This is a genomic window from Streptomyces sp. NPDC025784 (genome assembly GCF_055558435.1).
On sequence record NZ_JBVHMN010000002.1, the window covers coordinates 717931 to 774652 of the forward strand.

Consider the following 56722-nt stretch of genomic DNA (forward strand, 5'->3'; position numbering starts at 1 on the left):
AGTAGGCGTAGCCGCGGCCCTGGCGCTCACGGCCGACGATCCCCTTCTCGTGCAGCCGGGACAGGATCGTGGTCACCGTCGTCCGGGCGAGGCCGGAGTCCAGCTCCGCCTGGACGCGCCCGGGCGTCAGGGGTGCGCCCGCGGCCCAGAGGGCGGCCAGCACGCCGGCCTCGAGCTCGCCCGCCGGCCGGCGTTCGTCCTTCGCACTGCTCATCGGCACGATCCTCATCCCGTCATCGTCTACAGTCCAGTAGACCATCTACGGGATTGTAGTCACCGAGGTGCGCCTCGATGCTCCGACGGTACGCGCCCGTCACGCGTGAGCGGTCGCGCGCGGACGACCGCGCCCGTGGCCGGCCCGGTCCGCGACGGCTCACAGGACCCGGCGTCGCACCAGTACGCCCAGCGCCATGAGGCCCGGGAGCAGGGGCAGCCACGTGGTGAGCAGCCGGTAGCCGAGGACGGTGGAGGCCGCCGCGCTGCCGGACGCCCCCGCGAGAGCGAGCGCCAGGGCGAGGGCGGCGTCCAGCGAGCCGAGGCCGCCGGGAGTGGGCAGCAGGACGGCGGCACCGCTCGCGGCGAGGTAGGCCAGGGCCACCTCGGCCGGGGGCAGCGAAAGGCCGACGGACTGGGCCACGGCGACGACGACGGCCGCGTGCAGCCCGGCGAACGCCAGCGAGCCGCCCCACAACGCGGCCGCCCGTCCGGGGATCTCGTGCACCGCGCGGACGTCGGCGAGCACCGCCCGCAGCGCGCGCCGCAGGAGCCCCGAGAGCGCGATCACGGCGGTGGCGAGCAGCACGGCGGTCACGGCCCATGCCGTCGGCGGGACATGGGGAAGGCGCAGGGCGCCGGGGCAGGCGGGCGCCAGCGCGGCGATCAGCAGGGCGCGGGCCACGGCGCCGGCGGTCGCCTTGACCGCGAGCGCGGTCGCCGACCTGGGCATCGGCAGCCCGCACCGGTTCAGGAAGCGGAAATTGACCGCCCCTGATCCCAGTCCCGCGGGCAGCAGATGGCCGGCGGCGCAGGCCGCGAACTGGACCGCCACCAGGCGTCCGGTGGGCAGCGGCCGGACCACGGCGCCCTGTTGGGCGAGGGCCGAACATGCCCAGGTCGCCAGGGTGGCCGCGGCCGCCACGAGCAGCCAGCCGCGGTCGGCGTGGGCGATCCGGCCCGCCGCGGTCTCGATCACCGGCCGGTGACGCCAGGCCAGACATCCGGCGCCGAGCAGGACGGCCAGCGCGACCCCGGCCTGCCAAGGCGTCCGCCGGACGAGGGCGGTCGGGGCGGCGCCGGGTGGAGAACTCATGAGGCCCGGCCTCCCGCTCCGGTGGGGGCGAGGTAGGCGCGCAGGCCGCCGACGCTGTGGTGTTCCCAGGTCCGGGCGAACGCAGGCGGTCGCCCGCGCCGGGAGGTCAGCACCGCGACCGGCCGGCTCCGTCCGGTCCGCACGAGGGCCTGCTCGGTCGTGTTCGCGTTGTGCCCTGAGGTCGCGACGGACGCGCACCCGGCGCGGAAGGCGATCGGGACGGCGTCCCGGCCGGTCAGGACGCAGGGCGGCCGTACACCGAGCTCGCGCAGGTCGGCGGCGGCGCGGGCCCAGTCGCGACGGGAGTCCGTGGCGTCGCGGACGGTGTCCTCCAGCACGGCGTACTGGACCGCCAGATGGCCGGCGAGGCCGAGCACGACCGCGGTCACGGCCGCCGGGCGCCACAGACCGTGCGCGACGGTGACGAGACGGACGAGGGCGCCGGCGACCGGGAGGGAGAGGAGCGCGTAGGCGGGGAGCAGGAAGCGCGGGGCGGCGTAGCCGATCATGAACAGGTACGGGAAGGCGGCCGTCGCGGCGCAGGCCAGCGGGAGCAGCGTGTGCGCCGTGCGCCGGGCCCTGACCGCGGCCACGAGACCTGCCGCGGCCAGCGGGAGCAGCGCGAACCACCACACCAGCACGGCGGTGTCGGGCATCGCGCCGGTGCAGGGGCGGCACAGGATGCGTCCGCCCAGACTGCGCATCTGGTCGTCGACGGCGATGTTCCAGCCCAGGCCGCCCTGGATGCGGGAGCCCTCGGCGAGCCGCCGGCCGAGGCCGCCGTAGCCGATGTACGCCTCGACGACCCACTCGGCCGCGCCGGCAACCAGGCCCGCGACCAGCGCGACGGGCAGCCAGGGCCGTCCTCGGCGCAGCTCCGGCACCGCGAGGACGAGCAGCGGGAGGGTCGCCCAGACCGCGTCGGTGGGCCGCATCCATGCCATCAGCGCGGCGCCCAGCGCCACACCCCACAGCGCCGCCCGGTTCCGTGGCACGGCGCGTGCCCGCAGGAAGCAGGCGACGCACAGCAGGGCTCCGACGGCGACCCAGTAGTTGGGCATGGCCTGCGGGCCGTAGAAGAGGGTCACCCACAGGGTCGCGAACAGGGCGCCGGCCAGGGCGAGCAGCCGCGCCGGGAACAGATGCCGCCAGGCGCACAGCGCCACGAAGAGGCCGAGCCCCGACAGCAGGGCCAGCCACACCCGCAGGAGTGCCGTGGACGACGACCAGGAGGCGACGGGGGCGACGAGCAGGGGGACGCCGCGGGCGCGGGGTGCGCTGAAGAACGCCGCCGGCGCGTGCCCGCTGACCTGGCTGACGTAGACCGTCTCGTCCCAGCCGAGCCCCATGCCGGGCCCCACCAGCAGCAGTTGGGCCAGCGTGAAGGCGGCGGCCACCAGGGCGATCCCGCGCCGTCCGCCGGAGTGCCGAGCGGGCGGGTGGCCCGACGGCGGACCGGCCGCCCCTTCGGCACCGGCGAGCGGAACGTCCGCGGTCCTGACCATCGTCCACCCTTCAGCCCTACAAGCTGTAGGGTTCCCTCGCCCTACGCAACACAAGGCAGGGGCCAAATCCGTGAAATCATGGACAAATTACCGCGCGCCCCAGGGCCTCGCAGTCCGGGAACGGCATCCGGGGCGAGCGCCTCCACCCGCCCCGGTCCCCCGTCTCCCCCGAGACCCGGACCGGCCTCCGCTCCCCCTACGCGCTGTAAGGTGGCGACCATGGCTGGCACGAGCCCCCACGGCAGAGCGGACCGGCGCGGCGCGGGCGAGTTGGAGGGCGCGGTGCTCGCCACCCTCTGGGCCACCGAGGACGCCCTGACGCCCGCCGAGATCCAGGGCGAGATCGGCGGCGGTCTCGCCTACAACACCGTGCACACCATCCTCAAGCGCCTGTACGACAAAGGGTTGGTGCACCGCGACGTCGACGGGCGGCGCGGCGCCTACCGGCCCACGAAGGACGCGGCCGAGATGACCGCCGACGCCATGCACGAGGCGCTCGACCGCGGCCCCGATCCGATCGCCGCCCTCCGGCACTTCGTCACCGGGCTGAGCCCGCAGGAGGGAGCGGCCCTGCGCGAGCTGCTCGACGGGGACGTGCCGTGAGGATCGACGTCCATGCCGCGGACGTCTCCCTCGCCCGCGTCCCCTCCACCAGGTGACCGGCCCCTCGCCTCAGCTGCCGGCGGCCGGCGGCGGTGGGACGCCTTCCGTGGCGGCCGGCCGGGACACGGCCGGCCGGACCCCCGGCGGCTACTTCTCCCCGGAGGGGACCTGTGCGGCGAAGGCCTGGTAGGCGGACTCGTCGAAGAGGACGAAGGTGACCTCCTCGACGTCCGTCGGGGTGGCCCGGACCGTCTCCACGGCGATCCTGGCGGCGTCGTCCATCGGCCACCCGTAGATGCCGGCGGACACGGCCGGGAAGGCGACCGTGCGCGCGCCGAGTTCGTCGGCGACGCGCAGGGATTCGCGGTAGCAGGACGCGAGCAGCGCCGAGCGGTCGTCCTCGCGGCTGTACACCGGTCCCACGGTGTGGATCACCCAGCGCGCGTCCAGTTCGCCGGCGGTGGTGGCGACGGCCCGGCCGGTGGGCAGCCCCTTGCCGTACTGCGAGGCGCGCAGTTTGCGGCAGTCCTCGAGGATGGCGGGGCCGCCGCGGCGGTGGATGGCTCCGTCCACGCCTCCGCCGCCGAGCAGCGAGGAGTTCGCCGCGTTGACGACGGCGTCGACGCTCTGCCGGGTGATGTCGCCCTGGACCAGCTTGATCGCGGTCATGCCTGTCTGAGTCTCCTCCACACGGCCTTCGCCGCGTTGTGCCCCGACATGCCGTGGACGCCCGGGCCCGGTGGGGTGGCGGACGAACAGATGAAGACGGCCGGGTGGGGGGTGCTGTAAGGGAACAGGGACAGTCTGGGGCGCAGCAGGAGCTGAAGCCCGGAGGCGGCGCCGCAGGCGATGTCTCCGCCCACGTAGTTCGCGTTGCGAGCGGCAAGCTCCGGCGGGCCCGCTGTCGCGCGGGCGAGCACACGGTCGCGGAAGCCCGGCGCGAAACGCTCCAGCTGCCGCTCGATCGCGTCCGTGAGGTCACCGCTCCAGCCGTTCGGCACGTGTCCGTACGCCCAGAAGACCTGCTTGCCCTCGGGGGCGCGGGTGGGGTCGGCGACGCCGGGCTGCACGGTGATCAGGAAAGGCGTGTCCGGTGCCCGGTCCTCTCGGGAGGCCGCGTGCAGCGCGCCGGCGATCTCCGCACGACTGCCGCCGACCTGCACCGTACCGGCGGCGCGCGCTTCCTTCGCGGTCCAGGGCACGGGACCGTCCAGCGCGTAGTCGATCTTGAAAACGCTCGCCCCGTACCGGTAGTGCTCGTAGAACCGGCCGAGCCCCGCGATGCGGGCCAGGGCGGTGGGCGAGGTGTCGAAGACGTACGCGCGGGCGGGCGGCAGGTCGTCGAGGCGCTTGACCTCGTAGTCGGTGTGGACGGTGCCGCCGAGGTCCTTGAGGTACGCGGCGAGCGCGTCGGAGATGGACTGCGAGCCGCCGCGCGCGACCGGCCAGCCCCGGGCGTGCGCGGCCAGCGCGAAGACGAGGCCGACGGCACCGGTGGCGAAGCCGCCGAGCGGGGCGATCACATGGGCGACGAGGCCCGCGAACAGTGCCTGGGCCCGCTCGTCGCGGAAGCGGCGCATCAGCCAGGTCGACGGCGGCAGCCCCGTGAGGCCGAACCGGGCGAGGGTGACCGGGTCCCGGGGCAGCGCGGTCAGCGGCAGCGACATGAAGTCGTGGGCCAGCGTGTCCCACTTGGTGAGGAAGGGCGCGACCAGCCGGCGGTACGCCCCGGCGTCGCGCGGGCCGAACGACGCGGCCGTCTCGGCGACGGACCGCGACAGCACCGCCGCCGTGCCGTCCGTGAAGGGGTGCGCCATGGGCAGCTCGGCGTGCAGCCACTCCAGGCCGTACCGCTCCAGGGGCATCGCTCGGAACGCGGGCGAACTGATGCCCAGCGGGTGCGCCGCCGAGCACGGATCGTGGCGGAAGCCGGGCAGGGTCAGCTCTTCGGTCCGCGCTCCCCCGCCCACGGTGTCCCGGGCCTCGAAGACGGCCACGGAGAAGCCGCGGCGGGCCAGCTCCACGGCAGCGGTCAGTCCGTTCGGTCCCGCACCCACCACGACGGCATCGAGCATCGACGGCACCTTCGGACTCCTTTGTCAGCCGATGGCCACTGGGGATCAGGATATGCCGCAGGACCGACAGCCTTGGCGGCGCGGGGGGTTGGGAAGGGGACAGCTCCCGACGTGCGCGGGGCGGCCCACGCCCCCGGGGGTTCGGCGGAGGCACCGGCGAGCTCCCCGGGCCCGCCCGGCAGTGCCCTGGTCCCGGCGCCGTCGGCTCCCTGTCCCGGTCGCGCTCGGCCCAGCGCCCGGACCGGGCCCGGCGGAACCTGGGTGCGTCCGGGGCAGGGCCGCGTCTTTTCGAGGGGTACCCTCCCCCATCGGGTTCGGGACGGCCGTGCACCCCGGAATCCGCACGGGCAGTGGTGCCCTCACCGGGGCCGGGGCGGCGGCGGACGCCGGGGACTGCGCCCCGGCAGGGGCTCGGGGCCGGGCCCCGCTCCGGGAGGGCGGACGCCGACCGGGCTGCAGCAGGCCTCGGTGTCGACCGGGCGGGCCGAGCACATCTACGCCGGCGAACGGGCCGACCGCCGGGCGGGCCCCGGAGTCACCCGCGGCCGAGCCCGTCGCCGGCGGGCTCGGTGTCGCCCCGGCCGGCCGACCTCACCGGCAGCCAGAGCCGGGGTCGCGGCCAGGGGTCGTCCCAGCCGGTCGAGCTCACCGGGACCGAAGAGGGCGGGGCGGCGGCCACGCAGGCCCCGGAGTCACCCCGGAAGGCCGAGCTCGCCGCCGATCGGGGCGGGGCGCTCCGGCCGGGAGGCGCCGGGCCCGGCGTCGGGTCGGCTCACGCCGACAGCAGGGCCACCACGCGGCGGGCCGTGGCCTCGTCCCTGGCCGCGGTGAACGGCAGCGCGTTGCCCCCCGTCACGCGGAACGGCTCGCCCGCGAGGGTCAGGTGGGCGCCACCCGCCTCCTCGACGAGGAGCAGGCCCGCGGCGTGATCCCACGCCGCCTCCCAGGAGAACGCGACCGCATCCAACTCCCCCCGTGCCAGGGCCAGATACTCAAGGCCGGCCGAGCCGCAGGGGCGCGGGACGACTCCCTCGGCGCGCAGGCCGAGCAGCGCGCGCTTCTGTTCGTCGGTGGTGTAGTCCGGGTGGGAGTGGGCGACGTCCAGGTCGCGGCCGGGCACCGGCGAGCCGGAGCGCAGGGGCACGCCGTCGAGGAAGGCTCCCCGTCCGCGTATCGCGACGGCGAACTCGTCGCGCGCGGGGGCGTACGTCCAGGAGGCGAGCACGACTCCGTCCCGGGCGAGCGCGACGAGCGTGCAGAAGCCGGGATCGCCGTGCACGAACTGCCGGGTGCCGTCGACGGGGTCGACGATCCAGACCGGCGCGGAGCCCTGTATCGCCTCGTAGGTGGCGGGGTCGGCGTGCACCGCTTCCTCGCCGACGACGACCGAGCCGGGCAGCAGTGCGGTGAGGACACCGGTCAGATACCGCTCGGCCTTGCGGTCGGCGTCCGTCACCAGGTCGTGCGGGCCGGACTTCTGGTCGATCTCGTGTGCTCCGAGCTGCCGGAAGCGGGGCATGATCTCGGCCGCCGCCGCCTCGCGGACCGCTTCTTCGACGTCGGAGCTGCGCCGGGCGAGAAACTCGTCGATGGTTTCGATGTCTTCGATCATGACTCCATGAGAGCACGCGCCGCTGACAATCCCCGCATGCCGGGTGCACTCCGGGTGGAATCCGGATGAACTCCGAGGGCCCCGTCCTCAGCGTCCGACCGCGTACCCCTGCATCCCGCGCGGATTCGCGGCGGCCGACAGCACGCCCGTCGCGGGGTCCCTCGCGACCGCGCACAGACGTCCCTCCGACCACGCCTCGCCGACCTGGACGTCGTGCCCACGGCGCCGCAGCTCCTCGACGACGGCCTCGTCCGTGCGGGACTCGACCGTAAGGCTGCCGGGATGCATGCCTCGCGGGTAGAAGGAGCCGGGGAAGCTGTCGTTGTGCCAGTTCGGGGCGTCGATCGCGCCTTGGAGGTCGAGGCCGCCGCGTACGGCGGGACGCAGCGCCACGGCCAGGAAGAAGTGCGTCTGCCACTGGTCCTGCTGGTCTCCGCCCGGTGTGCCGAACGCCATGACCGGGACGCCGTCACGCAGGGCGAGCGACGGGGTGAGCGTGGTGCGGGGACGGCGGCCCGGCGTGAGGGAGTTGGGCAGTCCCTCCTCCAGCCAGGTCATCTGGAGCCGCGTGCCGAGCGGGAAGCCCAGTTCGGGCACGACGGGGTTCGACTGGAGCCAGCCGCCGCTGGGTGTGGCGGCGACCATGTTGCCCCAGCGGTCGACGACGTCGAGGTGGCAGGTGTCGCCCCGGGTGCCGCCGTCGGCCGCGACCTCGGGTTCCGGGGCCGTGCGGGCCGGCCGTGCCACGGTGGGTTCGCCCGCGCCGGGCGCCGCGAGCGCGTCGAAGCCGGGTTCCCACGAAGCGGGCACGCGCGCGTGCCGGCTCAGCCGCGGGACACGCCCTCCTGGGCTGCCGGGACGCAGCTCGTACGACGCCTTGTCGCCGACGAGCGCCCGCCGCTCGGCGTTGTACGACTCGGAGAGCAGCTCGTCGAGCGGTACGTCGCCGGCGTCCCCGTACCAGGCCTCCCGGTCGGCCATGGCGAGCTTGCAGCCCTCGACGAGCAGGTGGACGTACTCGGCGGAGCCGTACGCGGGCAGTTCGGGCGGCAGCAGGGCCAGCTGCTGCAGCAGGACCGGGCCCTGGCTCCAGGGGCCCGCCTTGCACAGCGTCCAGCCGCGCCAGTCGTAGGTCGCGGGCGGTTCGTAGCCGGCGGACCAGCCCGCGAGGTCCGCGGCCGTCAGGGTGCCGGTGTGGCGCTCGCCGCTGGTGTCCAGGGTGGGGCGGCGGGCCTGGCGCACCAGGGCCTCGGCGATGAAGCCGGAGCGCCAGACCCGGCGCGCGGCCTCGATCTGTTCCACCCGGCCGGTCTCCTCGGAGACCTCGGCGAGGAGCCGGCGCCAGGTCGCGGCGAGCGCGGGGTTGCGGAACAGCTCGCCGGGGCGGGGCGCCCTGCCGTCCGGCAGGTACACCTCGGCCGAGGTCGTCCACTCCGTCTCGAACAGTTCGCGCACCGTCTCGACGGTCTCGCCGACGCGTTCCACGGGCGCGTGACCGTCCTCGGCGTATCCGATGGCGTACGCGAGGACGTCGGCGAGCGGCTTGGTGCCGTGGTCGCGCAGCAGGAGCATCCAGGCGTCGAAGGCGCCCGGCACGGCGGCGGCGAGCGGCCCGGTGCCGGGGACGAGGTCCAGACCGAGCCCTCTGTAGTGGGCGACCGTCGCTCCCGCGGGCGCGACGCCCTGCCCGCACAGCACCCGTACCTCGCCGCCGGCGGGGGCGAGGATGATCGGGACCTCGCCCGCGGGTCCGTTGAGGTGGGGTTCGACGACGTGCAGGACGAAGCCCGCGGCGACGGCGGCGTCGTACGCGTTGCCGCCGTCCTCCAGGACGGCCATCGCGGACTGCGAGGCGAGCCAGTGGGTCGAGGACACCATGCCGAAGGTGCCCTGGAGCGTCGGTCGGGTCGTGAACATGCCTGCCACCTCGCTGTGCCGAGCGATCAACCTCGCCCCCGACTATGGCACTTGCCGCGGCCCGGACGGCAGGGTGGGCCGCCCTGAGCGGACGGACGCCTTCCGGGACGTCCCACGGACCGGGTCCGCCGGTCCGGAAGAACCCGGAATGATCGGAATCATTCGCACCCGGCCGTCGTTGCTCCTCGTGGAACTGAACGGAGGCGGATCGGTGCACGGTGAGTACAAGGTCCCCGGCGGCAAGCTCGTCGTGGTGGATCTGGACGTCGAGGGCGCGGTGCTGCGCCACGCGCGCGTGGCGGGCGACTTCTTCCTCGAACCGGACGAGGCGCTGGACGCCGTCAATCATGCTCTGGAGGGTGCGCCGGCCGACACCGACGCGGCGGGTCTCGCCGCCCGCATCGACGCCGCGCTGCCCGAGGGCACGGTCATGTACGGCCTGACATCGGAGGGCATCGGGATCGCGGTGCGCCGGGCGCTGGCGCACGCCGCCGACTGGACGGACTACGACTGGCAGTTGATCCACGACGGGCCGCAGTCCCCGGCCCTGCACATGGCACTGGACGAGGTGCTGACCACGGAGGTGGCCGCGGGCCGGCGAGCGCCGACGCTGCGGGTGTGGGAGTGGGGCGCCCCGTCGGTGATCATCGGCAGTTTCCAGTCCCTGCGCAACGAGGTCGACCCGGCCGGTGCCGCCCGGCACGGCATCGAGGTGGTCCGCCGCATCTCCGGCGGCGGCGCGATGTTCGTGGAGCCGGGCAACACCATCACGTACTCGCTCTCGGTGCCGGAGGCCCTGGTCCAGGGTCTGTCGTTCCAGGACAGCTACGCCTATCTCGACGACTGGGTGCTGGGCGCGCTCGGTGACATGGGGATCAAGGCCTGGTACCAGCCGTTGAACGACATCGCGACGGATCAGGGGAAGATCGCGGGCGCCGCGCAGAAGCGGGTGGTCGGGCCCGGCGGGGGGCCGGGCGCGGTGCTGCACCACGTGACCATGTCGTACGACATCGACGCCGACAAGATGCTCGAAGTGCTGCGCATCGGGCGGGAGAAGCTCTCCGACAAGGGGACGAAGAGCGCGAAGAAGCGGGTCGACCCGCTGCGGCGGCAGACGGGACTGGGGCGCGAGGCGGTCATCGAGCGGATGATCGACTCGTTCCGCGGACGGTACGGGCTGGTGGACGGCAAGGTGACGCCGGAGGAGCTGGCTCGGGCGCAGGAGCTGGCCCGCTCGAAGTTCGGCGCCCCGGAGTGGACCGCGCGGGTGCCGTGAGCGGTGCCGGGCGGCTCGTCCCGCTAGGCGGCCGGTGCCCAGGCCGTCGTGCCCAGGGTGTTCTCCGGGCCGATGTCGAGGGGGTCCGGCAGGCGTACGGTCGTGGTGCTGCGCCCCGCGGCCGGGGCGACCCGCAGATAGGTGCCGTCCTCCGCGGCCATCCGCCAGTACAGGCCCGCCCGCGCGCTCTCGCCGGGACCGAGTGTGAGTGCCTCGGGGCCGGGGTCCTCGGGGGCCATGGCCACCTGGTCGGTACCCTCCACGGTCCGCACGCCGGGGATCGGGGCGCCCTCCGCGCCGAGGACCCGGATGGACGGGTACCCCTTCAACTCGTAAGGCTTCTTGCCGCAGTTGGTGAGCGTGATGGTCATGGCGCGCAACCCCATGGCCGCGTCGACGGGGCCGGTGCCGATGCGCAGGCCGGACGGCGGGCAGCCGCGGTCCTGCTGCACCGGGACGGCGGGTGACGCCTCCGGCCCTGCCGGGACGGGTGACGTCTCGGAGACCGCGGGGTCGGACGGCTGGGCGGCGTGGGTCCGTGTGGGGGCAGGGGTGGGTTCCCGTGCGGGGTTGCGCTCGCGCTCCAGCTCCGTCGAGAGCCCGCAGCCGCTCAGGGTGAGCGTCAGCAGACAGGCGAGAGCGGCGGGACCGATGCGCTTCCGGCGTGTCGCGATCACGGACCGATGATCGCACGAGGCCGCCTCGACGGACGCCCTCACTCCGTGTGCCCACGTGCCGTGACGAGGCCCGACTCGTAGGCGAAGACGACCAGTTGGGCGCGGTCGCGGGCACCCAGCTTCGTCATCGCGCGGCTGATGTGGGTCTTGGCCGTCAGCGGACTGATCACCATGTGCGCGGCGATCTCCTCGTTGGTCAGGCCGCGCGCGGCGAGTGCGGTGACCTCGCGCTCGCGACGGGTGAGGCATTCGAGTCCCGGCGCGGTGGCCCGGTCGGGGGGACGGGCCACGAACTCCCCGATCAGTGTCCGGGTCACGGACGGGGACAGCAGCGCCTCGCCGAGCGCGACGACCTCGATGGCCTGGAGCAGATCGGCCGGTTCGGTGTCCTTCAGCAGAAACCCGCTGGCGCCGGCCCGCAGCGCCTCGAAGACGTACTCGTCCAGGCCGTAGTTGGTGAGGATGACGACGCGTACGCCGGAGAGCGCGGGGTCGGCCGCGATACGGCGGGTCGCCTCGATGCCCGTCATCACGGGCATCTGCACGTCGACGAGGGCGATGTCGGGGATCTGCGCGCGGACGAGCGCGAGCCCCTGCTCGCCGTCGGCGGCCTCGCCGACCACCTCGATGCCGTCCTCCGCCTCCAGCAGGGCGCGGAAGCCGGCGCGCATGAGGGCCTGGTCGTCGACGAGCGCCACCCTGATCACGGGGCGTCCCCGGGCGGGCACAGCGGAAGGGCGGCCCGGACCGAGAAGCCGCCCTCGGTGCGCGGGGCGGCGTGCAGGGTGCCGCCCAGGGCCTGGACCCGCTCGCGCATTCCGGTCAGTCCGATGCCGGGGACGGGCGCGCAGGAGGGCCGTGCGGTGCCGTCGTCGTCGACACTGATCGTCAACTCCTGTTGTGCGTAACCGAGTTCGACCAGGACCTTGGCGGGTCCCGCATGCCGGGCGGCATTGGTGAGGGCCTCCTGCACGATGCGGTACGCGGCACGGTCCACGGTCGCCGTCAGCGGCCGTTCCTCGCCGGTCACCCGGAGGTCGACGGCGAGGCCCGCGGCGCGCGCCCGCTCCACGAGCACGGCCGGTGTGCCGGTCGGCTCGTCGGTGCGCAACACCTCCAGGGTGGAGCGCAGTTCGCGCATCGCCTCGCCGCTCGCCTCCTGGATGGCGAGCAGCGCGGGCGGAATCTCCTCGCCGCGTTTGCGGGCGAGGTGCACGGCCACCCCGGCCTGGAGCTTGACGATCGAGATGCTGTGCGTGAGCGAGTCGTGCAACTCCCGTGCGATGCGCAGCCGCTCCTCGCCGGCACGCCGCAGGGCCGCCTCCTCGCGGGTGCGTTCGGCCTCCAGGGCGCGCTGCTCCGTCTGCCGCAGATACGCCTGCCAGTTCCGGTCGACGAGGCCGGTGACCAGGGCGCAGAGGAACCAGCCGGTGAGCAGCGTCGTCCGCTCCACGAGCTCCTGGGTCGTGGGCCCCGCGGTCGCGAAGCCCGCGAGGAACACGACGCTCGCCAGCGCGGCCACTCCGCGGCGACCGGCTCGTGCCGCCGTGTGGACCGCGCTCAGCACCGGGAGCGCGGACAGCGAGCCGGGGTGGGCGTGCACGACGTACGCGGTGGTGGTGACCGTGGTGATCGCCAGCACGGCGCGCGGGGTGCTGCGGTAGGCGGCGAGGGCCAGTGAGCCGAGGGCGACGAGGACGAGGTCGACGGGGGTCGTGTCGGCGTCGAAGGCGGCCGCGGTCAGCACGAGCGCGCCGACGACGACCGCGAGGGCCATGTCGGCCAGGCGCCTGCGGGTGGCCCGGTCGAGCTGCATGGACGGCACTTTATGCGGCGGGGACGACACCCGCGTCAGACCTGTGGAGGGCGCCCGGAGTACTCCCGGCGGAGTAGGCCGGGCCTTTCCCGGGCCCGGTGGAGCAGTCCGCATTGACTCCGGGCGTACGACGCCCCCGGGGCCCCGGCCGGGCGAGGGTTCTCACGGCACAGCACACGGCATCCGGCGCCGCCACAGGTGCCGCTCTCGCCCGACCCAGGAGGCACGACATGCCGCTCTCCGGCCCCTTCCGGTACACCACCCCGCCGCCGCCCGACGCGGCGACGGGACGGACCGCCGAGGTCTACGCCCAGCTCTCCGACGACTTCGGCATCGCGCGTCCGCCGACCTTCGTGGTCCTCTCCTCCGCACCCGAACTCATGGCCGCCTCCTGGGCGTTGATGCGCGAGTCGCTCGTCGCGGGCGCCGGCGGGCGGGCGGAGAAGGAGCTCGCGGCACTCGGGGTGTCCCAGGCGAACCGCTGCCCGTTCTGCGTGGACGCGCACACGATGCTGCTGCACGCCACCGGCGACCACGCGCTCGCGGAGACGGTGGCCCGCGGCGGCACGCCCGCCGACGCGGAGCACGCGCGAGTGCTGGCCTGGGGCCGGGCGACCCGGATCCCCGGCGCGCGGGAGCTGAAGCCGTACCCCTTCCCCGCGGCGCACGCCCCCGCGTTCATCGGCACCGTGCTCTCCTTCCACTTCATCAACCGGATCGTGTCGGCGCTGCTGACGGAGAACCTGCTGCCGGGCAACATCCAGCGGTTCCGGGCGGTGCGGAGTCTGGCGGGACGCTCGTTCTCCCGGACGGTGCGCCGCCGCCCGGCCCCGGGCGCGGGGACGACGCTGCTCGACACCGCGGACCCCGGTCCCGGCTGGGCGCTCGGCACCTCCGTCGGTCCCGCCTACGCCGCCCTGCAGAGCGCCGCCCTCCAGGGCGCGGGACTGCTCGACGAGGCCGACCGGCTTCTCGTACAGGACGTGGTCGGGCAGTGGGACGGCGCGCACCCGCCGCTCGCGTGGGACGCCCTTCCGGACCGGTCCCGCCCCGGGGCACGTCTCGCGCTGCTGGCCGCCCTCGCTCCGTACCGGATCACGGACGAGGACGTGTCGGCTTGGCGCGGACCGGAGCACTCCGACCATTGCCTGGTGCATCTCGTGGCGTACGGCGCGTTCGCCGCCGTCGACCGCATCGAGAGCGCCCTGCCCGTGCGCCGGGTCCGGGAGGCGTCGTGACCACGATCGCCAACTCCGTCCAGGCCATGGCCTGGAACGGCCCCGTCGGGGCGCACTGGGCCGCCCATCCGGAGCGGTACGACACGATGGTCTCCGGCGTGAACGACGCGCTGTTCGCGGGCGCGGACATCGCACCGGGCGACCGCGTCCTGGACGTGGGCTGCGGCGCCGGGGCGACCACACGGATCGCGGCACGGCTCGCCGCGACCGGGCACGCGGTCGGGGTGGACATCTCGGCGCCGCTGCTCGCCAGGGCGCGGGAGATCACCGCGGCCGAGGGTGTCCCGAACGCGGCGTACGAGCTCGCCGACGCGCAGGTCCACCCCTTCCCGCCCGCCGGGTACGACGTGCTGATCAGCCGGGGCGGTGTGATGTTCTTCGCGGATCACGCGGCCGCGTTCCGGAATCTGGCACGGGCGTTGCGGCCCGGGGGCCGGCTCGCGTTCGTCTGCCCGCGGCCGGCGGGTCCGGACGTGGAGGAGTCGCGGGCCCTCGGCCTCTTCGCGGGCCTTCTGGAAGGAGCCGCACGGGCCGCCGGACAACGCTCCGGTGCGCGCGGCGGGCCGGACCCGGCCACGGAAGGCGGTGCCCGCACCGGCACGGACACCGCTCCGGCCCCGGAGGACCGGCGGACCCGTGCGGCCGCGCAGTCCGCTCACGCCGCGATGACCGCGATGGCCTCACTGTCCGACCCGGCACGGATCCGCGAGGCGCTGAGCGTGTACGAGGACGTGTCGGTGACGCCGGTCGACACGGAGACGGTGTGGGGACGCGACGCCCCGGACGCGGTGCGGTTCCTCCTGTCCCGCACGCCGGGCGAGCCGATCGCGCCCGATGTCCGCGCCGCGCTGGAGGACACCCTGCGCCCGTACGAGACGGCCCGCGGCGTCCGGCTCCGGGCGGCGGTGTGGCTCGTGACCGGACGGCGGAGCGCGCGGCGGAGCGTCTGACGGACCGTGAGCCGGTGTCCCGCCGTCACCGCGCGCGCATGGTGTCCCCGCTGTCACCGCACAGGCACGGAGCGAGTTGGCACTTCCGCCCCACAGGGACTCGTGTGACACTGGCGTCCCGTCCGCAGTGCGGACCTGCTCCGCACCGTCCCCCACGAGAAGTGAGCCGTGCGTTCTCTTCCTCTGCCGCTCGCCCTCACCGCGCGTCTGCTGCCCGTGGCCGTGCTCGCCTCGGCGGGCTGGGCCCTGACGTCCGGCCCGTTCGCCGCGGCCCCCACCGCGGAGCACAAATCGTCCCAGAAGAAGACCAGTACGGCGTCCGCGCCGTCGACGTCGGCGGCCACCAGGACGTTCACCACGTCGCCCGCGCCCTGCACGAGCGTGCCGACGGCCACGCTCAAGTCCCTGGTCCCGGGCGCCAAGACGGCAGGCCAGGAGATTCCGTCGACGGACAAGTCGGTGCGTCGTACCTGTTCCTGGAACGCCCTGAAGGGGTTCGACTACCGCTGGCTCGACGTCTCGTACGAGATCAAGGAGTCGGACCAAGCGGCACAGAAGGGGTACGAAGGCCGCATCGCGGACAAGAGCGGCGGAGGGGCGGTTCCCGGGCTCGGCGACTCGGCGTACTCCGTCGTGAACCTCACCACCGAGAACAAGCAGCAGACCCGTGAGGGGGTGGTGATCGCCCGCGCGTCGAACGTGGTGGTGATCATCACCTACAACGGCAGCGACTTCGAGACGAAGAAGGCACCCGGCACCGACGAGATCAACAAGGGCGCCATCAAGGCGGCCAAGGCGGCGGTGGCCGCGCTGGAGGACGGCCAGAAGGGCTGACCGTCCTCCGGAGCGCGTCAGGCTGCGGTCTCCTGCCTGCCGCGCAGCAGCATCAACACCAGGTACAGCACCAATGAGGTGCCGAGGCCGACCGCCCAGCCGTAGTCGGCCAGGGGTTCCAGCGCCGGGATCGGCCGTCCGTCGACCAGCGGATGGAAGTCGGCGCCGCCGACGGCCAGGACGCCGCCGGTGACGAAGGCGACGACGGCCCGCCAGTTCCAGCCGCCGTCGTACCAGTAGCGGCCGCCGGTGCGATACAGGTCCACCAGGTCGAGCCGGGTGCGGCGCAGGATCCAGTAGTCGGCGATGAGGATGCCGGCGACCGTGCCGAGCAGGCCGCCGACGAGGCCGAGCCAGGTGAAGATGTAGCCCTGCGGGTCCGCGTACAGCTTCCACGGGAAGATGAGCACGCCGAGCACGCAGGTGACGAGGGCGCCCATACGGAAACTGACCTTCCGCGGCGCGACGTTGGAGAAGTCGAAGGCCGGTGAGACCAGATTGGCCGCGATGTTCACGGACAGGGTCGCCACCAGCACGGTCACCAGCGCGTACAGCAGCCCCACCACGTTGTCGGTCTTGGCGGCGAGCTGGACCGGGTCCCAGACCGGCTTGCCGTACACCGCCTGCGAGCCGGAGGTCACCAGCACGGAGAGGAAGGCGAAGAGGGTCATCGTGGTCGGCAGGCCGAGGGCCTGGCCCCACGTCTGCGCCTTCTGGCTCCTGCCGTACCGGGTGAAGTCCGGGATGTTCAGGGACAACGTGGACCAGAAGCCGATCATGCCCATGAGGGAGGGCCAGAACAGCTTCCAGAAGTCCCCGCCCCAGCCGAGCGCGGAGGGCTGGTCGAACAGCGGGCCGAAGCCGCCGGCCTTGCTGCTCATCCACCAGAGCATCACGCCCGCGCCGACGAGCACGAAGGGCGCGGCCCAGTTCTCGAAGCGGCGGATCGTCTCCATGCCCCGGTAGATGATCGCGACCTGGAGCGCCCAGAAGATCGCGAAGGACAGCCACATCGTCCAGGCGTGACCGCCGATCTGCGAGGCGTTCGCCCAGCCGTCGCCGAAGAGCTTCCCGGCGAGGAAGTAGATGGCCTCGCCGCCGATCCAGGTCTGGATTCCGAACCAGCCGCAGGCCACCAACGCCCGCACCACGGCAGGGAGGTTGGCGCCGCGAATGCCGAAGGAGGCGCGCGCGAAGACGGGGAAGGGGATGCCGTACTTGGGTCCGGCGTGCCCGGTGAGCAGCATCGGGACCAGCACGATCAGATTGGCCAGGGCGATGGTGAGGACGGCCTGCTTCCAGTCCATGCCGACGGCGATCAGGCCGGAGGCCAGGGTCCACGAGGCGGTGTTGTGGGCCATGCCGACCCACAGAGCCGAGAAGTTGTAGGTGGTCCAGGTGCGCTTCTCGGCGGGGACGGGCAGCAGGTCATCGTTGGCGTACGGGCCGCTGGGCTGCGGCGAACCAGGGGCGATCTCCACCCGGCCGTCGGCGAGGGTGACTTGGGAGGTCGGCGGTATGGCCATGGGAGCGGTGTCGGTCATGGGCAGGCCAATCGAAGGAGGTGGGACGGGAGAGGCCGTGCGGGTGGCGCCGATGGGGGGTGCACTCCTGGGGACACCGGCGGAGGTGTCCCGTGACGAACCTGCTCGGAGCGTCCTGACCCCCTCCCCGGGACGGCGGGAAGGGGGAGTTCGCAGGGGATGTACGGGGACGGGGATCCCGTACGGGGGACGGGAGGCCGCTAGCCGTTGACGGCGGGGATGACCTCGTCGCCGTACGCGTCGATGGTGGCCTCCTGCGCGTCGTGCATGTCGTAGACGGCGAACTGGTCGACGCCCAGCGCACGGAGCGCGTTCAGCTTCTCGATGTGCCGTCCGGGTGTGCCGATCAGGCAGAACCGGTCGACGATCTCGTCGGGCACGAACGCGGTGTCGGGGTTGTCGGCGCGTCCGTGGTGGGAGTAGTCGTAGCCCTCGCGGGCCTTGATGTAGTCGGTGAGTTCGTCGGGTACGGCGCCGGAGTGCTCGCCGTACTTGGCGACGAGGTCGGCGACGTGGTTGCCGACCATGCCGCCGAACCAGCGGCACTGTTCCCGCGCGTGGGCGAGCGCTTCGGGCGAGTCGTCCTCGGTGACGTACGCGGGTGCCGCCACGCAGATCTTCACGTCGGACGGGTCGCGGCCGGCCGCGGCCGCGGCGTCCTTCACCGCCTTGACCATGTACTCGGTGAGGTAGAGGTCGGCGAGCTGGAGGATGAAGCCGTCGGCCTCCTCGCCGGTCATCTTGAGGGCCTTCGGGCCGTACGCGGCCATCCAGACGGGGAGTTCGGCGCCGGGCCGGACCCAGGGGAACCTGACGACGGTGCCACCGAGGTCGGCCTCGTCGCCGCGCGCGAGTGCGCGGATCACCTTCATCGCCTCGCTTATCCGGGCGAGGGTGTTGGGCTTGCGTCCGGCGACGCGCATCGCAGAGTCACCGCGCCCGATGCCGCACACCGTGCGGTTGCCGTACATGTCGTTGAGCGTCGCGAAGGTGGAGGCGGTGACCTCCCAGGTGCGCGTACCGGGGTTGGTGACCATCGGTCCGACCGTCAGCCGCTCGGTGTGCGCGAGGATCTGACTGTAGATCACGAAGGGTTCCTGCCACAGCACGGCGGAGTCGAAGGTCCATCCGTAGCTGAAGCCGTTGTCCTCGGCCCGCTTCATCAACTCGATGACGCGGGAGGCAGGGGGGTCGGTCTGCAGGACGAGTCCGAAGTCCATGGCGCCACTCCTGGTCGCTCAGAGAAGGTACTGACAGGTGGAGCGGGGGGTGTAGACGCCGTGCCCCGCGCGTCCGGTGAACTCCCGCTCCGTGATGACCGGTTCGCCGCGCGAGAGCACGGACTCGACCCGTCCGGTGACGCGCTTGCCCTCGTACGCCGAGTAGTCGACGTTCATGTGGTGTGTCTCGACCGACATGACCTGCTCGGCGTGCGGGTCGTAGATGACGACGTCGGCGTCCGCGCCGGGCGCGATCGTGCCCTTCTTCGGGTACAGGCCGAACATCCGCGCCGGGGTGGCGCAGGCGATCTCGATCCACCGGCGGCGTGAGATGTGCCCGTCGACGACGGCCTGGTGGAGCAGGTCCATGCGGTTCTCGACGCCCGGCAGGCCGTTGGGGATCTTCGAGAAGTCACCCCGGCCGAGCTCCTTCTGACCCACGAAGCAGAAGGGGCAGTGGTCCGTCGAGACGACCTGGAGGTCGTTGGTGCGCAGCCCCCGCCACAGGGCCGCCTGGTGCTCCTTGGGACGAAGAGGCGTGCTGCACACGTACTTCGAGCCCTCGAAGTCCGGCTCGGCCAGGTTGTCCGTCGACAGGAACAGGTACTGCGGGCAGGTCTCGCCGAAGACGTTCAGGCCCTCGTCGCGCGCCCGTGTCAGCTCCGCGACGGCCTCCTGTGCCGAGACGTGCACGACGTACAGCGGGGCGCCCGCGACCTGGGCCAGTTTGATGGCGCGGTGGGTGGCCTCCGCCTCCAGGAGTGCCTTGCGGACCTCTCCGTGGAAGCGCGGGTCGGTCTCGCCGCGGGCCAGCGCCTGTTCGACGAGCACGTCGATCGCGATGCCGTTCTCGGCGTGCATCATGATCAGTCCGCCGTTCTCGGCGGAGCGCTGCATGGCGCGCAGGATCTGGCCGTCGTCGCTGTAGAAGACCCCGGGGTAGGCCATGAACTGCTTGAAGGAGGTGACGCCCTCCTCCACCAGCAGGTCCATCTCCTTGAGCGTCTCCTGGTTCACGTCGGAGACGATCATGTGGAAGCCGTAGTCGATGGCGCAGTTGCCGTCGGCCTTCGCGTTCCAGGTGTCGAGGCCCTCGCGCAGCGAGCGGCCGACGCTCTGGACCGCGAAGTCGATGATGGTCGTGGTGCCGCCCCAGGCCGCGGCCCGGGTGCCGGTCTCGAAGGTGTCGGAGGCGAAGGTACCGCCGAAGGGCAGTTCCATGTGGGTGTGGGCGTCCACGCCGCCCGGGATGACGTACTTGCCGGTGGCGTCGATGGTCCGTTCGGCCGTCCACGCCTCGGCCGCGGGAGTGCCCGTCGCGGCGAGGGCGGCGATCCGGCCGTCCTCGATCAGGACGTCGGCGTGGATCTCGTCGGACGCGGTGATGACGAGTCCACCACGGATGACGGTACGGCTCATGCTCCCTCTCCTTCCGGTCGTGCGTGCACTGAGGGAATACCGAAGCTGTCAAGGGCTGGGGTCAACGCTGTTTCCTCGGGGGAAAGCCGGTGGGAGGGGCGGGGCCGCGCGCGGCCCCGCGGGCCCGCCCCCCGTGTGCCGGGCCCGCGGGACGCGACGCGCCTACGGAGCGGTCAGCGGCCCGTACGTGCCCGGTGCGCGGTCGCGGTAGAACTGCCAGCGGTCGCGGACTTCGCGAAGCTTGGCGAGGTCCAGGTCGCGGACGACGAGTTCCGTCTCCTTGTCGCCTGCCACCTCGCCGACGAACTGGGCTTCCGGGTCCACGAAGTACGAGGTCCCGTAGAAGTCGTTGTCGCCGTGCTCCTCGACGCCGACCCGGTTGATCGCGCCGATGAAGTACTCGTTGGCGGCGGCCGCCGCCGGCTGCTCCAGCTGCCACAGATAGCCGGACAGGCCGCGGGAGGTGGCCGACGGGTTGAAGACGATCTCGGCACCGGCGAGGCCCAGCGCGCGCCAGCCCTCGGGAAAGTGCCGGTCGTAGCAGATGTAGACCCCGATCCTGCCGACCGCCGTGTCGAAGACGGGCCAGCCGGAGTTGCCGGGCCGGAAGTAGAACTTCTCCCAGAATCCCGGGACCTGGGGGATGTGGGTCTTGCGGTACTTGCCGAGGTACGAGCCGTCGGCGTCGATCACGGCCGCGGTGTTGTACAGGACGCCGGGCTGCTCCTCCTCGTACATCGGCAGGACGAGGACGATGCCCAGCTCGTTCGCCAGCGCCTGGAAGCGGCGCACGATGGGGCCCTCGGGGATCTGCTCGGCGTACGCGTAGAACGCCTTGTCCTGGACCTGGCAGAAGTACGGCCCGTAGAACAGCTCCTGGAAGCACAGGACCTGGGCGCCCTGCGCGGCCGCGTCGCGCGCCGCCTGCTCGTGGACCTGGATCATCGATTCCTTGTCGCCGGTCCATGCGGTCTGGAAGACGGCGGCGCGGATCACTCTGCTCATCGGGACCTCCGGTCGCTCGGTGTGCGAGGAGCCTAGGAAGCCCGGACGGCGGCTTTGAGTTGCACCGTGTCACGTCTGAGACGCCCGGCCGTTGCACCGTGTCACCCTTGCGTCGTCCCATGTTTCACCTGAGTCGTCCGGTGTTTCCGTGTCGTTGCCCGTCGTGGTCCCACCGGTGGCGCGGGGCGTGCTCCCGGTGTTGTTGCGCGTCGTGCGCGAGCAGTGCGATGTGCACGGACGCGGCCTGCTCGAAATCGTCCAGGTCGACGCCCAGACGCGTCTGTATGGCCTCCAGCCTGCGGTACAGGGCGGGCCTGCTGACGTGGTGGAGCTGGGCGGTGCGCGACTTGTTGCGGCCGGTCGCGAGGTACGTCCGCAGCACCGGCAGCAGCTCCTGCTCCGCGTCGGCCCCGCACAGCAGCCCGTCGAGCTCCCGCTCGGCGAAGGACTGGACGTGCGGATCGTCGCGCAACAGCCGGACCAGGCCGCGCAGATGAACGTCCCGCAGTCGCACCAGCACCGGACGGTCCTCGTCGGCGGGCGCGTCGGCGGCGGCCTCGGCGACGTGCAGGGCCTCGCGCAGGCCGCCCGGTACGTCGTCCCAGGCGATGCGGGGGGAGGCGGCGGCCACGGTCGTACGGGTGCCGGTCTCGTGGCGCAGCCGGGCGGCGAAGTGCGCGGCCAGCGCCTCCGCGTCCTGATCGCGGGCGAGGCTGAGCAGGACGGCCGTGGCCCCGTCCGCGAGTTCGGCGACGAGCCCGGGAAGGCCGACCAGCCGGAGGACGCGGTCGAGTTGTGCGGGGTCGCCGTCGGGCACGACCAGTGGGACGAACGTCCGCCGGTTGACGGGCAGTCCGGCCGCCCGCGCCCTGGGCAGCAGCTGCCGGACCGGTACGACACCGCTCACCAGGTCGGTCAGCAGACCCTGCGCCGACTCCTCCTCCCAGGTGTGCACGGAGCCGCCGAGCATCCGGTGCAGGACCAGTGCCTCGGCGGCGCGGTCGGCGAGCAGCCTCCCGGTCGCGTCGTCGCCGCGGTACCCGCACAGCACGATGCGGCCCCAGCGCTCTCCGCGCCCGCCCAGCTCGGCGCGGATCCACCCGTCGCCCTCGCTCCCGCCCGCCTGCCGCGCGATGCGCTCCCAGTCCCGCAGCACGTCGTCCACCGCGGACCGCTCGCCCGCCGTGGCGAGCACCCGGTGCGCGAGGTTGGTGACGACGACGGGGCAGGCGGCGTGCCCGGCGATCTCGTCGAGCATCCGTTGCAGCGGGGCGCCCGCGGTGACGAGCCCGGTGAGCGCCGTGCGCACGGCCTCGGAGAGGCTGACGGCCGCGAACTTGCTGCGCACCAGCCGGGACTGCACCTCCTCCGTCAACTCGGCGAAGGGGAACGGCCGGTGCAGCACCACCATGGGCAGCCCGCACCGCTCCGCGGCCCGGCGCATCACGTCGGGCGGTGCGGGGAAGGCCCGGCCGAGCCCGAGGACCACGGCCGCGGCCTCCGCGCGGTGCAGGGAACGGATGTACTCGGCCTGCGCGTCGGGGTCCCCGGCGAGCAACACGCCCGTGGTGAGCACCATTTCGCCACCGCTGAGCATGACGCCCACGTCGGCGGCCTCGGCGACGTGCACCCAGCGCACCGGCCGGTCGAGGTTGCCCGCCCCGGCCACCACCTCGGGCTCTCCGGCGAGCACCCGGTCCAGGGTGAGGACCTGGCGTACCGACAGGGCGGGTTCCAAGGCGGTGGTCATGACGACGTTCCCCTTATGTCCTTGGCTCGGTTCGCTCCGGGGCGCCGTCGCCCGTGCCGGGGGAGGCCGGCCGTGCTCGGCTCTCCTTCGCCGTGCTGCTACTGGGCGCGCCGCAGGGCGCGCTCCAGGATCGCCGCGCCCTCCTCCGCCTCCGCGACGGTGAGGGACAGCGGCGGCGCGATGCGCAGCACGCTGGTGTTGTGGCCGCCGCCCTTGCCGATCAGCAGACCCTCCTCGCGGGCCGCTTCGAGGACGGCCGCGGCCGCTTCCGGGTTCGCCTCGTCGCTGCCCGCCTTGACCAGTTCGACGCCGATCATCAGCCCGCGTCCGCGGACTTCGCGTACGCCGTCGAGCTGCGCGGCGATCGCGCGGAGCCGCTCGACGAGCAGACCGCCGACCCGTCGGGCGTTGCCCTGGAGGTCGTGTTCGAGGAGGTAGCCGAGGTTCGCGAGCCCCGCCGCCATCGTGACCGGCGAGCCGCCGAAGGTGGAGATCGAGTTGGAGTCGAGGCTGTTCATGATCTCGGCCCGGGCGACGACCCCGCCGATGGACATGCCGTTGCCGATGCCCTTGGCGAAGGTGAGCATGTCCGGGGGTCCCGCGTCGGCGTGCGCCTGCCAGCCCCAGAAGTGGTCGCCGGTGCGGCCCCATCCGGTCTGCACCTCGTCCGCGATCCACAGGACGCCGTGCCGGTCGAGGACCTCGCGGAAGGCCGCGTACAGGCCGTCCGGTGGCACGGTGAAGCCACCGACGCCCTGGATGGGTTCGGCGATCAGGGCCGCGGGCGGGCGGACGTGGCCGAGCAGGTCCTCCAGGTCGTCGACGCACGCCGCGATGAACTCGGCGTCCCCCAGACCCGCGTAGGGGCCGCGGGTGCGCACGCCGCCGTGGACGTAGAGCGTCTGGAGGGGCGAGAGCGAGGTGGGTGACCAGCCCTTGTTGCCGGTGATGCCGACGGCGCTGAAGGAGCGGCCGTGATAGCTGTTGCGCATCGCCAGGATCTGGTTGCTCTGCCGGTGGGCGGTGGCGAGCAGCAGGGCGGTGTCGTTGGCCTCGGTGCCCGAGGTGGTGAAGAAGACCCGGGCGTCGGGGATGCCGGACAGCTGGGCGATCCGCTCGGCGAGTTCGACCATCGGCCGGTTGAGGTACAGGGTCGAGGTGTGGATGATCCGGCCGGCCTGTTCGCTGACGGCCTTGGTGACCTCGGGCAGGGCGTGCGCGGTCATCGTGGTGAGGATGCCGCCGAAGAAGTCCAGGTACTTGTTGCCCTGGGCGTCCCAGACGTGCCGGCCCTCGCCGTGGGTGATCTCGATCGGGTCCTCGTAGTAGAGGGCGAGCCAGTCCGGCAACACCGCCTTGTGCCGCGCGTACAGGTCCGTCACGGCTGCACCAGCCCTTCGTACGCGTCGGGACGGCGGTCCCGGTAGAACGCCCATTGCTGTCGCACTTCCTCGATCAGGTCGAAGTCGAGGTCGCGGACGACGAGTTCCTCGGTCTTGTCGCTCGCGGGGTCCCCCACGAACTGTCCGCGCGGGTCGACGAAGTACGACGTCCCGTAGAAGTCGTTGTCCCCGTACTCCTCCTGCCCGACGCGGTTGATCGCCGCGATGAAGTACTCGTTGGCGACGGCCGCCGCGGGCTGTTCCAGCTGCCACAGGTAGGCGGAGAGACCGCGGGAGGTGGCGGAGGGGTTGTACACGAGCTGGGCGCCGTTCAGGCCGAGCTGGCGCCAGCCCTCCGGGAAGTGCCGGTCGTAGCAGATGTAGACGCCGATCCTGCCCACGGCGGTGTCGAAGACGGGCCAGCCCAGGTTCCCCGGTTTGAAGTAGTACTTCTCCCAGAAGCCCTTCACCTGGGGGATGTGGTGCTTGCGGTACTTGCCGAGGTAGGTGCCGTCGGCGTCGATCACGGCCGCGGTGTTGAAGTAGAAGCCGGACTGCTCGACCTCGAACACGGGCACGACGACGACCATGCCGGTCTCGCGGGCGAGCTCCTTCATGCGCGTGACGGTCGGGCCGTCCGGCACGGGCTCCGCCCAGCGGTAGTGCTCGGGCTCCTGGACCTGGCAGAAGTACGGGGCGTTGAAGACTTCCTGGAATCCGATGACCTTGGCGCCCTGACGGGCCGCCTCGCGGGCGTGTTCCTCGTGCTTGGCGACCATGGATGCGGTGTCGCCGGTCCAGGTGGCCTGGACCAGGGCGGCACGTACGACGTTGGCCATGAGCTGCTCCTTCGACGGGACGTCAGAGAGCCTCTACGCCCGTAGACAAAGGCTGTAGAGGCTCGAAAGTAAGCCCCGGGGAGAGCCTTGCCAAGACCATCGTCGTTAACCCGCTGAGTCGATCACGTTTCTTACCCCAGCGGGTGAGTGACTGCACGGACGCCCCGTCGGAAACACCCGCCCGGAGGGCGGCGGTGGCGGTCGGGCGCCTGCCGGTGGGTGGGTCGGGGCCGTGCCGGTGATCCGCCCGTTGCAGCCCTTGTGCGGTCCGGTCGGCTCGTGTAGCCGTCCGCAACGGGCATGTGATGCACCGGCACGGCCCCTTCGGTGAGGGAGGCGACTGCGGGTGTGAGTGGGGCTGGGGGCTGGGGGCTGGCCGTCGGCCCGTCCGGCCGTGGCTCCCGTCCCGTCCCGCTCGGCGGCAGCTCCCGTCCCGCCTTGAGGGCAGGGAGCCACCTTTCAGCCCGTCCGGCGTTTGAGGAAGAGGCCGTCCAGGCCGATCGGGGGTCCGGGGGCGGAGCCCCCGGGGGCTTGGGACGGGTAGGGGCGGAGGGGGCGAAGGAACCCGGGGGCCAGCCGGGGACGGGCGCGCGAGGCCGGTCGGGACGTCGGCCGGACGGCGGGGCGGTGACACTGCCGGGCGACAGGTCACCGCGTGCGGGCGGGATCACGTCACCCTCCCCCGGACGGGGGCCGCGCTGCCGACAGACGCGACCCGCTCCCGACGAGCGGGTCAGGCCGTGTGGCCCGCCACTCTGAGGGCGTGGACCAGGTCCCAGTGACGCTCGTCCGACACCTCCCGCGCGGCCTCCAGGAGCAGCGGGACCAGCCGCTGCGGGTCCGCTTCCGCGCTCCGGGCCACCTCCTCCGGGGTGCGTACGCGGACGTACGCGCCGAGCAGCGCGCGGATCTCCCGGTCGCGGCCGTCCTCCGCCAGGCCGAGCACGGCGTCCCCGATCTCCGCCGCCGGCCGCGCGACGCCCTGGCGCAGCATCTGGCGGCCGTCGGCGCTCCGGCCCGCGGCGGTGAGCGCGTCGGCGGCGGCGACCAGCCGGTCGGCGGGCAGCGAGGCCGCCTCCCACAGCAGCGTCGCCCAGTCCGCGTCGAGGCCCGCGCGGTGCAGTTCGGCCGCGAGCAGCGGGAAGCGGGCGGCGGGCCAGTAGGCGGCCTCGACGAGCAGGGCGTGCGCCTCGCCGCTCCGTTGCTCGCCGCGCAGCCGAGTCAGCACCGCCACGGTCTCGGAGGTGGCCCGCAGGGCGTCCGCGTCCACCGGGGCCGTGCGTGGCTGTTCGGGTTCCTCGGCAGCCCCCGCGAAGCGGGCACCGCGCGGGGTGCGCCGGGCGCTCGGTGCGGCGGGGGCGGGCAGCGCCCGCACGGCCTGGGGTACGGCCTCGGGGGCGTCGCCCTGCTCCATCATCCCGGCGAAACGGGCGCTGCCCCGGGGGCGGCGTTTCGACCGCTGCTTGGGGACGGGCGTCGTGGTCTCGGCCATGGAGCGAGGGCTCCCGGACGCTTCCGCGGGCTCGACGGCGGGCCTCGGGCCGCGCGAGCCCCCGGAAGCCAAGGGCTCCGCGGACGCGTGCGGGCTGCTGTGCGGGGCACTGACACCGGCACCGAGTGGGGCGTGCGGGTCGTGCGCCGCCGCGGGCGGGCCGCTCCATGCCTCTGCCTGCGGACCGTCGTATCCGCTTGCGTGCGGGGCGCTGTGCTCGGCCGCCTGCGGGCGGCGCGCCGTACCCCGCGCGCCCGCACCGGCACCGGCGTCCCACCGCACGTCACCCGTCGCCGTGCGCAGGCCGTCCGGTGGGAGTGCCGGCAGCGCGTCGCCGCTCGCCCTGGGCGGAAGACCGGGCGCGCCCTGCGCGTGGGGGCGCAGGGCGCGGCGGTCGAGGTCGACCATGCGGCGTCGGAGCTCCGCGCAGCGGGCCGACGCGCGTTCATGGTCGTCGTGGGCCCAGGCGAGGTCGAGGCGGATCGACTCGGCCTCCTCCGCCGAGCCGGCCGAGGGGAGCTGCCGGTTCAGTTCGGCCTGGCGTTCCGCCGCGTAGCGCTGTTCGCGAAGCATGACGTCGAGTCGGTCGCTCAGGGCGTCGCGGCCGCCCGGCCGGGCGTCGTACGCGGCGAGCGAGGCTCCGTGCAGGGCGCGGGCCCGCTCGCCCTCCTCGTCGGCCGCGCGGTCGCCGAGCTCGGCGGCGAGGTCCTGGAGGAGCGCCGCCACGACGTCCCAGGGCGGGACCTCCCAGCCGTCCAGGCACGCCCGCATGCCGTCGGGATCTCGCTGCCAGAAGACCCCGCACCAGCCGGCGCCCTGGTCGAGCCGTGCCATCAGCCCGGTCAGGTACTCGGCGAAATCCCGCATCTGCACCGGGAGTTGTCCTACGGCCATCACACGACTCCCTGCCCGAACGGACCACTTCGGTCCGGTAGACAACACGAGTCGTGTTACGGGACGGCTACGGGGAGTTTGCGGACGGGACGCAGAGGGCTCCCGCACGGGGCGCACGGAGGTGTGCGGGCCCGCACGGCCCGGGCGTCACGCCACCACTGCGGGAGCGCACCGCGCGACGAGGTCGTCCATGGACAGCCCGAGCGCCTGAGCCAGCGCCGCCACCGTGAAGAAGGCGGGGGTGGGCGCGCGCCCGGTCTCGATCTTGCGCAGCGTCTCGGCGGAGATCCCGGCGACGGCCGCGACCGCCGCCATGCTGCGGGCACCGCGGGCCTCGCGCAGCAACTGCCCGAGCCGCTCGCCGCGTTCACGCTCTTCGGGGGTCAAGGGGGTACGCACCATGCCGCCATTCTAATACCGGTATAGTAATTGGCATGGTGGAACTGAAGACGGACACGTCGATGGACGAGATGTACGAGGCGGGCCAGGTCGTCGGCCGTGCGCTGACGGCGGTGCGGGACGCCGCCGCGGTCGGCGTCTCCCTCCTGGAGCTGGACGAGGTGGCGCACCAGGTCCTGCGGGACGCGGGCGCGAACTCGCCCTTCCTCGGGTACCGCCCCTCCTTCGCCCCCACGCCGTTCCCCGCGGTCATCTGCGCCTCGGTCAACGACGCGATCGTGCACGGCGTGCCGGACCACTACCGGCTGCGCGACGGCGATCTGGTCTCCATCGACTTCGGCGCCGAACTGAACGGCTGGGTGGGCGACTCGGCGATCAGTTTCGTGGTCGGCACGGCGCGGGCCGCCGACATGCGCCTGGTGGAGACCGCCGAGCGGGCGCTCGCCGCGGGCATCGAGGCCGCGGTCGTCGGCAACCGCATCGGGGACATCGCGCACGCCGTCGGCACGGTCTGCCGCGCGGCGGGGTACGGCATCCCGGACGGGTTCGGCGGCCACGGCGTGGGCCGCCGGATGCACGAGGACCCGCCGGTCCCGAACGAGGGCCGCCCCGGGCGGGGGCTCCCGCTGCGGCACGGCATGGTCCTCGCCATCGAGCCCATGCTCATCGGCGGCGGCACCGACGGCTACCACGCGGCCCCCGACGGCTGGACCCTGCGCACGAACGACGGTTCCCGAGCGGCCCACGCCGAGCACACGGTGGCCATCACGGACGCGGGGCCGCGCATCCTGACGGCCCGCTGACCGGCCCGCCGGGGGTCCGGCGACCTCCGGGTCCCGGACCGCACCGAGCAGGCGCGCACATCCCGCCGGGGACCGGGCGCGGACGACGCGGGGCCGGCCCTGCCGGCCCCGTCGCCGCACGCGTCCATGGCTACGAAGCGGGGCGCACCACCATCGCCGAGCCTCCGCCGCGGCGCACCTTCTCCGCCGCGGCCAGCCACTGGCCGTTCGGCAGGCGCTGGACGCCCGTCGCCGCGCCGATCTCGGGGTTCAGCTTGAAGGAATGCCCGATGGCGGCCAGCCGGGCGCTGGTCGCGCTGTCGTACAGGCCCGGTTCGAGCTCCGTCTGAGCGGCGTTGCGCTGACTGGCCCGCGGTGCGGCGATCGCGTCCACCAGCGGCATCCCCCGGTCCACGAACTCGGTCAGGGTCTGCAGGACGGTCGTGATGATGGTCGCGCCGCCGGGCGAACCGAGCGCCACGACGGGCCGGTCGTGCTTGTCCAGGACGATGGTCGGCGAGATCGACGAGCGCGGACGCTTGCCGGGGCCCGGCAGGTTGGGGTCGTGCACCGCCGGGTTCGCCGGCGTGAAGGAGAAGTCCGTCAGCTCGTTGTTGAGGATGAAGCCGCGGTGCGGGACCGTGATGCCGCTGCCGCCCGTCTGCTCGATGGTCAGCGTGTACGAGACGACGTTGCCCCACTTGTCGGCGACCGTCAGGTGCGTGGTGTTCTCCCCCTCGTACGTCGTCGGGGCGGCCTTCCCGGCGGCGGAGCAGGTCGCCGGGTGGTCCGGGTCACCGGGTGCCAGCGGGCTGGTCAGTACGGCGTCGTCCTTGATCAGGCACGCGCGCGAGTCCGCGTACTTCTGGGACAGCAGTCCGCGGGTGGGCACGTCCTCGAAGGCGGGGTCGCCCACCCAGCGGCCGCGGTCGGCGAAGGCGATGCGGCTCGCCTCGATGTAGCGGTGCAGGTACTGCACGTCACTGGCCTTCGAGAGGTCGGACCGCTCCAGGATGTTGAGCGCCTCCCCGACCGTGGTGCCCCCCGAGGAGGACGGGGCGATCGAGTAGACCTTCAGACCGCGGTAGGAGACCTTCGTCGGGGCCTGCCGCTTCGCCTCGTAGGCCTCCAGGTCCTTGAGGGCGAGCTTGCCGGGGCGCGCGTGGTAGCCGGAGGCCGGGTCGACCGGCGGCTTGTTCACGGTGTCGACGATCTCCCGGCCGAGCTTGCCGCCGTAGACCGCGTCGACCCCCTTGCGGCCCAGTTCTTCGTAAGTACGCGCCAGATCGGGGTTCTTGAAGGTGGATCCGACGACGGGCAGGGAGCCACCGGGGAGGAACAGCCGCGCGGTGTCCGGGAAGTTCTTGAAGCGGGCCTGGTTGGACTCGGTCTGCGAACGGAAGGTCGCGTCGACGGTGAAGCCGTCGCGGGCGATGCGCTCGGCCGGAGCGAGCACGCTCGTCAGCCGCTTGCTGCCCCAACTGTCCAGCGCGGTCTGCCAGGTGGCGGGCGTGCCCGGTGTGCCCACGCTCAGCCCGCTGGTGACGGCGTCCGCGAAAGCGAGTGGTCTGCCGTTCTCCACGAAGAGGTTCGAGTCGGCGGTCGACGGTGCCGTCTCGCGGCCGTCGATCGTGTGCACCGTGCGGGACTTGGCGTCGTAGTAGACGAAGTAGCCGCCTCCGCCGATGCCGGACGAGTAGGGCTCGGTGACACCGAGGGCCGCCGCGGTGGCGACCGCCGCGTCCACGGCGTTGCCGCCCTTCTTCAGGACCTCGATCCCTGCCGCGGAGGCGTCCGCGTCGACGCTCGCCACCGCGCCGCCGTATCCGACCGCGACGGGCACCTTGTCCGGCGTGACGGGTGCGCCCCTCACCCCGGCGGAGGGCGGCGCCGCCGCACCGACCGAGACCACCGCGGCCGAAACCGCCAGGACCGCCAGATTCCGCGCGACAGAGCGACTCATCCGTACCTCCAGTCATCAGCCGTCCGCGCAGCGTAACTTCAGCGCACCCTCCCCGTCAGGACCCCCTCGAACACCGTTCCGCATTCCCGCTAGCATGCGCGCCCATGAATGACGACGTGCGCAACATCGTCCTCGGCGTGGTCGCCGCCGGCCTCAGTGCCGCGCTCGGCTGGCTCACCCGTACCTACCTGTGGAAGCGCAAGCTGCGCCGCAAGCAGGCGTTCTTCGGACTGCCGGACAACTCCGAGTCGCTCCTCGTGGTCAACCGTGAGGCGGGCGGGCCTGAACTCACGGTAATGCGTCACGACGTGTTCGCGCTGCTCGAACTGTCCGCGCTGATCAAGGACTGCGGTGCGCATGCACAGGTCATCGCGCACGACACGGCACAGCAGGGCTTCGGCGAGCGCACCGAGTTCTGCGTGGGCGGGCCGTCGTCCAACCGCCGGATGGCCGCGCATCTGCACTCGCTGCTCCCGGGCATCCTCGTCAACGTCGACCCCGAGCCGGGTCCGGACCGCGGAGCCTTCCAGATCGGCAGCGAGCGCTACCGTCTGGAGTCGGGCAAGAGCGAGTACGTGATCCTCGCCCGGCTGGTCGCGGGCCAGGACCGTGCGACGAGACCGGTCTTCCTCTTCTGCGGCCAGCGCGCGATCACCAATCAGGCGGCGACCCGCTACCTCGCCCGCAATCACGAACGCCTCGCGCGCAAGCACAGCAACGGCTCCTTCGTCCTGCTGCTGAAGGTCGTCAACTCCCAGGCGTACGGCCCCGATGTCGTCGAGGTCGTCGCGGACGTCACCCGGGCCGCCCAGAGCCCGCTGCCCACGCCCGCCCCGCCGCGGAACTCGCACCGGGCCGCCTCGTAGCCGGAGGGGCGATCCCCCGCGCGCCGCCGGGCTCCCCGGCGGCACATTTCGTGCCCGGCGTCCAGCACCTGGAGCGCACACTTCACCCCCCTCGGCACTCACTGAATGCACAGTTCAACAATCGTTACTGCCACGTAACTTACCGGCGGGTTACCTCCAGTAAGAGGGTGAGGTTACCGTCGGGTCACTTTGCGCTGACACGAGTGAGGAGTGACCCGTGGGACACGGTCGCAACGCCCTGCGCACGTCCGCCGCCGGTGCCGTCTCGGCGACGCTGCTCGCCGCCGGCCTCGGACTGGCCCCCGCCGCCTCGGCCGCCGCCGGCACGCCCGGTATCCGCTTCGTCGACATCTCCGGAGACGGAGGCACGGTCCTCAAGGCCAATGTCGTCACCCCCGCGGGTGCCGACGACACCCGCAGCTATCCGCTCATCGTGCTGCCGACGAGCTGGGGCCTGCCCCAGGCCGAGTACCTCGTCCAGGCCCAGAAGCTCGCGAACTCCGGATATGTGGTGGTCAGTTACAACGTCCGCGGCTTCTGGCAGTCGGGCGGCGAGATAGAAGTCGCGGGTCCGCCCGACGTCGCGGACGCCTCCAAGGTGATCGACTGGGCGCTCGCGAACACCCCGTCCGACGCACGGAAGGTCGGCATGGCGGGCGTGTCCTACGGCGCGGGCATCAGCCTGCTGGCCGCGGCGCACGACGAGCGGATCAAGGCGGTGGCCGCCCTCAGCGGCTGGGCCGACCTCATCGACTCGATCTACTCGGGCCGCACCCAGCACTCCCAGGCCGCCGCGCTGCTGGACGGCGCCGGCGCGCTCACGGGCCGGCCGAGCGCCGAACTCCAGCAGACCTTCAAGGACTTCTTCTCCTCCGACCTCTCCAAGGAACAGAGCCTCATCGCCTGGGGCAAGAAGCGCTCCCCGGAGACCTACGTCGACCGGCTCAACGCCAACGGCGCGGCGATCATGCTCGCCAACGCCTGGGGCGACACGATCTTCCCGCCGAATCAGTACGTCAAGTTCTACGAGGAGTTGACCGGTCCCAAGCGGCTGGAATTCCGGCCCGGCGACCACGCCACGGCCGAGGCGACCGGACTGTTCGGGCTCCCCAACGACGTGTGGACGGACACCGGGCGCTGGTTCGACCACTATCTCAAGGGTGCGGACAACGGCATCGACCGCGAGCAGCCGGTCCAGCTCAAGTCGCGCTCCGCGGGCGGCTACGAGGGCTACCCCGACTGGAAGTCGGTCGGGAAGGCGTCGAGGAAGCTCGCGCTCCCGGGCACGACCACCATCCGCGCGAACGTGGACTCGGGCGCCGACGGCGGCATCGTGTTCCTGTCCAGCATCCTCGACCAGCTCGCCCAGTTGCCTCCGACGGCCTCGATCCCGCTGCTGCCGCGATGGTGGGCGGCGGTCTGGCAGTCGGAGAAGTACGCGGGCGCGCAACAGGTGCGCGGCACCGCCAGGTTGCACACCACGGTCACCGCGACCAAGGAGAGCGGCACCCTCGTCGCGTACCTGTACGACGTGGGCCCGCTCGGCCTCGGCAAGCTGGTCAGCAACGCGCCGTACACCTTCCACGGGCAGACGCCCGGCAAGCCGTTCGGCGTGGACCTGGAGCTGTACTCCACGGCCTACGACGTTCCGGCAGGGCATCGCCTCGCCCTGGTCGTCGACACGGTCGACCCGCTCTACATCGAGCACAACCCGTCCGGCGCGCAGCTGACCTTCTCCTCGCCGCAGCACGACCCGTCGTATGTGACGGTGCCCCTGCGCGAGCAGTGATCTCCGGCTGCCGCCGGCCGGGCCTGGCCCTGTGAGCTGCTGCTCCCCCTACGGTCTCGGGGCCGTGGGGGGACCCCCACCCGGCAGCAGCGTCCCTGGTTCGGCCGGTGCCCCGTGCACGGCCTCGGTCTTGGGACCGTGCCGCTCCCGCCGGGCCGCCCCGAGGGCGAACCAGTGGTGCGGCATGCACGTCCCGGTGCGCGACGGCGGGGGCGCCACCGGCACGAGGACGAACGGCACATCGTAGTCGACGTTCCGCGCGAGCGGCTTCCCGGTGCGGACGGGCGCCCTGTCGGCCGGCAGCGGCCGGACCTCATGGGCGCACACGTGTGGTACGGACATGTGCGGCACTCCCCGTTCAGTGCTTGAGCATCTCGGAAAAGAAGTCCTTGGCGCGGTCACTGCGCGGGTCGGTGAAGAACTCCTCGGGGGTGCGGTCCTCGACGGCGCGGCCGTCGAGCGTGAACACGACGCCGAAAGACCATGCCGGCCTCGGCGCGGAGCCGGTCCGGGGCCTCGCCCCGTCGGGGAGCGGCCGGGCCGTCGAGCTCGATCGTCCCTGATGCGATGGTCTCCAGACGGTTGGTCGTTCTGCACAGGGTGGATCCGCCCCGGCCCGACGGGCCGGTGATCACCACCACCTCCCCCGTGCCGACCGTGAGGCTGATGTGTTGCAGGCCATGTGGCTCCCCGAGGTACTTGTTCACGTCGTGCAGCTCGATCAACGGATCGACAGCCATACCGGACCTGCCCGCTTTCAGCTCTGTCGATCACGCAAACTATCGACGCAAAAGGGGACTTACGGGACGACACGCACTCGCGATCATTAACCGTATTTGAGGCTGCATAACGGTGGGATCACGGTGCCGGGCGAGCGGGGCCGCCTCACCTCGCCCCGGCGCCGCGAGGGCACGGCCTGCGGATCGCGCCCAGTCAGCGAGGGTGCGGAACCCTCCGCCACGGGGTGCACCCCGGACGGCGGTCCCCTGAGCGCCCTCTCGGACGATCCGATCGTCGGCCTGGGCGCGTCGCCGGTCGACGCCCACGAGGACCAAGGGCTCCTCCTAGGCCCACGCCCCGAGCTTCTCGGGATTGCGGACCGCCCAGATGTGGGTCACCCGGCCGCCGGAGCCGGAGAAGGCCGCCACCGTCACCGTGATCCCGGAGCGCTGGGCCACGAGGCCGGGCTGACCGTTGACCGTCCGCTCCAGGAGCGTCAGGCCGGGGACCTTCTCGGCGAAGTGGGCCAGGTACTGGGCGATGCGCTCGCCGCCCTCGACCGGGCGGAGCGCGGCGCCGGCCACGCCGCCGCCGTCGGCCGTCATCGTGGCGTCGGGGGCGAGCAGAGCGACCAGGGCCTCGATGTCCCTGGCCTCCCACGCCTGCTTGAAGTCCCGTACCAGACCGGCCTGTCCCGAGACCGGGGTGTGCCCGGCACGCACCCGGCGACGGGCCGACGACGCCAGCTCACGGCAGGCCCCCGCCGACCGGTCGAGGATCTCGGCCACCTCGGCGAAGGGGTACCGGAAGACGTCGTGCAGCACGAACGCCACGCGTTCGGCCGGTGTCATCGACTCCAAAACGACGAGGAAGGCCATGTGCACCGACTCGTCGAGCGTGACCTGGTCGGCGGGGTCGACCGCGCGGCCGGTCCACTCGGTGCGGTCCGGCAGCGGCTCGGGTAGCCATGCGCCGACGTAGCGCTCGCGCCTGACCCGCGCCGAGCCGAGCAGGTCCAGGCAGACCCGGGTCGCCACCGTCGTCAGCCAGGCGCCGGGCGAGGCGATGGCCTCCTGCTGCCGCGACGACAGCGCGTACCAGCGGGCGTACGTCTCCTGCACGGCGTCCTCGGCCTCGGCCAGCGACCCGAGCAACCGGTAGGCGATGTCGGTCAGATGCCGCCGTTCGCCGAGGACCGCGCTCAGCTCTGTGGTCACGAAGACCGTCCCCCTGACATTTTCCGGACCTGTGTCGTCGGAACAGCGCAACCGTACAGAGGATCCACTGCCACGAGGCAGGAGAGAGGACCGCATCATGGCCATCCGGACGACGGCAGTCCCGCGCGGCACCACATTCCTCCAGGTCGCGGTCGCCCTGCAGACCACGACCATCTTCCTCCAGGCCGTCAGCGCCGGACTGCTGCTGACCGCGCACTACGGCGAGGTGATGCACAGCGTCGGTGCGCGGGTGATGTACGGCGCGTCGATGCTGTACGTGCTCGCCGCGGTCCTGGCGTGGAAGCCGGGCGGAGGTTCGCCCCGGCCCGTCCTGCACGCGTCGGGCTTCCTCGCCCTCGCCTCGGCGCAGGTGGTGCTGGGCATCGCACACGTACCGGCGGTCCATGTCCCGCTCGGCATCCTGATGTTCGGCCTGAGCGTGCTGGCGCTGGCGCGCCACCGGTCCGCGGCCGCCCCTTCCTGATCACGGCGCCGACCGGCTCACGGGCCGCGCCGCGATCGGACGGCCCGGCGGGAACGGCTCAGGCCTCGGAAGCCTCGGCGTACACCTGCGACAGTTCCGGGACACCCTGCACGGCCCAGTCGAGCCCGGCCTCGACGACGGGGATCTCGCGGCCGGAGGCGAGCCGTACCACCGGGCTGCCGCCCGACCAGACGTGCCACGTGGCCCCGGGAACGGTGCGCACCACGACGGTGCCGAGATACAGGCCCGCGTCGTTCCCCAGCCACGGCAGCGCCTCGGGGTCGTCGCGCCAGCGTGGCAGGAGCTGATCGAGCGCGGTCAACGAAGCGGGCGTGTCGTCGAGTTCGAGCCCCGCGGCCGACGCGTGGGAGCGGAGCAGCTCACACTCCGAGAGCAGTTCGGCGACGCCCTCCGGGTCGTTCTCGAAGGCGACGGCGAGGCTCTGTCCGTGCTCGTGCGGGGTGCGCCCGAGCAGTCTGTCCAAGAAGCGGATGTTCATGACCGGCCTCTCCGTGGGGTGCGATCTCCGACAGCTCCGCGTTTCCGGTATTTCCAAGAATGTATCTTGCGGCAGTTGATCACGGAATCATCCGAATCACGGCGCCGTCACTCCACGGCCCGCACGTCTCGCCGCGAGCATGGCACGCCGCCGGCACCTCATCGCCGGCCGCCGCGAAAGGCTCACGCCACCCACACCGCTCACCGACGCCCGCCGCGAGCACGTCACACCACTCGCCGACGTCGCCGCTGCCGCCGCGAACAGGGCACGCCGCCCGCACCTCGAGCCGCCGGCCGCCGCCCGGCGCGAAAGGCCCACGTCGTCCACGTCGCCCGCACCACCCGCCGCCCGCCCGCCGTGAACGCCCCGCAGATCCTCACCCCACCCCTGGCGACCGGCCCCGGGGGGCCGTGTCCGTCACACCCTTGCCAAAGGTATTCATCCTTCGTAGAGTTCAACGCAGCATGAGTTCAACACTCGTTGACTTTCATGTTCCGCCACCCCACGACCAGGAGAGGCAGGGCCCGTGCAGAAGATTCCCTTCCAGGTGAACGAGGGCGGGATCGTCGCCCTGCTGCCGAACGGGCATGTCGAGTTCCTCGCCGCGTCCGCACGGGAGCCGATCGAGCGCCACAACTCCGGGCAGGCCGTGAGCGCCGCGGAGTTGATGACACACGCGCTGGCAGATCCGCTGGTGTCGCTCGACCGGTTCCATCTGCCCGCCCCGGCCATCGCCTTCGTGGAGACGACGAACCTCTGCAACCTGCGCTGCCGCCACTGCTACGCGGACTCCGCGTTCAAGCGCCCCGACGAGATATCCACCCCGCGCATCAAACGACTCCTCGACGAATTCGCGGAGATGGGCGTCCTGCAGGTGTTCCTGACGGGCGGCGAGATCTTCTCCCACCGGGACGCGGTCGAGATCATCCAGCACGCCCGCAGCAAGCCCTTCAGTACGCAGATCTTCACCAATGGCCTGCTGGTCACCGAGGAGCGGCTCGCCCGGATCCCGCCCGGCCAGTCGTTCTTCATCAGCTTCGACACCGCGGACCCCGAGCGGACCGTCCGCGGCAAGATGGACTTCCCCAAGCTCCAGCACGCCTTCGAGATGATGCGCAAGCACGGGCACGTGTTCCGCACCGCCATCTCCGTCCACCGCAACAACATCCAGGACGCCGAGGAGATCTTCGACTGGTGCGCGGAGCGCGGGTACCCCCGGCCCCAGTGGCTGGAGACGCACCCGGTGGGCCGGGCGCTGCTCCACCCCGACATGCTGCTGCGGCCCGAGGACGTCGACGAAGTGTTCGAGGTCTACAAGCGCTGCATGGACCGGTACTCCGCCGAACCCGACCAGGAACCGGTCGCGACGCCCGCCGGTGAGGTCCGGCGGGCCGCCGACGAGATCCGCGGAGTGGACACCATCCAGTTCTGCCAGCGCCTGGAGCGCGCCGTGGGCCAGGAGAAGTGCGGCCGCTCGGTCGTCTACGTGAACAGCCGCGGCGACGTGTACCCGTGCAGCAACTGCATGTCGGGGCAGCTCTACCGGGCCGGCAACACCACCGAGAGGCCGTTCGCCGAGATCTGGCGGCACGGGTTCGACGAGTTCCGCGACATCCGCTTCAGCGACCACTCGGTGTGCGGCTCGTGCCCGGTGGCCCAGGAGGACATCTGGTGCCAGTTCCGCTGCCCGCCGCTGGCCCGGAACATCACCGGCGACCCGAAGGGCTGCGGCGCCACCGAGTACCTCCAGGAGTTCACGCTGCGCTCCGGCCGCTACTGGCGCGACCGCAAACAGCGCAACGTACGCCTGACCCTGACGCCCCGTCAGTCGACGTCGGCCGACCCGTCCGGCCCCACCCGACTCCCGCTCCCGACGACGTGAGCGGGCCCCTGTCCCACGGCGGCGCGACCGCTGCCGCCTCCACCGAAGGGAAGACTGCCATGCCCGAAGAGAAGAAGGTCATCCGCATCCACCTGGAGCCGGGGCAGGAGGGCGTGACCCTGAGCGCCGTCGGAGCCGCCTCGGCCACCGCTCCCGCCGAGACGCTGGTGGAGGCCACGAACATCACGGAGGCCACCGTCATCGAGGTCGAGGTCTGATCCCACGCCTCTGCCGAAGGCGACGAAGCGGTGCACCGCTTCCCGGCCCGTTGAGGGGCGGGCCGGGAAGCCCCGCCGGACGGCAGAGGCCCGCACGCCATCCGTTCCTCCCCCCGACGCGCGGGCCCGGCCCGGAGCGGGGGGACACCATGCCCAGCTCCCTGCGCGGAGCCGGCTGCAGGAGACGAGGTCGCGATGAGCAGGACGGCTGCTTCGGCCGGCACCACAGCACTGCGCCGCCCCGGCGGCGGAACCACGTCACGCCCCGGCACGGGCACCGCGCCGCGCCCCGGCACGGGACTCGCGCGGCTGCTCGGCCAGAACCCCGCGCTGCGGATCGGTCAGGACGACTACAACATCAACGTGACGGCCAACTACGGCGACCAGCTGTCGACTTCGCAGGTCGCCGCCGCCATCCGGGACCATCCGGGAGCCGGCCGCCCCGCCCACCTCTACTTCCATGTGCCGCTGTGCGCCTACATCTGCCACTTCTGCAACTACGTCAAGCGCAAGGTCGCGGACGGCCCCGAGGGCGAGGCGGCCCCGCGGATCTGGACGGACCTGCTGCTCGACGAGTCCGGACGGCGGCTCGCCCACTCCCCCTGGCTCGCGCACGCCCCGATCGAGTCGGTCTATCTCGGCGGCGGCACCGCCTCGCTGCTCGGCACCGAACAGCTGAAGCGGCTGCTGGACCACGTACGGGCCCGCTACACGCTCGCCGACGACTGCGAGATCTCGCTGGAGGGCAACCCGGACAACTTCCAGCACGACGAGCTGGCCGAGGCCTGCGCCATCGGGTTCAACCGCTTCAGCGTCGGCGTGCAGTCCCTGCAGAGCGAGGTCAACGCGTTCGCCGGACGCGGCCACGACGCCGAGATGTCGCTGCGGGCCGTCGCCAAGCTGCGGGCCACCGGCAAGCCGTTCAACGTCGACATGATGTTCGGGCTGCCCCATCAGTCGACGGCCACGGTCGCGGACGACATCCGGCGGCTCATCGACCTGGACGTCCCGACCATCACCATCTACCGCCTGCGCAACGCCGACCGGGCGAAGATGGGCATCGGCAACCGGGCGTTGTGGAACGTCGAGAGCGTCAAGAACAGGCTGCGCGAGCAGCACCTGTTCCCGTCGCTCGGCGAGACGTACGCGATGCGCGAGGCCGTCGTGGAACTGCTGCTCGACGGCGGCTACCACCCGAGCCCCTGCGGCTGGTGGAACCGGCCCGGCGTCTACCCGGACGGGAACATCCCGCGGGTGTCCCGCAACAAGTGGCAGCGCCACGACTCGATGATCGCGTACGGGCCCGGTGCGTACGGCTGGCTGACCGGCGACGGGGACACCGTCGTGCAGACCCACAACATCGCCGACATCTCCGGATACGCGGCCCGGCTCAAGGAAGGCCCGGGTCTGCCGCTGGCCTCCGGGCGGCGGCTGGCGGGCTACCAGGCCATCGGCATGGTGCTCGGATTCGCCTTCAAGGCGAACCAGCCCATCGACGCGGGCCGGTTCCGCCGGCGGTTCGGCGTCGAGCTCTTCCACGACGAACCGTTCGCGGCGGTCTTCGCCGAACTCGTCGAACGGGGCCTCATGGAGCGGGTGCCCGGCACTCCGGAGAGCATCGCCCCCACCCTGGACGGCGAGGCGCTCCACGAGGAGATCATCAGCGTCTACTTCCACCAGCGCATCGGCGGTTTCGCCGAGGCCGTCTGCCACAGGTGAGCCGATGAGCGTGCATCAGCGCACCCAGTGGCACCGGGACACCGACGGGACGCGGTACCGCACCCGGCGGTCCTTCCCCGCCGATCCGGCCCGCGCCACCGTTCTGCTGGCCGGTCCCGGCAGCGTCTCCGTCCTGGACGGGCAGGGACGGGACGACCTGCTGCTGGAGCAGCTGACCGGCCGGCTGGTCGCCCGGGGCGCGCAGGTGCTCACCTGCGACATGCCGGTGCGGGAGCCGAACTCGCCCTCCACGGAGGCCGATCAGCGCACCCGGGCCGGCCGGCTGTCCCGCCTGCTTGCGGCACACCGGCACCTGCCCGCCGGACCGCTCGTGCTCGTCGGCTTCTCCCTGGGCGCGCTCGCCCTGCTCCAGCTGCTGCGCTCCGGCGAACCCCGGCAGGCGGACCGCGCGGTGCTGGTCGGCACGGTGATCGAGGAGGACGCCTTCCTGACCACGCATGTCCCGTCCCTCGACCTCGTGTACGGCAGCTTCGACCTGGTGGGCTACGTGGCCGACGCCGACGACGAGGCACTGCCGCCCGCCGTGTTCGCCCCGGACATGTACGGCCAGTGGTCGGCGAGCCGGCTGGTCGGGCGGCGCGCCTTCGAGGTCCGCGTGCATCTGCTCGAAGGGCTCGGGCACACCCTCCATCCCTGCGGCCCGGGCCCGTCCCGGGACGCGATCGCGGCGCTCACCGACCTGGTGGGCACCGCTCAGTGACGGACAGACGGCACACGACGCAGAAGGCGGCGCACGACATGCTCTCCAGCCAGCGATTCGACAAGATCGCCGAGAACTTCGCGACCAGCGAGGTGCATCGTTCCAGCCCCACGATGGAGGCCCTGCACGAGACGCTGGGCCCGCAGACCGGGCGTGCCGTCTGCGACGTCGCCTGCGGCGCGGGCCACCTGGGTCTGTCGTTCGCCGACGAACTCCCCGCTCGTCTCGTCGCGGTGGACCCGGCGCCGAACATGCTGGCGTCCGTCCGCAGGCTCGCGGCGGAACGCGGCATCACCGTGGAGACGGCCGAGGCCCGGGCCGAGGAACTCCCCTTCGCGGACGCCTCGTTCGACCTCGTGGTGTCGCGCCTCGCCCCGCACCACTTCGGTGACATGCCGAAGGCCGTGAGCGAGATGGCACGGCTGCTGCGCCCCGGAGGACGTCTCGCGGTCATCGACCTGGAGGGCCACGAGGACCCCGCCGTCGACGCGCTCAACCACGAACTGGAGATGCTGCACGACCCGACGCACGTGCGCAGCTACACCCTGGACGAGTGGATCGGCTTCCTCCAGGACGCCGGGCTCAACGTGCCGGTCGCCCGGGGTGCCCAGGCGGAGAGCCGCACCGGGGTGCCCGTGAAGCGGTGGTGCGAGATCGCCTCGTCCGGCGCGGAGGCCGAGCGGGCCATCCGGGCCCGGCTCGCCGAGGCGCCGGCGCGGCACCGGGAGGCCCTCGGCATCCGCCAGGAGGGCGAGGAGTACTTCATCCCCGTGCGCACCTGCATGGTGATCGGCGTGAAGCCGCTCGGCGGGGTGCGCTGAGATGCCGGTGATCAGGCTCTTCTCCCCGGCACCCAGCCCCGGGGCGGCCGTGCTCGGCGAGCTGGCCGACTCGGTGACGGCGCTGCTCGGGCTGGAGCGCGGTCACTGCTGGGTGTGGTGGCAGCGCCTGGAGCAGGACACCTTCCACCGGCCCGAATGGCACGCGGCTGCCGCGGCACCGGCCCCGGTCGGGTTCGTCGTGTGCAAGGAGAGCTACAGCCGGTCGCAGGTGCACCGGCTGCTGCGGCTGCTCCAGGAGCGCCTGGGCGCCCTGCTCGACGTGCCGCGCGAGGAGATCTATCTGACCGTGCAGCGGGCCACCGAAGGGGAGTTGCTCGTCCGGGACCGGGTGTGGTCCCTGGAGCAGGACGCCGCGGGACCGGTCCTGGACGGCGACGACGGAAGGACTGGCATGACCGGTGAACCGATCACGGACCTGGTGCCCATCGCACATGTGCACAACGAACGGCGCGAACTCGTCGACGACCACTGGGGGGAGGTGACGTCCGTCATCCGGCTGGACGCCGAGCGGTTCACCTCGGAGGCGCTGCTCTCCCTCGACTCGTTCTCGCACCTGGAGGTCGTCTTCCACTTCCACCGGGTGCCACCGGCCAAGGTGCAGGAGGGCGCGCGCCACCCGCGCAACAACCCGCGGTGGCCGCTGGCCGGCATCTTCGCGCAGCGCGGCAAGAACCGCCCCAACCGCATCGGGGTCTCCCGCTGCCGGCTGGTCAAGACGGACGGTCTCGATCTGCACGTCGTCGGGCTCGACGCCGTCGACGGCACCCCGGTGCTCGACATCAAGCCGTATCTGCGGCAGTTCGGACCGCGCGAGGAGGTCGTCCAGCCGGAGTGGGTGGACGAGCTGATGCGCGACTACTACTGACCACCGACCGAGTGAGGAAGCCATGACACAGGCAGCGGAGCGGGAGCGGCGCGGGCGGCTGCACGGCGCGGCGGCGGTCCTGCTCGTCGCGGTCTTCGTCGACGCTCTCGGCAGCGGGCTCTACATGGCCGTGTCGGTCGTCTTCTTCACCCGGTATCTGCACCTCGGCAGTGGGCAGGTGGGAGTCGGGCTCTCCGTCGCGGGTGCGGTGTCCCTCCTGTCCCTGGTGCCGATCGGGATGCTGGCGGACCGGGCCGGCCCGCGACGCATGCTCATCGCCGCGCATCTGGTCCGGGCGGCACTGCTCACCTGCTATCCGTTCGCCTCCGCCTTCCCGGTGTTCGTGTGTGTGATCGCGCTGCTCGCGGTCGCCGACCGCGCGGCCTCGCCGCTGGTGCAGGGCCTGTTCGGTACGGCGGTCGGCAAGGAACTGCGGGTCAGGGCCATGGGGCGGGCACGGTCCCTGCAGAACCTGGGGCTCGCGCTCGGCAGCCTGGTCGCGGGGGCGGCGCTGGTGCCGGACAGCGACGGCGTGTACGTGGGCATCGTGTATGCCGACTCGGTCTCGTTCGTGGTCGCGGCGGCCCTGGTCGCCCGGCTGCGGACGACGGCGGCGGCCGCGCTCGACGGTGGGCGGCCGCTGCCGTGGAAGCGGCGGTTCAGTGTGTTCCGGGACCGCCGCTTCGCTCTCCTGACCGGGCTCAACTCGGTGGTCAGCCTGCATGTCACCGTGCTGACCGCCGGTGTCCCGCTGTGGGTGCTCGCCCACGACCGTCTTCCGCGGGCGGTCATCGCCTGGACGCTGGTCCTGAACACCGTCGTGGTGGTGCTCTTCCAGGTGCGTGCCACCCGGGGCATCGAGAGCGCCGGGGACGGCGGGCGCGCGTTGCGGCGCAGCGGGCTGCTGCTCGCGGTGGGCTGCGGCGGGCTCGCCGTGACGGGGGCGGTGCCGACCCCGTTCGCCGTCGCGCTGCTGCTCGGCGCGGTCGCCTTCCAGGCGTTCGCCGAGATGCAGCAGCAGGCGGGTGCCTGGGCGATCTCGTACGAGCTGGCGCCCGAGGACCGTCGCCAGGTGTACCTGGCCTTCTTCGGCCTGGGGAACGCGGCCCGCAACACCTACGGACCGCTGGTCGTGACCTTCCTGGTGGTGCGGCAGGGGGTGGTGGGCTGGCTGCTGCTCGGGGCCCTCGTACTCGCCGCCGGGGCCTGGTCCGCCCGTGCCGGCCTGTCGTCCTTCCCCTCGCACGTCGCCGGGTCCGCCGGGGAGACCGCCGCTCCGGCCGCGGCGCCGTCGGCCGGCCCGTCCGTTCCGCCCTCGGCCGACCCGGCCCTGCCGCCGTCCGCGGACCCGGTCCCGGCCCCTTCCACGACCCCGGTCGCCGCACCGCACGCGGACCCGGTCCCGTCGCCGTCCGCAGACCCGGCCGCCGCGCCGCGCGCGCCGTCATCCGTGCCCCACGTCCAAGGAGGAATCCGTGGCCATCGCTCCTGAGCAGTCCGTCATCGTCGTGGGAGCCGGGCCCACCGGGCTCGCCCTGGCGTGCGAGCTGGCCGCGGCCGGCGTGTCCTGCACCGTCCTCGAACGCCGTCTCGCGCCGTCCACGCAGTCCCGGGCGATGGGTCTGTACAGCAGGACCATGGAGGTGCTCGACCTGCGCGGTCACGCCGACGCGCTGGTGGCCCTCGGCCGGCCGGTGGGCCGGATGGTGCCGGCGCGCGGTGCCCGTGTCGACTTCGCCGAGCTGGACACCCGCTTCCCCTCCCTCAACGTCATCCCGCAGAGCCGCACCGAGGAGGTGCTCCAGCAACGGGCTCTCGACCTCGGCGTCACCATCGAGCGCGACGCGGAGGTGTACGGCCTGACGCAGGACGGCTCCGGCGTCACGCTCCAGGTGCGCACCGCCGACGGGGAGTGGGAGGAGAGCGCCGACTTCGTCGTCGGCTGCGACGGCGCCCACAGTGCGGTACGCGAACTGGCCGGCATCGCCTTCCGCGGCCGTACGTACGACATCGCGCCGATCCTCGCCGATGTGCGGCTGCGCCAGCCGCCGCCGGACGACGTGCTCGTCGTCTCCGGCGGCGGCGGGGTGATGGTCTCGGTGCCGTACGGCGACGGGCTGTACCGGATCGCCGTGGCACGCCGCGACCGGCCCTGGACCCGGGAACCGGTGACGCTGGAGGAGCTCGCCGAGGTCCTCACGCGGGCGCTCGGGTTCGATCCCGGACCGTACGAGCCGGAGTGGCTGGCCCGGTTCAAGATCCACCAGCGGATCGCCGACCAGTACCGGACCGGGCGGGTGCTGCTCGCCGGGGACGCGGCGCATCTGCACTCACCGCTGGGCGGGCAGGGGCTGAACCTCGGCATCCAGGACGCGGTGAACCTGGGCTGGAAGCTCGCCGCCGAGGTACAGGGCTGGGCGCCCGCCGGCCTCTTGGACTCGTACGAGACGGAGCGCCGGCCGCAGGCCGAGCGGATTCTCGCGGCCACCGACCGGGCCACCCGGCTGGCCACCACCTCGTCCCCGCTGGTGACCTCGCTGCGCCGTGCGGCGATGGCCAGGGCCCTTTCCCACCGGCGGATCCGCAAGGCTGCCGGCGAGGCGATCTCCGGGCTGCGGACCGGGTACACGCGGCGCGGGGCGTCCGGCGCCCGGCTGTCCGTGCGGGCGGGGCAACGGGTGCCCGACCTCACCGTGCCGCGCGCCGGAGGTGCTCCGGTGCGGCTGTACTCCCTGATGCGCGACGGGCGGTTCCTGCTGCTCGACCTCGGCGAGGACGGGCGGTGCGCCGCGGTGACCGAGGCGTGGGGTTCCCGGGTCAGCCCGGTGCGTGTCGGTGCGCCGCTGCCCGAACTGCCCGGTGTGGGCGCCCTGTTGGTGCGCCCGGACGGCTACGCCGCCTGGGTGGACGGGACGGGCGACGCCGACGGGCGCGAGGCGCGGATGCGGTCGGCTCTGCACGGGTGGTGCGGCGAGGAGGGACCGGCGCCGCAACCGGCGGTCCGCGAGGCCGGCCGGGCGGGCGCCGCCGCACCCGGTGCGGCGACGGCCGCCGAGCAGGAACCCTCGCCCGTCGAGCAGGCCTGAGGACGGATCGCCCGGTCCCGCCGGACGGTGGGGCCGGGCCCGGGTGAGGGAGGAAGGCCGTGGTGACAGTTCGTTCCCAGCGGACCCGCGAGGCGATCCTGTACGCCGCTCGCGTTCACTTCGCGGCCGACGGGTACCAGCGGGCGACCATACGGGCCATCGCCGCGACGGCGGCCATAGACCCCTCGATGGTCATGCGGTACTTCGGAAGCAAGGAGCGGCTGTTCGAGGCCGCCCTCGACGTCGATCTGGGCCTGCCCGACCTGACGGGCACACCGGTGGAACGGTTGCCGCACGCACTCGTCGCGCATTTCCTGGCGCCGTGGGAGCAGGACACGGCCGAGGGGTCGCTGCGCCTGCTGCTGCGTTCGGCGGCCACCAACGAGCGGGCCGCGGAGCGGCTGCGCAGCGTGCTGCACGAGCAGTTCACCAGCAGTCTGACCGGTGTGCTGGGCGTGGAGCGTGCGGCGGCGGGCAGCGGGCTGGTCGCCGCACAGCTGCTGGGGGTGGCCTTCGCGCGCTACCTGCTGCGGCTCCAGCCGATCGCCGAGTTGTCCGTGCAGGCCCTGGCCGACCTGGTCGCCCCGTCGATGAGGGCCGCGCTGGCGGGTCTGTGAGACACAGGGGAAGGGGCCCGATGCCGTCGGCATCGGGCCCCTTCCCCTGTGTCAGCTGCGCCAGCTCTGCGGCGAACGGTAGGACGCCGGGCGGTCCCAGAGGGGGACGACCGGCGCGGGCGGCGCCTCGTCGGCGGCGGGGGTGGCCCGGGCCAGGAGGACCGCGGTCAGGGCGGCCAGCTCCTCGGCGGGGAGCGCGCCTCCCCTGACCACGCGGACGAGGGGCGCTGCTGTTTCGGCGGCTGTGGTCATGACGCTCCTTCGTGTGCGCGGTCACTGAGGGGGGTTGCCGTGTTTGCGGGATGCCAGGTCGGCGTGCTTGGTGCGCAGCATGCGGAGCGACTCGGCGAGGACGCGGCGGGTCTCGACCGGGTCGACGACGTCGTCGAGCAGTCCGCGCTCGGCGGCGTAGTACGGGTGCATCAGCTCGGCCTTGTACTCCTTGACGAGCTGGCGGCGGGTGGCCTCGGGGTCGTCGGCGGCCTGGATGCGGCGGCGGAAGATGACATTGGCGGCACCCTCCGCGCCCATCACCGCGATCTCGTTGGAGGGCCAGGCGAACGAGAGGTCGGCGCCCACGGATCGGGAGTCCATGACGATGTACGCGCCGCCGTAGGCCTTGCGCAGGATCAGGGATATCCGGGGCACGGTGGCGTTGCAGTAGGCGTAGAGGAGTTTGGCGCCGCGCCGGATGATGCCGTTGTGCTCCTGGTCGACGCCGGGCAGGAAGCCGGGGACGTCGACCAGGGTGACCAGCGGGATGTTGAACGCGTCGCACATCTGGACGAAGCGGGCCGCCTTCTCGCTGGCGTCGATGTCGAGCACGCCCGCCAGGACCAGGGGCTGGTTGGCGACGATCCCGACGACCTCGCCGCCGATGCGGGCGAGGGCGACGATCACGTTGGCCGCCCAGCGTTCGTGGATCTCCAGGTACTCACCGTCGTCGACGATCTCCTCGACGACCCGCCGCATGTCGTAGGGCCGGTGACCGCCGGCGGGGACGAGGTCGAGGAGCGGGTCGCAGGGCCGGTCCACCGGGTCCTCGGGGTGGACGGCGGGCGCGGTCTCGCGGTTGTTCTGCGGGAGCAGGGAGAGGAGGTAGCGGACCTCCTCCAGGCAGGTCTCCTCGTCGTCGTACGCGAAGTGCGCGACGCCCGACACCTCGGCGTGCACGTCGGCGCCGCCGAGCCCGCCCAGGGTCACCTTCTCGCCGGTGACCGCCTGGACGACGTCGGGGCCGGTGATGAACATCTGCGAGGTCTCGCGGACCATGAACACGAAGTCGGTGAGCGCCGGAGAGTAGGCGGCGCCGCCCGCGCAGGGGCCGAGCATCACGCTGATCTGCGGGATCACCCCGGAGGCGCGGGCGTTGCGGCGGAAGATCCCGCCGTAGCCGGACAGCGCGGTCACACCCTCCTGGATCCGCGCGCCCGCACCGTCGTTGAGCGAGACGAGCGGGGCCCCGGCGGCGAGCGCGCGGTCCATGATGCGGTGGATCTTCTCGGCGTGGGCCTCGCCCAGGGCGCCGCCGAAGATGCGGAAGTCGTGGGCGTAGACGAACACGGTCCGTCCGTGGACCGTGCCCCAGCCGGTGATGACACCGTCGGTGTGCGGCCGGCGGTCCTCCAGGCCGAATCCCGTGGCGCGGTGCCGGCGCAGCGGCTCCACCTCGGTGAAGGTGCCCTCGTCCAGGAGGAGTTCGATGCGTTCACGGGCCGTGAGCTTGCCCTTGGCGTGCTGGGATGCGGTCGCCTTCTCGTCCGGGCCGCGGCGGACCTGCTCGCGCAGTCCGCGCAGCTGCGCCACGCGGGCCCTGATGCCGGGGGCGGCCGGGTCGTCGGCGGTCACGGCGCGAGGGGCCCGACACGGCCACCGACGGTGAGGAGGTGGGGGACGGCGGGGTCGGCGTCGGGTGCGGGGGCGCCCGCGCGGGGCTCCATCGACCAGTTCAGCAGGGCGATGCCGAGGCTCATCCCGCCGCCGAACGCGGCGAGCACGACGAGATCTCCTGGTGCGGCGGCTCCGCTGCGGTTCATCTCGGCGAGGGTGATCGGAACGGAGGCCGCCCCGGTGTTGGCGTAGCGCTCCAGGGTGAGGTGGAGGGCGGCGCGGTGCAGGCCGAGGTCGGGCCAGAGTTCGGCGAGCATGATGCCGTTGGCCTGGTGCGGGACGAAGTGCTGTACGGCGTCGGCCGGGACGCCCGCCCGGCGCAGCAGCCGGCCGGTCTCGTGGGGCAGGGTGCGGGTGACGAAGTCGCGCACGCCCCGGCCGTCCATGCGGAAGTAGTGGTCTCCGTCGGTCACGGTCTGCGGGGAGGGCGGGCGCCGGCTGCCGCCGGCGGTGACCTCGATCAGCCGGTGCGCGTCACCGCGGGAGACCAGCGATATCTCGCGCAGGCCGAGTCCGGGGGCGACGGGCCCGAGTACGGTCGCGCCGGCGCCGTCCCCGAAGAGGGCGGCGGTGCGGCGGTCTCCGTAGTCGAGGATGCGGGAGTAGATGTCGGCGCCGATGACGAGGCCGTGGCGCGGCTCGCCGTCGGGGGCGCCGCCGAGCAGTTTCTCCACGGTCTTGAGCGCGTAGACGAAGCCGCTGCACACCGCGTTGACGTCGAAGGCGGCGGCCCGGCGGGCTCCGATGCGGTGCTGCACGAGGGCGGCCGTGGCGGGCTGCGGATGATCGGGGGTGGAGGTGGCGACGACCACGTAGGCCAGCTGATCAGCCGTCAGGCCCGCGCTTTCCAGGGCGCGTCGCGCCGCCGCGACGGCGAGGTCCGAGGTGGCCTCGTGCGGGGCGGCGCGGCGCCGCTCGCGGATTCCGGTCTTGCGGACGATCCACTCGTCGGTCACGCCGGCGCCGTGCCCGATCTCCGCGTTGCTGATGATGGCCTCGGGCAGGTAGGAGCCCACTCCGATGATGCCGATGGACTGCACGATTCCTCCTCGGGCAGCGGCGAGCCATTCCTTAACTCACCAGGCGTTGAAATCATCGCAGAGCCGCTTGACAAATTCAACACCAAAAGAGTTCACTGAAGCATGAATTAATCGGCGCGCACCGCCCGCCCCGCCGACCGAGACGCCCCACACCAACGGGAGTTGCCGCGATGACCGCCACCGACACAGTGACCACGTCCGAGGCCCGCGCCGAGGCGACCCAGGCCCTGATCTCCGCGGGCCGCACGCTCTTCACCCGGCTCGGATACCGGCAGACCGCCTTCGCGGAACTGGCCGCCACGGCCGGCCTCGACGAGGACCGCGCGCGCGAACTCCTGCCCGACAAGGCCGCGGTCTTCGGCGCCCTCGTCGAACGGACCGTCAAGGTGGCCGGAATCCTTCGCCCCGCGGTGACCGAAGGCGTCGACGAGGACCTGCCCGTCCGCCTCGCCCGCACCTATCTGTCGCTGTGGGAGCCCGGCGAGGAGGACTCCCCGATGGTCGAGCTCTACCGGGTCGCACTCTCCGACCAGGAAGCTTCCCTGATATTGCGCGACCGGGTCAGCAGGGCCCTGAACAGCCAGGTCGACCATGAGCTGCCCGGCGCCGAGGCCGAGCTGCGCACCGCGCTCTTCGGGGCGCAGCTCGGCGGAGTAGCCTTCGTGCGACACCTCATGAGGGTGGACTCCGTCGCCGCGGCGGACCTGGAGACGGTCGTCGAGGCGATCGCACCGGGACTGCGGCAGACTCTGCTCGGGAGCGACACCACGCGGTGACCACACCCCGGCCGCGTCGGTGAACAGCACCCGGACCGCAGTCGTCGCGCACGCCAACGCCCGGACATGACCATGTACTTGCCGAGCGCTTCCCGTGGATGGAATCCCGGGGGACCGCCTGCTAGGATAGTTTTCACTACTCAGTGAATTATTCGCTCACGGACCCCCCGAAGTGCAGTGATCCCATGACATCCAGGCGCACAGACGGTTCGCCCACCCCCGCCCGCAAGCCCGGCTCGCCTCGGCGGGCCGCCTCTCCCGCAGCGAAGAAGCCACGCCCGGTGCGTGCGCGCAGCGGGCGCCGGCCCGGTGACAGCGGCACGAGAGAACAGATCCTGGAGTCGGCGCTCCAGCTCTTCGCCGACCGCGGCTACGCGAGGACCACCATCCGCGCCATCGCGGAGGACGCCCAGGTCGACCCGGCACTGGTGCACCACTTCTTCGACAACAAGGAAGGCGTGTTCGACGCCGCGGTGAACTCGCCGCTCAGCGTCTCCTCCGTCTTCGACGAGATGCCCCCCTCCGTGGAGGAGACGGGCACCTCCGAGGCCTCCTGGCTCGCCCGCGCGTACCTCACCTTCTGGGAGAACGAGGAGACCCGGCACGGCATGACCGCCATCTACCGGGCCGGCCTCGCCGACAGCGCCACCTCGGAGACGCTGCGCGCCCGTGTCGAGGCGAGCACCAAGAGCTGGGCGGCGAGTTCGGGCTACAAGGACCGGCCGGACGCGGAGACCCGCGCCGCCCTGGCCTCGGGCCACCTCGTCGGCCTGGCTCTCATGCGTTACGTCCTCAAGATCCACCCGCTGGCCTCGATGGACTTCGAGGAGTTCCTCGCCTGGGTCGTACCGGCCCTGGAACAGCGCCTGTCCAGCGAACTGGAGCCGCGTACGGCTCCGGCGCAGGACTGACGCGCGCGGCCCGGAGCCGGGCTCCGGGCCCGGCTGTCACGTCGGACGCCCTTCCGGCCCGGCTGCGACCGGCAGACCCTGCGGGGCCGCCGGTCGCAGCCGGGCCGGAAGGACGTACGGGACGGCGCGCCCGGGGGCGGTGGTCGTGCGGTACGGCGGTACGGGGGCCGCGCGTCACGCACGGCGCCGCACCCGCGGCAGGCGCCGGTACCGGCGCCTGCCGCGGGTGCGGATTCGGGCACGGGTACCGGTGCGGGTGCAGGCGTGTACGGACGGCCGGCACGGTCGCGCGCGCCGTGGGGGTGCGGTCGATGCGGTCACGGACGCGCGCGGGTGTGGCCGCTGCGGTCACCGAACCGTGCGGGTGCGGTCGAGGGCCGAGGACCTGCAGCCGGTGCGATCGCCGCGCCGTGCGCACCGGGTCGGCGCGGTCGCGGGAGCGTGGGACGGGGGTCGGGGCGAAGGCCGCTGCGGTGTCCGCCCGCGCTCGACGGTCCGACGCACACGCCGATGTGACCATGTGTCAGGCATGTGGCAGGCGGCCATTGCGCCAGGCGCCGGCCGGGGGTCACTGCCAGGGGCGCCAGACGGCCCGGGCCGCGAACAGGGAGACACCGGGGCCGGCCGCGAGGACGAGCCCGTGATCGCCCTCGGCAGGCGACTTGACGAAGGTCCGTTCCAGGACGTCGAGGACCGAGACCGAGCCCACGTTGCCCAATTCCCGCAGCGAGTCGCGGGCCAGGTCCACCATCGCGGGGTCGCAGCCGAGGCCGCCGACGATCGCGTCCAGGATGCGGGGGCCACCGGTGTGCGAGACCACGAAACGCGGCACCGGGTCCGTGCCGGGCGGCGCGACACGCTCCAGCCATTCGAGGATGCGCGGCATCGTGCCCTCGATCACGTTCCGCAGCTTCGGGGAGTTGTAGGCATGCAGCCCGTCGCCCTCCGTACGACTGCCGACCAGGTCGCGGCTGTCGGGGTGGAGGTACTCCCAGGAGTGGGTGAGCTCCATGCGGGGGCCCTGGGCCTCGGGACGCACGACGCAAGCGCCGGCCGCGTCGCCGAACAACCCCTTGAGGATCATGCCGTCGAGGCCGGTGTCCCCGCGGTGCAGATAGTGGCTGAACACGTCGGCGCAGACCACCAGGACCGTGGCGCCGGGGTGGGCCGCCACCATGTCCATGGCCCGGAGCAGCGCGAACACCCCACCGCCGCAGCCGACTTGGGTGACGGGTATGCGCCGCACCGAGGGGGGCAGGTCGAGCCGCTCCATCAGGAACACGTCGAGCCCCGGCATGGTGTGACCGGTGGCGCTGAGGACGACCAGGCCGTCGATGTCGGCGGCGGTCAGACCCGCCTCGACGAGGGCTCCGCGGGCCGCCTTCTCCGCCAGGTCCAGGCTGTCCTCCAGATGCCTGCGCGTACGCTCCGCGAGCGGCAGGGTGTCGTCGAACTGCTCCTCGAGCGGCCGGGTGTACCAGCGCGCGCGGACCGTGGTGGACCGGATGACCCGCCGGGCGACGGCGAGACCGGGATGACCCTCGTACAGCTCCGTGATGCGGTCGAGCAGTTCGTCGGTGGTCACTTGATGGCGCGGCAGCGTGACGACGGGCGCGGTGACGACGGACATGGGACCTCCAAGAGCTCTCGGACAGGTGCGAACTGAGAACGAGCCCGCTCAGGACGGGGCGGCCACGGCCCGGATCATCCGAGCGTGGTGCCGGCCACCGGTGCGTTCGACAGCTCTCGCCATGGAAGTCTGCGCACGCGAAACACCCCCCAGGTGTCGACCGTGCTCCCCCCGTTGGGAGCGCCGTACAGCGCGGATGGAATACGTCGAGCTCGATGGCGCAGGACGTTCAAGAACATTGGTTCGCGGCGCTCCCCGCGAGCGCGCAGAGGACGGTGGGGGCGTCCGGGCACAGCCCGGAGCACGTCCGTCGGCGCTTCCCGAGGCCCCGTGCGGTGGGCCCGGCGGGTGAAGCCAACGTGACCGTACGCCAGCCGAGTTGATGCCAGCAAGCCCCTATTTCAACAAGCGTGGAATCCACAGGAAGACCGTCCCACCTTCAACTTTCCCCCTCTTCCACCCCTTCGGAGCACATGACTTCAGGACAGATATCAACAACCATTGAAATCATTGCATGTTGAGTTTACTCTCGGTTCCGTGCCCACCGTCCCCGCCCACAACGAGGAAGGGCTGACCGCCATGCACGCACCGGCGCACCACCGCGCGGACATCGACCCATGGGTGGAGCGCGCGGCCTGCCGTGACACCGACCCGGAGACCTTCTTCCCGCCTGCCGGCGGCACGGACGAGGACCGGGAGAGCATCGCCAAACAATGGTGCGCCGCCTGCCCCGTGGCCCGGCAGTGCCTGGACGAGGCGCTCCGCAACGGCGAGAGCACCGGCATCTGGGGCGGACTCAACGTCCGCGAACGCCGCGAACTGCTCCGCGTCGCCGCCACCCTCGGCACGATCAGCTCCGAACTGGCGGCGTTCCTCGCGAACGGCGGCCGGCGCATCGAGACGCACCCACGACAGCGGCCGGCGTACGTGTGGTTCCTGCGGCGGCGCGGCTGGAGCCCCCGGCGGATCGCCGGCGCGCTGGGACTGACCTTCGGCCAGGTCCAACAGGCCTGGCACACCGCCGAGTCGGCGTCCTTGTACGTCCGGGTTCCCGAGGAGCGCGCCTCGGACCCCGCCGCCCGGGGGCCGCGTACACGCAGGACCGGGGCGCTCGCCGCCGGCCATGGCGGGCCGTCATGACCGCCCTCGCCGTCACCGGACCCCGCCACCCGGCGGGCCCGGTCACCACCGACGACGGCGCCGAGATCGCCGTCTACGCGCACGGCGATCCCCACGCACCCGTCACCGTCCTGCTGTGCCACGGCTGGACGACGTCCGCCCGGGACTGGCGGCCGCACATCGACGCACTGACCCGGCCCCGCCAGGGTTTCCCGGCGGTACGCGCGCTCAGCTACGACCAGCGCGGCCACGGCCGCTCGACCCGCGGTGGCGCCGCGCTCGACATGGCGCTCCTCGGCCGGGACCTCGGCCGTGTGATCGAGGAGGCCGTCCGGGACGACTCCGGCGTAGTACTCCTCGGCCACTCCATGGGAGGCATGGCCATCCAGCAACTGGCCGCCCGGCAACCCGCCCTGTTCGGGGCGCGGGTGACCGCGGTGGGCCTGGTCTCCACCTGCCTGAACGAGGTGGCCGAGGGCCTCACCGTCCCGGCCGACCGGCCCGGGGCGGCCGTGCGCCGGCTCACCCGGGCCCGGCAGCGGCTGGCGGACGGGCTGATGCGTTCACCGCGCTCGGCCAGGACCGTGCACCGGCTGCTCACCGGGCCGCTGTCGCACCCCAGTTCCGCGCCCCTGTGGCGAGCGGTGCTGGGAGCCGGGCCGCACACCGAGACGGTCCGCGAGGGAGCCCGCGCCTTCCGGGACATCCCCGCGATGGCCATCGCGGAGTTCTACGCCGCCCTGACCACCCACGACTGCGCGGGCCGGCTCGGCCCGCTGGCCCGGGTGCCCGTACGCATCCTGGTCGGCGCCCTGGACTGTGTCACCCCGCCCGCCCAGGCGCGACGGCTGGCCGCGGACATACCGGGAGCGGTGCTGCAGACCGTGCCGGGGCAGGGGCACGACCTGCCGTACGAACGGCCCGTGCTCGTCGTGGAGACCGTGCACGCACTGCTGCGCGAGATGTCCCGGAGACTGCCGGGAGACCTCACCCTGTCCGCCGCGGGCGCCCGGTGAACCGCCCCGCGCACTCCGTCGGCTCAGGCGAACCAGCCCTGCGCGCCGATGTTCTGACGGCACGTCGCATCGTCGTCAAAGTGGGCTCCTCCTCGCTCACCACCGCCTCCGGAGGCCTCGACTCCGACCGCGTCGACGCCCTGGTGGACGTCCTCGCGCGGTCGCGGACGGCCGACACCGAGGTCGTCCTCGTGTCCTCGGGCGCGATCGCCGCGGGGCTCGCCCCGCTCGGCCTCACCGAGCGGCCCCGGGACCTGGCCAGGCAGCAGGCGGCGGCCTGTGTCGGCCAGGGGCTGCTGGTCGCCCGCTACACCGCCTCCTTCGCCCGCCACGGGCTGCGCGTCGGCCAGGTCCTGCTGACCGCCGACGACATCAGCCGCCGCGCGCACTACCGCAACGCGTACCGCGCGCTGGCCCAGGTGCTCGCCATGGGTGCCGTTCCGGTCGTCAACGAGAACGACACAGTGGCCACCGCGGAGATCAAGTTCGGCGACAACGACCGGCTGGCCGCGCTCGTCGCCCATCTCGTCCGCGCCGACCTGCTGGTCCTCCTCTCCGACGTCGACGGCCTGTACGACGGCGACCCCCGCAGGCCCGGGTCACGGCGCCTGCGGGAGATCCGCGGCAGCCAGGACCTCGTGGGCGTGGAGATCGGCAGCGCGGGCAGCTCGGGCGTCGGCACCGGAGGCATGGTGACCAAGGTGGAGGCGGCCCGCATCGCCACCGACGCGGGGATCCCCGTCGTCCTCACCGCGGCCCGGCACGCGGCGGACGCGCTCGCCGGACGCGAGACCGGCACGTTCTTCCACCGCACCGGGGAGCGGTCCGCCGACCATCTGCTCTGGCTGGAGCACGCGAGCAGCCCGCGCGGCACGGTGCGGCTCACCCCGTCCGCGGCCCGGTCCGTCCTCCAGCGCCGCGGGCCGCTGCTCGCCGACGGCGTGACGCACGCCGACGGGGACTTCGTGGCCGGCGATCCGGTCGAGCTGCTCGACGAGAACGGGCGGGTGGTGGCCCGCGGACTGGCCGGCCTGGACGCCCGCGAACTGCCCCGGCTCCAGGGCCGTTCCACGCGTGAGGTCGTCCATCAGGACGACCTGGTGCCCCTGCTGCGGCCCGCACCGTCCGGCGGCGGGACACCTCCGCCCGCGCCGGCGCGCGTGCGTGTCCGTATCCGGACGGCGGCGGAGTACGCCCGCGCGGGCACCACACCGGACCGCGCCGGCGACTGAGCGGCCCCGCACGCTCGCGCATACGTGTCTCCGTCGGCGCAACCGCCGACCAGACACGCGCGGGCACCGCACCGGACCAGCTCCGCACGCTCGCGCATACGTGTCTCCGTCGGCGCAACCGCCGCCCAGACACGCGCGGACACCGCACCGGACCGCACCGGCGGCTGAACGACACCGCACACGTATGAGTGTCCGCATCCGCACAGCAGCCGAAAGCTCCCGCGGCGACCACACCCAACCGCACCGGTCGCTGAGCCACCCCGCACACGTATGCCTGTCCGGATCCCGCACCGCGGTCGCGCACGCCGGCCCTGGCCGTACCCCGCCGTGCACAGTGAGCCGCCCGCGCGCGCCCCGGCCGTACGCCCGGCTGGCGGTGCGGAAATGCCTTCTCGGCACTTCTGTGCGGACCGGCGGCTCAAGTCCAAGTCACTTGCTCTACAACCCCATTGAAGGACCGGGGCCGGTGCACGGCGGAGAGGGCGGTGGTCGCCCCCCCGGGGTGACCGCCGCCCTCTCCGGCCGGACACACAGGTGCCCGCGCCCGCCTCCCGGCCCGGAGGCGGGCGCGGACACGGCACGCCGCGCAGGGCCTAGTCGATGCCGCGCACGATGTGGAACTCGGCCGGGTCGTCGTCGACCCCGGCGAGCACCAGCCTCGGCCGTGGCGCCGGCAGCACGTGCCGTTCCCCGCGCGGCTGCTCCTCGTAGAGCAGCCGTCCCGCGGGTTCCGTCGCGGTGATGATGCGTACGTACATGACCGGACCTCCCGATCTAGGGCAGCGGGGCGGCGGCTCCGCCCCGGATGTGCCCGTCGCCCACGAGGACGTACTTGGTGGTGGTCAGCGCGGTCAGTCCCATCGGACCGCGCGCGTGCAACTTCTGCGTGGAGATGCCGAGTTCGGTACCCAGCCCGATCTCGCCGCCGTCGGCGAAGCGGGTGGAGGCGTTGACCGCGACGACCGCCGTGTCCAGGGCCGCGACGAAGCGGCGCGCGGCACTGTGCGAGTCGGTGACGATCGCCTCGGTGTGACCGCTGCCGTGGCGCCGGATGTGGCGGACGGCCGCGTCGAGGGAACCGA

At 72.7% G+C, this 56722-nt stretch carries 50 protein-coding genes and 3 pseudogenes (2 of these 53 running past the window's edge); 23 read left to right on the forward strand and 30 right to left on the reverse strand.

Annotated elements, in window-relative coordinates:
* The 3 genes and pseudogenes from ACZ4IF_RS09155 to ACZ4IF_RS09165 all read right to left on the reverse strand — a co-directional run.
* Positions 1–214 (reverse strand): annotated as a pseudogene (locus ACZ4IF_RS09155) (BlaI/MecI/CopY family transcriptional regulator); its annotated part reaches 152 nt to the left of the window's first position; the annotation flags it as partial.
* Positions 215–373: 159 nt separating this feature from the next.
* Positions 374–1309: a lysylphosphatidylglycerol synthase domain-containing protein gene (locus tag ACZ4IF_RS09160; protein WP_467560972.1), complete on the reverse strand. Its 936-nt coding sequence runs from the start codon at positions 1307–1309 to the stop codon at positions 374–376.
* Positions 1306–2814, reverse strand: a complete 1509-nt coding sequence (locus ACZ4IF_RS09165) for a hypothetical protein (RefSeq protein ID WP_467560974.1) — start codon at positions 2812–2814, stop codon at positions 1306–1308. Before ACZ4IF_RS09165 ends, ACZ4IF_RS09160 begins: the two co-directional genes overlap by 4 nt.
* Before the next feature lie 219 nt (positions 2815–3033).
* On the opposite strand from ACZ4IF_RS09165, the gene ACZ4IF_RS09170 reads away from it, so the two are divergent.
* Positions 3034–3417, forward strand: a complete 384-nt coding sequence (locus ACZ4IF_RS09170; protein WP_467560976.1) for a BlaI/MecI/CopY family transcriptional regulator — start codon at positions 3034–3036, stop codon at positions 3415–3417.
* A 147-nt stretch (positions 3418–3564) separates the two neighbouring features.
* On the opposite strand, the gene ACZ4IF_RS09175 is transcribed toward ACZ4IF_RS09170, so the two are convergent.
* The 4 genes from ACZ4IF_RS09175 to ACZ4IF_RS09190 form a co-directional block, all read right to left on the reverse strand.
* The gene (locus ACZ4IF_RS09175) at positions 3565–4086 is read right to left on the reverse strand and encodes an O-acetyl-ADP-ribose deacetylase (RefSeq protein ID WP_359495116.1); all 522 of its coding nucleotides are present in this window, start codon (positions 4084–4086) and stop codon (positions 3565–3567) included.
* On the reverse strand, positions 4083–5492 hold the full coding sequence (locus ACZ4IF_RS09180) for a phytoene desaturase family protein (RefSeq protein ID WP_467560978.1): 1410 nt from the start codon (positions 5490–5492) through the stop codon (positions 4083–4085). The genes ACZ4IF_RS09175 and ACZ4IF_RS09180 overlap by 4 nt, the downstream gene beginning before the upstream one ends.
* A 772-nt stretch (positions 5493–6264) precedes the next feature.
* Complete coding sequence (locus tag ACZ4IF_RS09185; protein WP_467560980.1) at positions 6265–7104, reverse strand: inositol monophosphatase family protein; 840 nt, start codon at positions 7102–7104, stop codon at positions 6265–6267.
* 87 nt (positions 7105–7191) lie between these two features.
* Positions 7192–9021: a gamma-glutamyltransferase family protein gene (locus ACZ4IF_RS09190; protein ID WP_467560982.1), complete on the reverse strand. Its 1830-nt coding sequence runs from the start codon at positions 9019–9021 to the stop codon at positions 7192–7194.
* Positions 9022–9232: 211 nt separating this feature from the next.
* Here ACZ4IF_RS09190 and ACZ4IF_RS09195 point away from each other — a divergent pair, with 211 nt between their 5' ends.
* Positions 9233–10297: a lipoate--protein ligase family protein gene (locus ACZ4IF_RS09195; protein ID WP_467561142.1), complete on the forward strand. Its 1065-nt coding sequence runs from the start codon at positions 9233–9235 to the stop codon at positions 10295–10297.
* Positions 10298–10320: 23 nt separating this feature from the next.
* On the opposite strand, the gene ACZ4IF_RS09200 is transcribed toward ACZ4IF_RS09195, so the two are convergent.
* From ACZ4IF_RS09200 to ACZ4IF_RS09210, 3 genes are read right to left on the reverse strand one after another with little or no spacing between them, the layout of a single operon-like run.
* Positions 10321–10974 carry a DUF4232 domain-containing protein gene (locus ACZ4IF_RS09200; RefSeq protein ID WP_467560984.1) on the reverse strand — a complete coding sequence of 218 codons (654 nt, stop codon included), beginning with the start codon at positions 10972–10974 and terminating at the stop codon, positions 10321–10323.
* 38 nt (positions 10975–11012) lie between these two features.
* A complete protein-coding gene (locus ACZ4IF_RS09205) occupies positions 11013–11681 on the reverse strand; it encodes a response regulator transcription factor (protein ID WP_359495104.1) in 669 nt (222 codons plus the stop codon).
* Positions 11678–12790: a sensor histidine kinase gene (locus ACZ4IF_RS09210; RefSeq protein ID WP_467560986.1), complete on the reverse strand. Its 1113-nt coding sequence runs from the start codon at positions 12788–12790 to the stop codon at positions 11678–11680. The genes ACZ4IF_RS09205 and ACZ4IF_RS09210 overlap by 4 nt, the downstream gene beginning before the upstream one ends.
* Before the next feature lie 230 nt (positions 12791–13020).
* Here ACZ4IF_RS09210 and ACZ4IF_RS09215 point away from each other — a divergent pair, with 230 nt between their 5' ends.
* From ACZ4IF_RS09215 to ACZ4IF_RS09225, 3 genes are all read left to right on the forward strand, one after another.
* Positions 13021–14028 (forward strand): carboxymuconolactone decarboxylase family protein, encoded by a 1008-nt coding sequence (locus ACZ4IF_RS09215; RefSeq protein WP_467560988.1) that lies wholly within the window; start codon positions 13021–13023, stop codon positions 14026–14028.
* Complete coding sequence (locus ACZ4IF_RS09220; RefSeq protein WP_467560990.1) at positions 14025–14978, forward strand: class I SAM-dependent methyltransferase; 954 nt, start codon at positions 14025–14027, stop codon at positions 14976–14978. Before ACZ4IF_RS09215 ends, ACZ4IF_RS09220 begins: the two co-directional genes overlap by 4 nt.
* A 168-nt stretch (positions 14979–15146) precedes the next feature.
* Positions 15147–15812, forward strand: coding sequence for a hypothetical protein (locus ACZ4IF_RS09225; RefSeq protein WP_467560992.1), 666 nt, complete (start codon positions 15147–15149; stop codon positions 15810–15812).
* A 17-nt stretch (positions 15813–15829) separates the two neighbouring features.
* On the opposite strand, the gene ACZ4IF_RS09230 is transcribed toward ACZ4IF_RS09225, so the two are convergent.
* From ACZ4IF_RS09230 to ACZ4IF_RS09270, 9 genes are all read right to left on the reverse strand, one after another.
* On the reverse strand, positions 15830–17356 hold the full coding sequence (locus ACZ4IF_RS09230) for an NCS1 family nucleobase:cation symporter-1 (RefSeq protein ID WP_467560994.1): 1527 nt from the start codon (positions 17354–17356) through the stop codon (positions 15830–15832).
* A 200-nt stretch (positions 17357–17556) separates the two neighbouring features.
* A complete protein-coding gene (locus ACZ4IF_RS09235; RefSeq protein WP_467560996.1) occupies positions 17557–18576 on the reverse strand; it encodes a TIGR03842 family LLM class F420-dependent oxidoreductase in 1020 nt (339 codons plus the stop codon).
* Positions 18577–18594: 18 nt separating this feature from the next.
* Positions 18595–19995, reverse strand: a complete 1401-nt coding sequence (hydA, locus tag ACZ4IF_RS09240; RefSeq protein ID WP_359495088.1) for a dihydropyrimidinase — start codon at positions 19993–19995, stop codon at positions 18595–18597.
* A 162-nt stretch (positions 19996–20157) separates the two neighbouring features.
* Positions 20158–21000 (reverse strand): nitrilase-related carbon-nitrogen hydrolase, encoded by an 843-nt coding sequence (locus tag ACZ4IF_RS09245; protein WP_467560998.1) that lies wholly within the window; start codon positions 20998–21000, stop codon positions 20158–20160.
* 124 nt (positions 21001–21124) lie between these two features.
* Positions 21125–22750, reverse strand: coding sequence for a PucR family transcriptional regulator (locus ACZ4IF_RS09250; RefSeq protein WP_467561000.1), 1626 nt, complete (start codon positions 22748–22750; stop codon positions 21125–21127).
* Between the two features lie 98 nt (positions 22751–22848).
* A complete protein-coding gene (locus ACZ4IF_RS09255) occupies positions 22849–24132 on the reverse strand; it encodes an aspartate aminotransferase family protein (RefSeq protein WP_467561002.1) in 1284 nt (427 codons plus the stop codon).
* Positions 24129–24971 carry a nitrilase-related carbon-nitrogen hydrolase gene (locus ACZ4IF_RS09260; protein ID WP_095937545.1) on the reverse strand — a complete coding sequence of 281 codons (843 nt, stop codon included), beginning with the start codon at positions 24969–24971 and terminating at the stop codon, positions 24129–24131. Before ACZ4IF_RS09260 ends, ACZ4IF_RS09255 begins: the two co-directional genes overlap by 4 nt.
* 733 nt (positions 24972–25704) lie before the next feature.
* Positions 25705–27357 carry a hypothetical protein gene (locus ACZ4IF_RS09265; RefSeq protein ID WP_467561004.1) on the reverse strand — a complete coding sequence of 551 codons (1653 nt, stop codon included), beginning with the start codon at positions 27355–27357 and terminating at the stop codon, positions 25705–25707.
* A 147-nt stretch (positions 27358–27504) separates the two neighbouring features.
* Complete coding sequence (locus tag ACZ4IF_RS09270; RefSeq protein WP_467561006.1) at positions 27505–27759, reverse strand: helix-turn-helix domain-containing protein; 255 nt, start codon at positions 27757–27759, stop codon at positions 27505–27507.
* 32 nt (positions 27760–27791) lie between these two features.
* Between ACZ4IF_RS09270 and map the strand changes: the two genes are divergently transcribed.
* On the forward strand, positions 27792–28559 hold the full coding sequence (gene map, locus ACZ4IF_RS09275) for a type I methionyl aminopeptidase (protein WP_467561008.1): 768 nt from the start codon (positions 27792–27794) through the stop codon (positions 28557–28559).
* Positions 28560–28689: 130 nt separating this feature from the next.
* On the opposite strand, the gene ggt is transcribed toward map, so the two are convergent.
* A complete protein-coding gene (gene ggt / locus ACZ4IF_RS09280) occupies positions 28690–30501 on the reverse strand; it encodes a gamma-glutamyltransferase (protein WP_467561010.1) in 1812 nt (603 codons plus the stop codon).
* 104 nt (positions 30502–30605) lie between these two features.
* Between ggt and ACZ4IF_RS09285 the strand changes: the two genes are divergently transcribed.
* Both ACZ4IF_RS09285 and ACZ4IF_RS09290 read left to right on the forward strand, forming a co-directional pair.
* Positions 30606–31367, forward strand: a complete 762-nt coding sequence (locus ACZ4IF_RS09285; RefSeq protein WP_359495071.1) for a hypothetical protein — start codon at positions 30606–30608, stop codon at positions 31365–31367.
* Between the two features lie 217 nt (positions 31368–31584).
* A complete protein-coding gene (locus ACZ4IF_RS09290) occupies positions 31585–33156 on the forward strand; it encodes an alpha/beta fold hydrolase (protein WP_467561012.1) in 1572 nt (523 codons plus the stop codon).
* Between the two features lie 48 nt (positions 33157–33204).
* Here ACZ4IF_RS09290 and ACZ4IF_RS09295 read toward each other — a convergent pair whose 3' ends face one another.
* The 3 genes and pseudogenes from ACZ4IF_RS09295 to sigJ form a co-directional block, all read right to left on the reverse strand.
* On the reverse strand, positions 33205–33498 hold the full coding sequence (locus ACZ4IF_RS09295) for a hypothetical protein (protein ID WP_467561014.1): 294 nt from the start codon (positions 33496–33498) through the stop codon (positions 33205–33207).
* Positions 33499–33629: 131 nt separating this feature from the next.
* Positions 33630–33896, reverse strand: a pseudogene (locus tag ACZ4IF_RS09300) (ATP-binding cassette domain-containing protein); the annotation flags it as partial.
* 324 nt (positions 33897–34220) lie between these two features.
* The gene (sigJ, locus tag ACZ4IF_RS09305) at positions 34221–35093 is read right to left on the reverse strand and encodes an RNA polymerase sigma factor SigJ (protein WP_467561016.1); all 873 of its coding nucleotides are present in this window, start codon (positions 35091–35093) and stop codon (positions 34221–34223) included.
* Positions 35094–35190: 97 nt separating this feature from the next.
* Here sigJ and ACZ4IF_RS09310 point away from each other — a divergent pair, with 97 nt between their 5' ends.
* Positions 35191–35577, forward strand: coding sequence for a hypothetical protein (locus ACZ4IF_RS09310; RefSeq protein WP_467561017.1), 387 nt, complete (start codon positions 35191–35193; stop codon positions 35575–35577).
* Between the two features lie 58 nt (positions 35578–35635).
* Here ACZ4IF_RS09310 and ACZ4IF_RS09315 read toward each other — a convergent pair whose 3' ends face one another.
* Entirely contained in the window at positions 35636–36076 is a 441-nt protein-coding gene (locus ACZ4IF_RS09315; protein ID WP_359495054.1) for a DUF6278 family protein, read from the reverse strand.
* Between the two features lie 526 nt (positions 36077–36602).
* Between ACZ4IF_RS09315 and ACZ4IF_RS09320 the strand changes: the two genes are divergently transcribed.
* From ACZ4IF_RS09320 to ACZ4IF_RS09360, 9 genes are all read left to right on the forward strand, one after another.
* Positions 36603–37958, forward strand: a complete 1356-nt coding sequence (locus ACZ4IF_RS09320; protein ID WP_467561020.1) for a radical SAM protein — start codon at positions 36603–36605, stop codon at positions 37956–37958.
* 59 nt (positions 37959–38017) lie between these two features.
* A complete protein-coding gene (locus ACZ4IF_RS09325) occupies positions 38018–38176 on the forward strand; it encodes a hypothetical protein (RefSeq protein ID WP_158690554.1) in 159 nt (52 codons plus the stop codon).
* Positions 38177–38371: 195 nt separating this feature from the next.
* Positions 38372–39895, forward strand: coding sequence for a coproporphyrinogen-III oxidase family protein (locus ACZ4IF_RS09330; protein ID WP_467561022.1), 1524 nt, complete (start codon positions 38372–38374; stop codon positions 39893–39895).
* 4 nt (positions 39896–39899) lie between these two features.
* On the forward strand, positions 39900–40616 hold the full coding sequence (locus ACZ4IF_RS09335; RefSeq protein WP_467561024.1) for a hypothetical protein: 717 nt from the start codon (positions 39900–39902) through the stop codon (positions 40614–40616).
* Positions 40613–41437: a methyltransferase domain-containing protein gene (locus ACZ4IF_RS09340; protein ID WP_467561026.1), complete on the forward strand. Its 825-nt coding sequence runs from the start codon at positions 40613–40615 to the stop codon at positions 41435–41437. Before ACZ4IF_RS09335 ends, ACZ4IF_RS09340 begins: the two co-directional genes overlap by 4 nt.
* A 412-nt stretch (positions 41438–41849) precedes the next feature.
* Positions 41850–42323: an SAM-dependent methyltransferase gene (locus ACZ4IF_RS09345; protein ID WP_467561144.1), complete on the forward strand. Its 474-nt coding sequence runs from the start codon at positions 41850–41852 to the stop codon at positions 42321–42323.
* A 22-nt stretch (positions 42324–42345) separates the two neighbouring features.
* A complete protein-coding gene (locus ACZ4IF_RS09350) occupies positions 42346–43815 on the forward strand; it encodes an MFS transporter (protein ID WP_467561028.1) in 1470 nt (489 codons plus the stop codon).
* Positions 43799–45409, forward strand: a complete 1611-nt coding sequence (locus ACZ4IF_RS09355) for an FAD-dependent oxidoreductase (RefSeq protein ID WP_467561030.1) — start codon at positions 43799–43801, stop codon at positions 45407–45409. Before ACZ4IF_RS09350 ends, ACZ4IF_RS09355 begins: the two co-directional genes overlap by 17 nt.
* 59 nt (positions 45410–45468) lie before the next feature.
* Entirely contained in the window at positions 45469–46026 is a 558-nt protein-coding gene (locus ACZ4IF_RS09360; protein ID WP_095937528.1) for a TetR/AcrR family transcriptional regulator, read from the forward strand.
* 51 nt (positions 46027–46077) lie between these two features.
* On the opposite strand, the gene ACZ4IF_RS09365 is transcribed toward ACZ4IF_RS09360, so the two are convergent.
* The 3 genes from ACZ4IF_RS09365 to ACZ4IF_RS09375 are packed head-to-tail and all read right to left on the reverse strand — an operon-like array spanning position 46078 to position 48956.
* Positions 46078–46278 (reverse strand): acyl-CoA carboxylase epsilon subunit, encoded by a 201-nt coding sequence (locus tag ACZ4IF_RS09365; protein WP_467561032.1) that lies wholly within the window; start codon positions 46276–46278, stop codon positions 46078–46080.
* Positions 46279–46299: 21 nt separating this feature from the next.
* Positions 46300–47874: an acyl-CoA carboxylase subunit beta gene (locus tag ACZ4IF_RS09370; RefSeq protein WP_359503662.1), complete on the reverse strand. Its 1575-nt coding sequence runs from the start codon at positions 47872–47874 to the stop codon at positions 46300–46302.
* Positions 47871–48956: a 3-oxoacyl-ACP synthase III family protein gene (locus ACZ4IF_RS09375; protein ID WP_467561034.1), complete on the reverse strand. Its 1086-nt coding sequence runs from the start codon at positions 48954–48956 to the stop codon at positions 47871–47873. The genes ACZ4IF_RS09370 and ACZ4IF_RS09375 overlap by 4 nt, the downstream gene beginning before the upstream one ends.
* A gap of 170 nt (positions 48957–49126) precedes the next feature.
* On the opposite strand from ACZ4IF_RS09375, the gene ACZ4IF_RS09380 reads away from it, so the two are divergent.
* Together ACZ4IF_RS09380 and ACZ4IF_RS09385 are read left to right on the forward strand one after the other, a co-directional pair.
* Positions 49127–49732, forward strand: a complete 606-nt coding sequence (locus ACZ4IF_RS09380) for a TetR/AcrR family transcriptional regulator (RefSeq protein WP_467561036.1) — start codon at positions 49127–49129, stop codon at positions 49730–49732.
* 281 nt (positions 49733–50013) lie between these two features.
* On the forward strand, positions 50014–50643 hold the full coding sequence (locus ACZ4IF_RS09385; protein WP_028801927.1) for a TetR/AcrR family transcriptional regulator: 630 nt from the start codon (positions 50014–50016) through the stop codon (positions 50641–50643).
* Positions 50644–51211: 568 nt separating this feature from the next.
* Here the strand turns inward: ACZ4IF_RS09385 and ACZ4IF_RS09390 are convergent.
* Positions 51212–52273 (reverse strand): type III polyketide synthase, encoded by a 1062-nt coding sequence (locus ACZ4IF_RS09390; protein WP_467561038.1) that lies wholly within the window; start codon positions 52271–52273, stop codon positions 51212–51214.
* Between the two features lie 579 nt (positions 52274–52852).
* On the opposite strand from ACZ4IF_RS09390, the pseudogene ACZ4IF_RS09395 reads away from it, so the two are divergent.
* The 3 genes and pseudogenes from ACZ4IF_RS09395 to proB all read left to right on the forward strand — a co-directional run.
* Positions 52853–53107 (forward strand): annotated as a pseudogene (locus ACZ4IF_RS09395) (WhiB family transcriptional regulator); the annotation flags it as partial.
* Positions 53108–53409: 302 nt separating this feature from the next.
* Entirely contained in the window at positions 53410–54408 is a 999-nt protein-coding gene (locus ACZ4IF_RS09400; protein ID WP_467561040.1) for an alpha/beta fold hydrolase, read from the forward strand.
* 38 nt (positions 54409–54446) lie between these two features.
* Positions 54447–55640, forward strand: coding sequence for a glutamate 5-kinase (gene proB, locus ACZ4IF_RS09405; RefSeq protein ID WP_467561146.1), 1194 nt, complete (start codon positions 54447–54449; stop codon positions 55638–55640).
* Positions 55641–56233: 593 nt separating this feature from the next.
* On the opposite strand, the gene ACZ4IF_RS09410 is transcribed toward proB, so the two are convergent.
* Positions 56234–56398 (reverse strand): hypothetical protein, encoded by a 165-nt coding sequence (locus ACZ4IF_RS09410; protein WP_179332635.1) that lies wholly within the window; start codon positions 56396–56398, stop codon positions 56234–56236.
* Positions 56399–56414: 16 nt separating this feature from the next.
* Positions 56415–56722, reverse strand: partial view of a glutamate-5-semialdehyde dehydrogenase gene (locus tag ACZ4IF_RS09415; RefSeq protein WP_467561043.1) — the 3' portion only. Its footprint extends 1141 nt past the window's final position; 308 of the gene's 1449 nt are visible here — the last part of the coding sequence; the start codon falls outside the window, past its right edge; it ends in the stop codon at positions 56415–56417.

Bases quoted from the DNA above. Each gene is read 5' to 3' on its own strand.
- ACZ4IF_RS09325 (WP_158690554.1), top strand. From the start codon at position 38,018: ATGCCCGAAGAGAAGAAGGTCATCCGCATCCACCTGGAGCCGGGGCAG.
- ACZ4IF_RS09335 (WP_467561024.1), top strand. From the start codon at position 39,900: ATGAGCGTGCATCAGCGCACCCAGTGGCACCGGGACACCGACGGGACG.
- ACZ4IF_RS09410 (WP_179332635.1), bottom strand. From the start codon at position 56,398: ATGTACGTACGCATCATCACCGCGACGGAACCCGCGGGACGGCTGCTC.
- ACZ4IF_RS09350 (WP_467561028.1), top strand. From the start codon at position 42,346: ATGACACAGGCAGCGGAGCGGGAGCGGCGCGGGCGGCTGCACGGCGCG.
- ACZ4IF_RS09285 (WP_359495071.1), top strand. From the start codon at position 30,606: ATGAATGACGACGTGCGCAACATCGTCCTCGGCGTGGTCGCCGCCGGC.
- ACZ4IF_RS09215 (WP_467560988.1), top strand. From the start codon at position 13,021: ATGCCGCTCTCCGGCCCCTTCCGGTACACCACCCCGCCGCCGCCCGAC.
- ACZ4IF_RS09380 (WP_467561036.1), top strand. From the start codon at position 49,127: ATGACCGCCACCGACACAGTGACCACGTCCGAGGCCCGCGCCGAGGCG.
- ACZ4IF_RS09185 (WP_467560980.1), bottom strand. From the start codon at position 7,104: ATGATCGAAGACATCGAAACCATCGACGAGTTTCTCGCCCGGCGCAGC.
- ACZ4IF_RS09165 (WP_467560974.1), bottom strand. From the start codon at position 2,814: ATGGTCAGGACCGCGGACGTTCCGCTCGCCGGTGCCGAAGGGGCGGCC.
- ACZ4IF_RS09345 (WP_467561144.1), top strand. From the start codon at position 41,850: ATGACCGGTGAACCGATCACGGACCTGGTGCCCATCGCACATGTGCAC.
- ACZ4IF_RS09295 (WP_467561014.1), bottom strand. From the start codon at position 33,498: ATGTCCGTACCACACGTGTGCGCCCATGAGGTCCGGCCGCTGCCGGCC.
- ACZ4IF_RS09330 (WP_467561022.1), top strand. From the start codon at position 38,372: ATGAGCAGGACGGCTGCTTCGGCCGGCACCACAGCACTGCGCCGCCCC.
- ACZ4IF_RS09400 (WP_467561040.1), top strand. From the start codon at position 53,410: ATGACCGCCCTCGCCGTCACCGGACCCCGCCACCCGGCGGGCCCGGTC.
- ACZ4IF_RS09315 (WP_359495054.1), bottom strand. From the start codon at position 36,076: ATGAACATCCGCTTCTTGGACAGACTGCTCGGGCGCACCCCGCACGAG.
- ACZ4IF_RS09270 (WP_467561006.1), bottom strand. From the start codon at position 27,759: ATGGTGCGTACCCCCTTGACCCCCGAAGAGCGTGAACGCGGCGAGCGG.
- ACZ4IF_RS09175 (WP_359495116.1), bottom strand. From the start codon at position 4,086: ATGACCGCGATCAAGCTGGTCCAGGGCGACATCACCCGGCAGAGCGTC.
- ACZ4IF_RS09170 (WP_467560976.1), top strand. From the start codon at position 3,034: ATGGCTGGCACGAGCCCCCACGGCAGAGCGGACCGGCGCGGCGCGGGC.
- ACZ4IF_RS09210 (WP_467560986.1), bottom strand. From the start codon at position 12,790: ATGCAGCTCGACCGGGCCACCCGCAGGCGCCTGGCCGACATGGCCCTC.
- ACZ4IF_RS09180 (WP_467560978.1), bottom strand. From the start codon at position 5,492: ATGCTCGATGCCGTCGTGGTGGGTGCGGGACCGAACGGACTGACCGCT.
- ACZ4IF_RS09190 (WP_467560982.1), bottom strand. From the start codon at position 9,021: ATGTTCACGACCCGACCGACGCTCCAGGGCACCTTCGGCATGGTGTCC.
- ACZ4IF_RS09310 (WP_467561017.1), top strand. From the start codon at position 35,191: ATGGCCATCCGGACGACGGCAGTCCCGCGCGGCACCACATTCCTCCAG.
- ACZ4IF_RS09260 (WP_095937545.1), bottom strand. From the start codon at position 24,971: ATGGCCAACGTCGTACGTGCCGCCCTGGTCCAGGCCACCTGGACCGGC.
- ACZ4IF_RS09365 (WP_467561032.1), bottom strand. From the start codon at position 46,278: ATGACCACAGCCGCCGAAACAGCAGCGCCCCTCGTCCGCGTGGTCAGG.
- map (WP_467561008.1), top strand. From the start codon at position 27,792: ATGGTGGAACTGAAGACGGACACGTCGATGGACGAGATGTACGAGGCG.
- ACZ4IF_RS09265 (WP_467561004.1), bottom strand. From the start codon at position 27,357: ATGGCCGTAGGACAACTCCCGGTGCAGATGCGGGATTTCGCCGAGTAC.
- ACZ4IF_RS09390 (WP_467561038.1), bottom strand. From the start codon at position 52,273: ATGTCCGTCGTCACCGCGCCCGTCGTCACGCTGCCGCGCCATCAAGTG.
- ACZ4IF_RS09250 (WP_467561000.1), bottom strand. From the start codon at position 22,750: ATGACCACCGCCTTGGAACCCGCCCTGTCGGTACGCCAGGTCCTCACC.
- ACZ4IF_RS09235 (WP_467560996.1), bottom strand. From the start codon at position 18,576: ATGGACTTCGGACTCGTCCTGCAGACCGACCCCCCTGCCTCCCGCGTC.
- ggt (WP_467561010.1), bottom strand. From the start codon at position 30,501: ATGAGTCGCTCTGTCGCGCGGAATCTGGCGGTCCTGGCGGTTTCGGCC.
- ACZ4IF_RS09245 (WP_467560998.1), bottom strand. From the start codon at position 21,000: ATGAGCAGAGTGATCCGCGCCGCCGTCTTCCAGACCGCATGGACCGGC.
- hydA (WP_359495088.1), bottom strand. From the start codon at position 19,995: ATGAGCCGTACCGTCATCCGTGGTGGACTCGTCATCACCGCGTCCGAC.
- ACZ4IF_RS09230 (WP_467560994.1), bottom strand. From the start codon at position 17,356: ATGACCGACACCGCTCCCATGGCCATACCGCCGACCTCCCAAGTCACC.
- ACZ4IF_RS09160 (WP_467560972.1), bottom strand. From the start codon at position 1,309: ATGAGTTCTCCACCCGGCGCCGCCCCGACCGCCCTCGTCCGGCGGACG.